56 protein-coding genes are annotated in these 56148 nt (G+C 66.4%); 41 read left to right on the top strand and 15 right to left on the bottom strand.

What is annotated here, in order from left to right:
• Nucleotides 1–196 precede the first annotated feature (196 nt).
• Nucleotides 197–1219 (bottom strand): S1C family serine protease, encoded by a 1023-nt coding sequence (locus G5C50_RS26880; RefSeq protein WP_240907381.1) that lies wholly within the window; start codon nucleotides 1217–1219, stop codon nucleotides 197–199.
• A 328-nt stretch (nucleotides 1220–1547) separates the two neighbouring features.
• On the opposite strand from G5C50_RS26880, the gene G5C50_RS26875 reads away from it, so the two are divergent.
• Nucleotides 1548–2303, top strand: coding sequence for a hypothetical protein (locus G5C50_RS26875; protein ID WP_165074063.1), 756 nt, complete (start codon nucleotides 1548–1550; stop codon nucleotides 2301–2303).
• 31 nt (nucleotides 2304–2334) lie between these two features.
• Here G5C50_RS26875 and queC read toward each other — a convergent pair whose 3' ends face one another.
• Complete coding sequence (gene queC / locus G5C50_RS26870; RefSeq protein WP_240907380.1) at nucleotides 2335–3042, bottom strand: 7-cyano-7-deazaguanine synthase QueC; 708 nt, start codon at nucleotides 3040–3042, stop codon at nucleotides 2335–2337.
• Between the two features lie 206 nt (nucleotides 3043–3248).
• On the opposite strand from queC, the gene rpmA reads away from it, so the two are divergent.
• From rpmA to G5C50_RS26840, 6 genes are all read left to right on the top strand, one after another.
• The gene (rpmA, locus tag G5C50_RS26865) at nucleotides 3249–3536 is read left to right on the top strand and encodes a 50S ribosomal protein L27 (protein WP_165074061.1); all 288 of its coding nucleotides are present in this window, start codon (nucleotides 3249–3251) and stop codon (nucleotides 3534–3536) included.
• A 139-nt stretch (nucleotides 3537–3675) separates the two neighbouring features.
• Nucleotides 3676–4797 carry a GTPase ObgE gene (gene obgE, locus G5C50_RS26860; RefSeq protein WP_165074060.1) on the top strand — a complete coding sequence of 374 codons (1122 nt, stop codon included), beginning with the start codon at nucleotides 3676–3678 and terminating at the stop codon, nucleotides 4795–4797.
• Nucleotide 4798: 1 nt separating this feature from the next.
• Nucleotides 4799–5569 carry a type III pantothenate kinase gene (locus tag G5C50_RS26855; protein ID WP_165074059.1) on the top strand — a complete coding sequence of 257 codons (771 nt, stop codon included), beginning with the start codon at nucleotides 4799–4801 and terminating at the stop codon, nucleotides 5567–5569.
• Nucleotides 5566–6417 (top strand): pyrroline-5-carboxylate reductase, encoded by an 852-nt coding sequence (proC, locus tag G5C50_RS26850; protein ID WP_165074058.1) that lies wholly within the window; start codon nucleotides 5566–5568, stop codon nucleotides 6415–6417. The genes G5C50_RS26855 and proC overlap by 4 nt, the downstream gene beginning before the upstream one ends.
• A gap of 81 nt (nucleotides 6418–6498) precedes the next feature.
• Nucleotides 6499–6798, top strand: a complete 300-nt coding sequence (locus G5C50_RS26845) for a hypothetical protein (RefSeq protein ID WP_206107872.1) — start codon at nucleotides 6499–6501, stop codon at nucleotides 6796–6798.
• Nucleotides 6795–7025: an HNH endonuclease gene (locus G5C50_RS26840; RefSeq protein WP_255487555.1), complete on the top strand. Its 231-nt coding sequence runs from the start codon at nucleotides 6795–6797 to the stop codon at nucleotides 7023–7025. The genes G5C50_RS26845 and G5C50_RS26840 overlap by 4 nt, the downstream gene beginning before the upstream one ends.
• An 8-nt stretch (nucleotides 7026–7033) precedes the next feature.
• Here the strand turns inward: G5C50_RS26840 and G5C50_RS26835 are convergent, their stop codons facing one another.
• The 5 genes from G5C50_RS26835 to G5C50_RS26815 all read right to left on the bottom strand — a co-directional run bounded on the left by G5C50_RS26835 (nucleotide 7034) and on the right by G5C50_RS26815 (nucleotide 11875).
• Nucleotides 7034–7456 (bottom strand): DUF7674 family protein, encoded by a 423-nt coding sequence (locus G5C50_RS26835; RefSeq protein ID WP_456093845.1) that lies wholly within the window; start codon nucleotides 7454–7456, stop codon nucleotides 7034–7036.
• The gene (locus tag G5C50_RS26830; RefSeq protein ID WP_165074054.1) at nucleotides 7449–9593 is read right to left on the bottom strand and encodes a recombinase family protein; all 2145 of its coding nucleotides are present in this window, start codon (nucleotides 9591–9593) and stop codon (nucleotides 7449–7451) included. The genes G5C50_RS26835 and G5C50_RS26830 overlap by 8 nt, the downstream gene beginning before the upstream one ends.
• A gap of 618 nt (nucleotides 9594–10211) precedes the next feature.
• Nucleotides 10212–10793, bottom strand: coding sequence for a hypothetical protein (locus tag G5C50_RS26825; RefSeq protein ID WP_165074053.1), 582 nt, complete (start codon nucleotides 10791–10793; stop codon nucleotides 10212–10214).
• The gene (locus G5C50_RS26820) at nucleotides 10790–11347 is read right to left on the bottom strand and encodes an RNA polymerase sigma factor (RefSeq protein ID WP_165074052.1); all 558 of its coding nucleotides are present in this window, start codon (nucleotides 11345–11347) and stop codon (nucleotides 10790–10792) included. The genes G5C50_RS26825 and G5C50_RS26820 overlap by 4 nt, the downstream gene beginning before the upstream one ends.
• A 72-nt stretch (nucleotides 11348–11419) precedes the next feature.
• Nucleotides 11420–11875: a hypothetical protein gene (locus G5C50_RS26815; RefSeq protein ID WP_165074051.1), complete on the bottom strand. Its 456-nt coding sequence runs from the start codon at nucleotides 11873–11875 to the stop codon at nucleotides 11420–11422.
• 328 nt (nucleotides 11876–12203) lie between these two features.
• Here G5C50_RS26815 and guaA point away from each other — a divergent pair, with 328 nt between their 5' ends.
• Entirely contained in the window at nucleotides 12204–13766 is a 1563-nt protein-coding gene (gene guaA / locus G5C50_RS26810) for a glutamine-hydrolyzing GMP synthase (protein ID WP_165074050.1), read from the top strand.
• 125 nt (nucleotides 13767–13891) lie between these two features.
• On the opposite strand, the gene G5C50_RS26805 is transcribed toward guaA, so the two are convergent.
• Nucleotides 13892–14416 (bottom strand): MaoC family dehydratase, encoded by a 525-nt coding sequence (locus G5C50_RS26805; protein WP_165074049.1) that lies wholly within the window; start codon nucleotides 14414–14416, stop codon nucleotides 13892–13894.
• A 156-nt stretch (nucleotides 14417–14572) separates the two neighbouring features.
• Here G5C50_RS26805 and G5C50_RS26800 point away from each other — a divergent pair, with 156 nt between their 5' ends.
• From G5C50_RS26800 to G5C50_RS26780, 5 genes are all read left to right on the top strand, one after another.
• Entirely contained in the window at nucleotides 14573–15226 is a 654-nt protein-coding gene (locus G5C50_RS26800) for an ANTAR domain-containing response regulator (protein ID WP_165074048.1), read from the top strand.
• A 281-nt stretch (nucleotides 15227–15507) separates the two neighbouring features.
• Nucleotides 15508–15771, top strand: coding sequence for a hypothetical protein (locus G5C50_RS26795; RefSeq protein ID WP_165074047.1), 264 nt, complete (start codon nucleotides 15508–15510; stop codon nucleotides 15769–15771).
• Between the two features lie 96 nt (nucleotides 15772–15867).
• A complete protein-coding gene (locus tag G5C50_RS26790; protein WP_165074046.1) occupies nucleotides 15868–16653 on the top strand; it encodes a sensor histidine kinase in 786 nt (261 codons plus the stop codon).
• A gap of 81 nt (nucleotides 16654–16734) precedes the next feature.
• The gene (locus G5C50_RS26785) at nucleotides 16735–17622 is read left to right on the top strand and encodes a tetratricopeptide repeat protein (RefSeq protein WP_165074045.1); all 888 of its coding nucleotides are present in this window, start codon (nucleotides 16735–16737) and stop codon (nucleotides 17620–17622) included.
• 463 nt (nucleotides 17623–18085) lie between these two features.
• Nucleotides 18086–19135 carry an NF038122 family metalloprotease gene (locus G5C50_RS26780; protein WP_165074044.1) on the top strand — a complete coding sequence of 350 codons (1050 nt, stop codon included), beginning with the start codon at nucleotides 18086–18088 and terminating at the stop codon, nucleotides 19133–19135.
• Between the two features lie 80 nt (nucleotides 19136–19215).
• Here the strand turns inward: G5C50_RS26780 and G5C50_RS26775 are convergent, their stop codons facing one another.
• From G5C50_RS26775 to G5C50_RS26765, 3 genes are all read right to left on the bottom strand, one after another.
• A complete protein-coding gene (locus G5C50_RS26775) occupies nucleotides 19216–20088 on the bottom strand; it encodes a fumarylacetoacetate hydrolase family protein (protein ID WP_165074043.1) in 873 nt (290 codons plus the stop codon).
• A gap of 29 nt (nucleotides 20089–20117) precedes the next feature.
• Nucleotides 20118–20909 (bottom strand): glucosamine-6-phosphate deaminase, encoded by a 792-nt coding sequence (locus tag G5C50_RS26770; protein ID WP_165074042.1) that lies wholly within the window; start codon nucleotides 20907–20909, stop codon nucleotides 20118–20120.
• Between the two features lie 133 nt (nucleotides 20910–21042).
• Nucleotides 21043–21255: a hypothetical protein gene (locus tag G5C50_RS26765; protein WP_165074041.1), complete on the bottom strand. Its 213-nt coding sequence runs from the start codon at nucleotides 21253–21255 to the stop codon at nucleotides 21043–21045.
• Between the two features lie 349 nt (nucleotides 21256–21604).
• On the opposite strand from G5C50_RS26765, the gene G5C50_RS26760 reads away from it, so the two are divergent.
• The 14 genes from G5C50_RS26760 (at nucleotide 21605) to lpxB (ending at nucleotide 37587) form a co-directional block, all read left to right on the top strand.
• Entirely contained in the window at nucleotides 21605–22465 is an 861-nt protein-coding gene (locus G5C50_RS26760) for a cytidylate kinase-like family protein (protein ID WP_165074040.1), read from the top strand.
• Between the two features lie 1025 nt (nucleotides 22466–23490).
• Nucleotides 23491–24645, top strand: a complete 1155-nt coding sequence (locus G5C50_RS26755) for a DUF1559 domain-containing protein (RefSeq protein ID WP_165074039.1) — start codon at nucleotides 23491–23493, stop codon at nucleotides 24643–24645.
• Between the two features lie 51 nt (nucleotides 24646–24696).
• On the top strand, nucleotides 24697–26469 hold the full coding sequence (locus G5C50_RS26750; RefSeq protein WP_240907379.1) for a sulfatase-like hydrolase/transferase: 1773 nt from the start codon (nucleotides 24697–24699) through the stop codon (nucleotides 26467–26469).
• 351 nt (nucleotides 26470–26820) lie between these two features.
• Complete coding sequence (locus tag G5C50_RS26745) at nucleotides 26821–27522, top strand: helix-turn-helix transcriptional regulator (protein ID WP_165074038.1); 702 nt, start codon at nucleotides 26821–26823, stop codon at nucleotides 27520–27522.
• A gap of 6 nt (nucleotides 27523–27528) precedes the next feature.
• A complete protein-coding gene (sufC, locus tag G5C50_RS26740) occupies nucleotides 27529–28362 on the top strand; it encodes a Fe-S cluster assembly ATPase SufC (RefSeq protein ID WP_165074037.1) in 834 nt (277 codons plus the stop codon).
• A gap of 51 nt (nucleotides 28363–28413) precedes the next feature.
• Nucleotides 28414–29829, top strand: a complete 1416-nt coding sequence (gene sufB, locus G5C50_RS26735) for a Fe-S cluster assembly protein SufB (RefSeq protein WP_165074036.1) — start codon at nucleotides 28414–28416, stop codon at nucleotides 29827–29829.
• A gap of 233 nt (nucleotides 29830–30062) precedes the next feature.
• Nucleotides 30063–31400 carry a Fe-S cluster assembly protein SufD gene (sufD, locus tag G5C50_RS26730; protein WP_165074035.1) on the top strand — a complete coding sequence of 446 codons (1338 nt, stop codon included), beginning with the start codon at nucleotides 30063–30065 and terminating at the stop codon, nucleotides 31398–31400.
• A gap of 30 nt (nucleotides 31401–31430) precedes the next feature.
• On the top strand, nucleotides 31431–32291 hold the full coding sequence (locus G5C50_RS26725) for a sulfurtransferase (protein WP_165074034.1): 861 nt from the start codon (nucleotides 31431–31433) through the stop codon (nucleotides 32289–32291).
• A gap of 166 nt (nucleotides 32292–32457) precedes the next feature.
• Entirely contained in the window at nucleotides 32458–32895 is a 438-nt protein-coding gene (locus G5C50_RS26720) for a SufE family protein (protein ID WP_165074033.1), read from the top strand.
• Nucleotides 32896–32918: 23 nt separating this feature from the next.
• Nucleotides 32919–33233, top strand: coding sequence for a non-heme iron oxygenase ferredoxin subunit (locus tag G5C50_RS26715; protein ID WP_165074032.1), 315 nt, complete (start codon nucleotides 32919–32921; stop codon nucleotides 33231–33233).
• A 36-nt stretch (nucleotides 33234–33269) separates the two neighbouring features.
• Entirely contained in the window at nucleotides 33270–33569 is a 300-nt protein-coding gene (locus tag G5C50_RS26710; RefSeq protein WP_165074031.1) for a metal-sulfur cluster assembly factor, read from the top strand.
• A 514-nt stretch (nucleotides 33570–34083) separates the two neighbouring features.
• Nucleotides 34084–34785 carry a S24 family peptidase gene (locus G5C50_RS26705; RefSeq protein WP_240907378.1) on the top strand — a complete coding sequence of 234 codons (702 nt, stop codon included), beginning with the start codon at nucleotides 34084–34086 and terminating at the stop codon, nucleotides 34783–34785.
• 32 nt (nucleotides 34786–34817) lie between these two features.
• Nucleotides 34818–36215 carry an AAA-type ATPase lid domain-containing protein gene (locus G5C50_RS26700; RefSeq protein ID WP_165074029.1) on the top strand — a complete coding sequence of 466 codons (1398 nt, stop codon included), beginning with the start codon at nucleotides 34818–34820 and terminating at the stop codon, nucleotides 36213–36215.
• Nucleotides 36216–36342: 127 nt separating this feature from the next.
• A complete protein-coding gene (gene lpxB, locus G5C50_RS26695) occupies nucleotides 36343–37587 on the top strand; it encodes a lipid-A-disaccharide synthase (protein ID WP_165074028.1) in 1245 nt (414 codons plus the stop codon).
• A gap of 37 nt (nucleotides 37588–37624) precedes the next feature.
• Here lpxB and cyaB read toward each other — a convergent pair whose 3' ends face one another.
• Nucleotides 37625–38194 carry a class IV adenylate cyclase gene (gene cyaB, locus G5C50_RS26690; protein ID WP_165074077.1) on the bottom strand — a complete coding sequence of 190 codons (570 nt, stop codon included), beginning with the start codon at nucleotides 38192–38194 and terminating at the stop codon, nucleotides 37625–37627.
• Nucleotides 38195–38373: 179 nt separating this feature from the next.
• Here cyaB and G5C50_RS26685 point away from each other — a divergent pair, with 179 nt between their 5' ends.
• The 5 genes from G5C50_RS26685 (at nucleotide 38374) to G5C50_RS26665 (ending at nucleotide 41400) form a co-directional block, all read left to right on the top strand.
• Nucleotides 38374–39291, top strand: a complete 918-nt coding sequence (locus G5C50_RS26685; RefSeq protein WP_165074027.1) for a metallophosphoesterase family protein — start codon at nucleotides 38374–38376, stop codon at nucleotides 39289–39291.
• Between the two features lie 217 nt (nucleotides 39292–39508).
• Nucleotides 39509–39703, top strand: coding sequence for a carbon storage regulator (locus G5C50_RS26680; RefSeq protein ID WP_165074026.1), 195 nt, complete (start codon nucleotides 39509–39511; stop codon nucleotides 39701–39703).
• Nucleotides 39704–39964: 261 nt separating this feature from the next.
• A complete protein-coding gene (locus G5C50_RS26675) occupies nucleotides 39965–40186 on the top strand; it encodes a hypothetical protein (protein ID WP_165074025.1) in 222 nt (73 codons plus the stop codon).
• Nucleotides 40187–40242: 56 nt separating this feature from the next.
• A complete protein-coding gene (locus G5C50_RS26670) occupies nucleotides 40243–40470 on the top strand; it encodes a hypothetical protein (RefSeq protein WP_165074024.1) in 228 nt (75 codons plus the stop codon).
• Between the two features lie 255 nt (nucleotides 40471–40725).
• Nucleotides 40726–41400, top strand: coding sequence for a nucleoside deaminase (locus tag G5C50_RS26665; RefSeq protein WP_206107871.1), 675 nt, complete (start codon nucleotides 40726–40728; stop codon nucleotides 41398–41400).
• A 210-nt stretch (nucleotides 41401–41610) separates the two neighbouring features.
• Here the strand turns inward: G5C50_RS26665 and G5C50_RS32990 are convergent, their stop codons facing one another.
• Nucleotides 41611–41745, bottom strand: a complete 135-nt coding sequence (locus G5C50_RS32990) for a hypothetical protein (protein WP_255487551.1) — start codon at nucleotides 41743–41745, stop codon at nucleotides 41611–41613.
• A gap of 776 nt (nucleotides 41746–42521) precedes the next feature.
• Between G5C50_RS32990 and G5C50_RS26660 the strand changes: the two genes are divergently transcribed.
• The 4 genes from G5C50_RS26660 to tsaD all read left to right on the top strand — a co-directional run bounded on the left by G5C50_RS26660 (nucleotide 42522) and on the right by tsaD (nucleotide 48032).
• Complete coding sequence (locus G5C50_RS26660; RefSeq protein ID WP_315852338.1) at nucleotides 42522–43160, top strand: FkbM family methyltransferase; 639 nt, start codon at nucleotides 42522–42524, stop codon at nucleotides 43158–43160.
• 108 nt (nucleotides 43161–43268) lie between these two features.
• A complete protein-coding gene (locus G5C50_RS26655) occupies nucleotides 43269–45389 on the top strand; it encodes a thioredoxin domain-containing protein (protein WP_165074022.1) in 2121 nt (706 codons plus the stop codon).
• 103 nt (nucleotides 45390–45492) lie between these two features.
• Nucleotides 45493–46983, top strand: coding sequence for a S41 family peptidase (locus G5C50_RS26650; protein ID WP_240907377.1), 1491 nt, complete (start codon nucleotides 45493–45495; stop codon nucleotides 46981–46983).
• Entirely contained in the window at nucleotides 46980–48032 is a 1053-nt protein-coding gene (gene tsaD, locus G5C50_RS26645; RefSeq protein WP_165074021.1) for a tRNA (adenosine(37)-N6)-threonylcarbamoyltransferase complex transferase subunit TsaD, read from the top strand. The genes G5C50_RS26650 and tsaD overlap by 4 nt, the downstream gene beginning before the upstream one ends.
• Before the next feature lie 10 nt (nucleotides 48033–48042).
• On the opposite strand, the gene G5C50_RS26640 is transcribed toward tsaD, so the two are convergent.
• Complete coding sequence (locus tag G5C50_RS26640) at nucleotides 48043–48228, bottom strand: hypothetical protein (RefSeq protein ID WP_165074020.1); 186 nt, start codon at nucleotides 48226–48228, stop codon at nucleotides 48043–48045.
• A gap of 188 nt (nucleotides 48229–48416) precedes the next feature.
• Between G5C50_RS26640 and G5C50_RS26635 the strand changes: the two genes are divergently transcribed.
• From G5C50_RS26635 to G5C50_RS26615, 5 genes are all read left to right on the top strand, one after another.
• On the top strand, nucleotides 48417–49133 hold the full coding sequence (locus G5C50_RS26635) for an HAD-IA family hydrolase (protein WP_165074019.1): 717 nt from the start codon (nucleotides 48417–48419) through the stop codon (nucleotides 49131–49133).
• Nucleotides 49134–49394: 261 nt separating this feature from the next.
• A complete protein-coding gene (gene lpxD, locus G5C50_RS26630) occupies nucleotides 49395–50516 on the top strand; it encodes a UDP-3-O-(3-hydroxymyristoyl)glucosamine N-acyltransferase (RefSeq protein WP_165074018.1) in 1122 nt (373 codons plus the stop codon).
• A 15-nt stretch (nucleotides 50517–50531) separates the two neighbouring features.
• Nucleotides 50532–51443, top strand: a complete 912-nt coding sequence (locus tag G5C50_RS26625) for an LpxI family protein (protein ID WP_240907376.1) — start codon at nucleotides 50532–50534, stop codon at nucleotides 51441–51443.
• A gap of 554 nt (nucleotides 51444–51997) precedes the next feature.
• Complete coding sequence (locus G5C50_RS26620) at nucleotides 51998–52864, top strand: M90 metallopeptidase family protein (protein ID WP_165074017.1); 867 nt, start codon at nucleotides 51998–52000, stop codon at nucleotides 52862–52864.
• A 103-nt stretch (nucleotides 52865–52967) separates the two neighbouring features.
• The gene (locus tag G5C50_RS26615; RefSeq protein ID WP_165074016.1) at nucleotides 52968–54695 is read left to right on the top strand and encodes an ABC transporter ATP-binding protein/permease; all 1728 of its coding nucleotides are present in this window, start codon (nucleotides 52968–52970) and stop codon (nucleotides 54693–54695) included.
• 188 nt (nucleotides 54696–54883) lie between these two features.
• On the opposite strand, the gene G5C50_RS26610 is transcribed toward G5C50_RS26615, so the two are convergent.
• Nucleotides 54884–56071, bottom strand: coding sequence for a glutathionylspermidine synthase family protein (locus tag G5C50_RS26610; RefSeq protein ID WP_165074015.1), 1188 nt, complete (start codon nucleotides 56069–56071; stop codon nucleotides 54884–54886).
• Nucleotides 56072–56148: the final 77 nt, after the last annotated feature.

The raw sequence follows: 56148 nt of genomic DNA, 5'->3' as shown, positions 1-56148 counted from the left end.
CCACGGTTCACCGACCGAGGGGACGAGATCGTCACACGGCCTCCGGGCCGATGACCCTATACCGACCGACTGCGCGCCGGGATTCCAACCCGGCGGGCCGCCGGCGGTGACCGGCGACCCTTCTTGTTTCGTTTGCCGATGACTGACCCCGACTGTCCGAAGCTTGCCGCGGGCGGCCGGGGCGTTCCGGCTGTGTTCATCTGGCCTTCGCCGGGTCGCTCTTCGAGCCGCCCAGTCCCGCCGGCTTGTCGCTCCGCGACCGTCGCGGGGGGTCGAGGTAGCGGTAGCCGCTGTTGGGGTTCGTTTTGTCGAAGGCGAACGCCTCGCGGTGGCGGACGAAGTCCTTGACGTAGCCCACCGGGATGGCGAAGCCCAGGTTGTCGGCCATATCGGCGCGGGTCCCTCGGCTGGTGACGCCGATGACCTCGCCCCGCTGGTTGAACAACGGCCCGCCGGAGTTCCCCGGGTTGATCGCCGTGTCGGTCTGGATGTAAAGCTGGCCCTCAAGGTTCCGGCTGCGGTTGCTGACGATCCCCTGGGTGACGGTCCGCTCCAGTCCCAGCGGGTTGCCGACGGCGAAGACGGAGTCGCCCGAGTTCACGTCGTCCCCATTACCCAGGATCGCGTGGCCGGGTTTCAGACCAGCCGGCAGGGGGAGTTTGATCAGGGCCAGGTCGAAGAAGGGATTGACGGCGACGATCTCCACGTCGTCGATGCGGCGACGGGCCAGGCCGCCGCCGGGGGCGTTCTGGTAGAGGATCGCCGAGATCCGGGTCTCCCCTTCGATCACGTGGGCGTTGGTGATCGCGTACCCCTGATCGTTGATCAGGAACCCCGAGCCTTTGCCGGAGGGGGTTTCGATCGACACCACGGCCTCGCCGAACTTCGCCACCAGCTCCTTCACCGGAGCCGGCCGCAGGAGGCCCGTCGAGAAGAAGCCCGAAGGATCGGCGACCGTTCCGCCAGGGGTTGCGACGACCGCGCCGGCGGCTTCCTCGCCCTTCGCCCGTTTGGCGATCGACTCGCGGGGGATCTTCAGCAGGTCGTACCCCAGGTCGACGTACAGGGCCTCAGGCTTCTCGGCCACGACGTCGCCGACGACGCGCTGGCCGTCTTTGAGGATGATCGTCTCAAAGCCGTCGCCCAGGACCTCGGCGCCGCCGGCCACCAGGCCGAGCAACGTCGCGGCGGCGATCGTGCGAATCCCACGCGTAGGCATAGGCGGCGGAGTCCTTCTCGGGTTCGTCGCGACGTTCCGGCCCCATCCCGGGGCCTTTCGCGTCATTGTATGAACCCGCCCAGGCGTTGCAACCCGAACGATGCGGCCGGCTTGCCGGAAAATCTCAGCCGACCAACAACTGCGTTGGCCAGTTTGCGAAAAGACCGGCTAAACTTGAAGACGACTTGACGGACTTTGACGATCCGGGATAGCTTTCCGCGCAACATCGCAAGACGCGCACATCCCCCGCTCGCCGATATCCGTTCAAAACGACTCTCAGAAGATCCCTCGTCCCGCTCGCAGGACGCAGAACCAGGGAGACCGTCCCGTGTCGATGCTTACAAGGCGGTTCGCGCTCGCCATCGCCCTCTCGACGACGGTCGCGCCCGGCCTCGTCTGGGCTCAGGCTGATTTGAAGAAGCCGGAAGACGACGTCCGGCCCACGCCCGACGTTCCCCCGCCGCTCCGAGACCTGCCCACCATCCCCTGGCGGCACGACCGGCTCACGTACAACTGGACCACGATCAGCACGACCCCTCTCCCCAAGGATCGTGAGGGGATCTGGGTCCTGGACTTCGCCTTCAAGCCGCTCCGGATCCAGACGGTCGAGGTCCCCGGCAAGGGGCGTCGGGTCGTCCACTATCTGTACTACAAGGTCGTGAACCACACCTCCTCGTCGCGGCCGTTTTACCCGCAGTTCATCATGGTGAACGAGCGCGGGCAGCGGTTCGAGGACGCCGTGATTCCCGAAGCGATCCCCGTGATTCAGGCCCGTGAGGACCAGACGATCCCCGTCCGAGGGGCCGTCGACATCATGGGGACCGTTCCTGCCAGCACCAAGCAGGGGGTCGACGACGCCGTCGTCGGCGTCGCCGTTTGGGATCAGTGGGACGCCACCGCGGATCGCTTCAGCATCTACGTCCGCGGCCTTTCCGACGGCTACAAGGAGGTCTCGACCCCCGAGGGCCCGAAGGCCAAGTACAAGACGCTGAAACTCGACTTCATCCGTCGCGGCGACGACCGCAACCTCTCCGAGAAGGAGATCGAACTCGCCAACCCGCCTTATGAGTGGGTCTACTGGTGATCCCGTCCCTCCTGCGCCGGCCGACTTCGCGTCAGCCGGCGTAGGCGACCGGGTCCTCGACTCCGAGCCGTTCGAAGGCCGCCAGCCGCAGCCTGCAGGAGTCGCAGCGCCCGCAGGAGAGCCCCTCGGGCGACGGGTCGTAACAGGAGTGGGTCAGGCCGTAGTCGACGCCCAGCTCCAGCCCCCGGCGAATGATCTCGTCCTTGGTCAGCTTGAGGAGAGGGGCGTGGACGACGAACCGTCCAGCCCCTTCCACGCCCGCCTTGGTGGCCAGGTTCGCCAGGTTCTCGAACGCCTCGAGGAACTCGGGGCGGCAGTCGGGATAGCCTGAGTAATCGACGCAGTTGACCCCGACGAAGAGGTCGAACGCGCCGAGGGTCTCGGCCCAGGCCAGGGCCAGCGAGAGAAAGACCGTGTTCCGGGCCGGGACGTAGGTGATCGGGATCCCGGAGGCCATCTCGGCTTCCTCGCGGTCCTTGGGGACCTCGACGTCCGCCGTCAGGGCGCTGCCGCCGAAGGCCCGCAGGTCAATGGTCAACTCGACGTGCCGGATCACCCCCGCCGCCTGGGCGACCCGTCGCGCCGCGGCTGTCTCGACGGCGTGCCGTTGGCCGTAGGCGATCGTCAGGGCGTACGGGGCGAACCCCGCCGCCACGGCCTCGGCCAGTGCCGTGGCCGAATCGAGGCCGCCGCTGAGCAGCACCACGGCCGGCCGCCTGTTGTTCGTTGCGTCGCTCAATCGCGTCCCCTTTCCTCTCCTCTGACTTGCGATCCGGGCTTGTCGGGCTCTTGCCCGTTCGGATATCGTATCATGATCGGCGGGGAACCGGCGTGCGCGGCCTTCATGCTGCGCCTCGATCGGCCCCGCCTCGCCCGTCCCCGGCATGGACCGGACCGGACGAAGGCTCTATTCGCGACGGATCCAGACTCAGAGAAGGTCGAGCGATGGCTCACAAAAAAGGACAGGGTTCCAGCCGCAACGGCCGCGACTCGAATCCCCAGATGCTGGGAATCAAGCTGTACGGCGGCCAGACGGCTCAGCCGGGCAGCATCATCTGCCGCCAGCGCGGCACCCGTTGGACCCCCGGCCGCAACGTCGGCGTCGGTCGCGACTGGACGATTTTTTCGCTGATCGAAGGCAAGGTCAAGTTCGACCGGAACGGCCGTCGGATCAACGTCCTCCCGGCCGCCGAGTTCGCGGCTGCTGAAGCCGCTGCCGCTGCCGCAAAGTGACCGTCTTCTCCGGAAGGGTGCGAACCCTCTGAGGCGTTTGGTCGTTGAATCAACAGGAGGGCGGGCGTCCCACGCGGGACACCGCTCTCCGTTCGCTTGATCGGCATCCTGTTTTTCCATCGAATCGAGTCGCCGCATCATGTTCGCGGATCGCGCAACCATCTTCGTTCGCGGAGGGGACGGGGGCAACGGCTGCCTCAGCTTCCGGCGCGAGAAGTACGTCCCCAAGGGGGGCCCTAACGGCGGCGACGGCGGCGACGGCGGCGACGTGATCATCCGCGCGGCCGAAGGGCTGACGAATCTCGCCCACCTGTCGCACCAGCGACACTGGAAGGCCGAGCGCGGCGAGCACGGCCAGGGCTCCAACTGCTTCGGCAAGCGGGGCGAGCCGATGACCATCACCGTCCCCCCCGGGACGATCATCCGCGATCGCGACCGCGGCCACGTCCTTCGCGACCTGAAGAACGACGGCGACGAGGTCGTCGTCGCCAAGGGCGGACGCGGCGGGCACGGCAACACCTTCTTCAAGTCGGCCACCAACCGCGCCCCCCGGCAGCACGAGCCTGGCTTCCCGGGCGAGGAGCGCTGGATCGTCCTGGAATTGAAGGTGATCGCCGACGTCGGCCTCGTCGGGCTGCCCAACGCCGGCAAGTCGACCTTGCTCTCACGGATCTCGCGGGCCCATCCCGAGATCGCCGACTACCCGTTCACGACCAAGTACCCGAACCTCGGGACTGTGGTGGTGGACTCGGAGAACGCCTTCGTCGTGGCCGACATCCCCGGCCTGATCGAGGGCGCCCACGCCGGCCACGGCCTGGGCCATGAGTTCCTCCGTCACGTCGAGCGTACCGGCCTGCTCGTCCACCTGATCGAGGCGATCCCCATCGACGGTTCGGACCCGGTCCGCAACTACGAGATGATCCGCGGCGAGCTGGAACACTACAGCAAGGCTCTCGCCGAGCGTCCCGAGGTCGTGGTCGTCACCAAGATGGACCTCACCGGCGCTGAGGAAGCCCGCGAACGGATCGCCCGCGAGATCGGCAAGGAGGTCCTCTCGATCTCGGCCGTGACCGGCAAGGGCGTGCCGCAGCTTCTCCGCACGATCCAGCAGAAGCTGGTGGAATCTCGCGAGGCCGAGGCTGAAGCCCTGGCCGCGGCGGAGGCCGAGGCAAAGGCCAGGGTGAAGGTCCCGCCATCGGGGCCCGTCAGGCCTTTGGAGTCGGCGCCGGCTCCCGAACCGTCCCCGGCCGCGAGCGAATGACATGCTCCGGATCGTCGCCGACATCGGCAACTCCCGGCTGAAGTGGGCCCGCCTTGACGAGCACGGCGCCCCGGCCGAGACAGTCGCCCTGCCGCTCGACGATCCGAACGCCTGGGGAAAGGTCTACGACGACTGGCATGCCGGCGCGTCTGGCCCCTCGCTCTGGGTCGTCTCGACGGTCAATCCCCCTCTGGCTCGCTCCCTGGCCGACTTCCTGGCGACCCGAGAGCCGAAGCCCGCCGACGTCCGCTGGTTCCGAACCGCCGCCGAGGTCCCCCTCGCCAAGGATGTCGAAGGCGCCGACACCGGCGGCTCCGACCGCGCTCTGGCTGTGCTGGGGGCCCTGCGATTGCTTGGAGCCGGCCAGCCGATCCTGGTCGTCTCCTGCGGAACGGCAATTACGATCGAGCGAGTCACCGCCGACGGCGTCTGGCAAGGGGGCGTGATCGCCATGGGCCTGGGCCTTTGCGCTCGCGCTCTGCACCACTTCACGGCGCAGCTTCCGCTGGTGGCTCCCGACGCTTCGGCTCCTCCCTGGGGGCGGTCCACGAACCCCTCGCTGGAGGCGGGCGTCTTCTGGGGGACTGTGGGGGCCGTCCGCGAACTGCTGGAACGCCAGGAGCCCGACATGGAAGGCCCGCCGTTGGTCGTCTGGACCGGCGGCGACGCCTCGAAATTGGCCGAGGCCGTCGAAGGGCCCGCCGCCCGCGTCGTTCCCGATCTCGTCTTGCACGGTTTGATCCACGCCGCCTTTCCGAGCGACTCGAAATGAAGCCGACCGCCGACGCTACACCCGACCATGACGCACTGCGATGGGGATTCATCGGCTCGGGCCGGATGGCCTCGGCCCTGGTCAACGGGATGATCCGCGCGGGGGTGGCGACGGCCGACCGAATCCTCGCCAGCGACCCCCAGGCCGCGACCCGCGACGCCCTGGCGAAGGAGTCGGGGGTCGTTGCGCACGCCTCGAACGCCCCGGTCGTCGAGGGGAGCGACGTCGTCGTCCTGGCGGTCAAGCCCCAGAGCATGGCGGCCGTACTGGCCGAGATCGCGCCGGGCCTCGCGCCAAGGCATCTGGTCGTGTCGATCGCGGCGGGCGTGTCCATCGCGACGATGGCGAAGGCCCTGGGAGAATCGACGCGAATCATCCGAGTCATGCCCAACACGCCTGCCCTGCTGGGCGAGGGCGCCTCGGCCTTCGCGCTGGGCCCGAAGGCGACTGAGGCCGACTCCGCCGCGGTCCAGCGGTTCCTGGACTCGGTCGGCCGGGCGGTGCGGGTGCCCGAGTCGCAACTCGACGCCGTGACGGGCCTCTCCGGCAGCGGCCCCGCGTTCGTCTACATGATCATCGAGGCCCTCTCCGACGGCGGCGTCCGCGCCGGCCTGCCGCGCGACGTCGCCACGACGCTCGCCGCCCAGACCGTCCTGGGCGCGGCCAAGATGGTCCTCGAAACCGGCCTCCACCCCGGCGCCCTGAAGGACCAGGTCACCAGCCCCGGCGGTACCACGATCGCCGGCGTCCAGACCCTCGAACGCGCGGCCTTGCGCGGTGCCCTCATTGACGCCGTCGACGCCGCCTCGCGCCGTTCGGCCGAGTTAGCGGCGATTGCGAAATCCTGATCGGGGTCGTCCGCACGGGCGATATCTCCCGTGCTAGACTGGGAATTGTACGGAGAACTCCTACGGCGGAGGCTGAGCACGATGGCGACCGCTTCCCAGCGAACCGTTGAGAGTGAGGTGTCGATCTTCGCTCGTTTCTTCGACGACGAGAGTGGGCGGATGCCCGAAGAGAGGGCCCGCCAGATTCTCGGCATTCAGGTCAGCGAGCGTGACAAGAGCCGAATGCGAGAGCTAGCGGATCGCAACCAGGAGGGAACGCTTTCGGACGCAGAGCGGGAAGAGATGGTGGCCTTTGCGAAGGCCACGACCCTGCTGTCGATCCTAAAGTCGAAAGCCCGCCTTGCACTCGGCGTCAAGATCGAGCGACGGTCGAAATCGTGACCGGAATCACAGCGACTCTGTCGCGACGGGTTCGTGAACGTGCCGACGGTTGTTGCGAGTATTGTCGCATGCCCGAGGATTTCGACTACGGCACCTTTGGGGTCGATCACATCATCGCCCGAAAGCACGGCGGCCCCACGGTCGCCGAGAACCTCTGCCTCAGTTGCTACTACTGGAAGTCGCAGACACGGTGCCTCCATTTTCAAGAGCCGTTGATCCTGGATTAGTTTCGACGCTACCTCTTGCGTTTGCCGCGACGGGCCGGTTTCGAGGGAGGTTGAATTGATGTCCCCTCCCTGCGTCCGAGCAGCTCCGCGTTGTACGCCTCCAGGCCACTCAACCCTGCCCGCAGCTCGGGCGAGAGCATCTCCCTCGCTTTGATCCGCTTGCCGTGCTTCCCGTCGAAGCTCAGACGCTCCAGGTACGAGACGTGGACGGCGTTCTTCATCTCCGGCGTGGCTCGCCGGTAGACTTCGCCGATGAATCGGAAGTGCTTCTTGACGGACGCCGTGTCTTCGTCGCTGATGGCCGATTGGGCGGCACGAGCGAGCATGCCCATCTCCAGATGGAGGAGCCCTCGGGCGCACTCGTCGATATCCGCGGCCACGGCGGGGTATCGTTCCGTCAGCATGGCGATGAACGCTTCACGATCAACCATGTCCCCCACGGTGGCGCTCCTTCGGGGTGGTGAGATCGGCCGGATATTCCACCATCCCACGGCGTGACGAGGCGGCGAGCTTGCGAAGCCGCTTCAACTCCTGCTTGTCGGCCCAGAGAATCCACAGGTGCTGCGCAGGAGTTCTGCGGGAATGGAGCCATCCCCGGCGCGCCCAGTCGGCGAGCTTCCCGGCGGACACCGGGACCGCTTCGGCCAGCTTCGGCAGCCACCACTCGTCCGACCCGAGTTGGTCGGCGTACTTCTTCTCGTTCGACAGGCCGCGACGCACGAGCAGTTCGTGGACGAGTTCGGGATAGAACTCGCCGCAACGCTTCGGCGGAACGAAACCCTCCTGGTTCAGGCACACGGCGATCTCCGCCGCCGTGCGACCCTCGTGGCGCAACGCGACGACTCGGTCCATGAGCTTGTCGAGGTCGCGGAGCTGCTCGTAGGTCCTGACCGGCCGCACGACCTCGTGCCGGCTGACAAGCCCGCCCTGCCAGTGGATCGCGACGTCCACATATTCGCTGTCGTTCTTCACCTGGACCACGACCCTTTCCACCAGGTGGCGGACGATCTCCTTGCGGTCCTGATCGGTCGTGTCGGGCGCATGCCAGAGCGCGGGCAGGTCGGAGGAGAGGGCCGCGATGAGGGCCCGCTCGTCGCGCGAGAGTTGCGGCGGCTGTTCCCGAAGGAACCGATCGTAATCGTCGCCGACCTGGCGCTCGGCCCGCAACGTCTCCTCCCACCGCTGTTCCAAGGACCGGGCCACGAGGCGGTTCTCCGGGTCGACGGCCCGGTAGCGCCGTTCGGCGTCCACGGCCTCGTATCGGGCCCGCTCCAGCCGCTGTTTCCAGTGCTTGTCCAGTCGGGCGCGGTCCTGCTGGACATCCTCCAGCGCCCGGCAGCTCAACTCCAGCGCGGCGGGTTCCAGGGCGTGAAGGACCTGCTGCACCACGAGATCGTCCACCACCGCGGCCTTGAGGCCGAAGCACGTCTGCTCCGTCCCTTCGTGGAGGTGTCGGACACAACTGTAATAGGCCCGAGCGTGAGTCCGATAGGACGGTTGGAGGCAGCGCCCGCAGTTGCCGCAGACGATCAGACCGGCGAGCAGGGCGGAGCCGCCGCGGGGGCTCCCCTTGCAGCCCGGGCCGGATCGGTGCTGATGCAGGGATTCTTGATTCGCCAGGTAGCGTTCCCAGGTGATGTAGGCCGGCAAGCAGTCGCGCTTCAGAACCTTCCATTGCTCCATCGGGACCCACGGGCCGACGCCGGTACGCTCGCCGTCGGCCGTCCGGACGTGCTTGTGAGGCCGACGCCCATAGGCGTAGGCCCCGGCGTAGATCGGATGTCGCAGGATCTGGAAGACGGTCAGCAGCACGGGGCGTCGCCACTCCAGGTTGCCGCGATTGGGCCCGTGGAACGGGCGGAACCCGATCTTGATGTTGTTGCGGATCAGGTAGTGGAAGACGCCCCAGGCGGTGCCGATCTCGTCGTATTTGTCGAAGATCAGGCGGATGACCTCGCGGACCTGCTCGTCGGGGTCGAATTCGACCCGTTCCGTGGAGAGCTTGACGTAGCCGGTCGGCACGCGGTGGAACAGCTCGCCGCGTTGGGCCTTGTTCAACCGGCCTCGTTCCAGTCGATTCCGCATCGTGACCAGCTCGAATTCGCTGATGGTCCCCTTCAGGCCGAGCAGGAGCCTGTCGTTGGTGTCCCGCGGGTCGTAGACGCCGTCTTCGTCCGCGAGGATCGTCCCGAAGATGGCGCACATCTCCAGGAGGTTGTGCCAATCCCTGCTGTTGCGGGCGATGCGGCTCATCTCGATGCCGAGGATCAGGCCGACGTGCTCCATGGTAACTTCGGCCAGGAGGCGTTGGAATCCGCCCCGCCGGTCGGCCGACCGGCCGCTCATCCCCTGGTCGTCGTCGATGACCAGGACACGGTCCCTCGGCCACCCGAGGGCGGCGGCGTGATCGGCGAGGGCGTACTGCCGCTCGCGGGATTCGCGGTGATTGAGCACCTGCTGGGGGTCGGATTGGCGGACGTAGACGACGGCGAGGCGGTCGAGGTGGACGTCGAGGATCTTCGACGATCGCAGCGCGCTGACGCGGACGGCCCCTTCAAGTACGCTCATGATCGCCCCCCTCTCCGACGGGAGGCCGGGGCAGTTGCTTGGCGACGACGCGGCTGAGCGTCAAGAGCGTCCGCTCGCGTTCGGCTTGGGAAAGGGCCGTCCAGAACTGGCTGAGCGGGATCCGCGGGCCGGTCTTCAGCAGGCGCGGGGGGAGACTCGACGGGAGGGGGCGTGTCGCACGATGAGCCTCCGTGTTGAGCTGACTCCAGGCGAAGCCGGCACCAATCGGCCAGTTTGAGGAGCGCCGGAACCCCGATTATGGGGGGCCTTTCGGAGGATCGACAAGGCTCAACTTCAGGTGTAGTCTGTTTGCTTCTTCTGCAACACGTTTAAGGGCACGGATATCGCAACGCTCGATCCCAAGTTCAGAAAGCTCACACCTCTGTTCAATCCACGCCGTCAACTCTGGGCGAGACACTTTCAGTGGGATGGCGCTCTGATGGTTGGACGTACGGCCGCCGGTCGGTCCACCATCTTTCTCCTCAGAATCAATGATCCATTTCGCGTGCAGCTTCGAGAAACGCTGATCGATGAGGGACTCTTCCCTGCGAGATGACGGCGATTGCAGGGTTTCGGGCGTACGTTCTTCGTTTGTCGACAGCTCCGCGCGAAAGCAGGTCACGCCCCCTGGCCGCCAGCGTCGGCCTTCACCACCTCCGTCAATTCAGCCAGTCGATACTCGATCTCCAGCAGCTTCTCGCGCGTCTTCAGCTCAGACTGCTCGACGACGTGGCGGGTGAGGAACATGGCGCCGGCGACGAGGAAGACCAGGCCGCAGAGGATCATTCGCAGGCCGCGGACGTCGTCGGGGGCGGCGACCATGAACAGGGTCGTCAGGAAGATGGGGAGGCACCAGGAGAGCCCGGCGGCGAGGCCCGTGTCGAGCTTCAGGTCGAGCACGCCCCGGCGGAAGACCCGCAGCCCCAGCCAGGCCCAGGCGAGTCCGAACACCGCCCCGCCGGCGAGGCCGAGTCGACCCGCCCAGGGGAGGCCGCCCGGGCCGACGACAGCCAGCGCGCCGAAGACGACGGCGCAAGCCGTACCGAAGATCGCCGAGGCGAGCCAGCCCCACCGTTGCCACTTTGTCAGCTTCTTCTCGATCATCGCTTGGATCTCCAGGTCGTAACGCCGCTTCAGGTCAGGGGTGATTCGTTCCGCCTTCAGGAGCCGATCGCGCATTCCGTTCGGGTCGCGGGTCATCGGTGGTCCTCCTCGCGTTCGAGGATTTCGCGGAGCGCCCGTTTGGCGTAATGGAGCCGCGACTTCGCTGTGCCGGGCGGGATTTCGAGGACCTCGGCGATTTGCTCCAGCGAGAGGTCTTCCAGGAAGAAGAGCGTGAGGATCTCGCGGTGAGCCGGCGAGAGCCGCTCCAGTCCGACATGCACCTGCTCGCATCGGTCGAGCAGGTCAAGGTCGTCTTCCGCCGTCGGGTCAGGCGGGTCGTCGAGCGATTCCTCGTGGGCCTCGTTGCGGAGTCGGCCCCGGCGGTGGCTGATCGCCGCGCATCGGGCGACCTGATAGAGCCAGACCGGCAGCCGTTCAGGCTGCCGCAACGAGCCGACGCTCTTGTAGACCCGCAGCCAGGTCTGTTGGAGAACGTCCCAGGCGTCCTCCTCGGTGGCGACCAGGCGACGGACGTAATAGAACAGCCGCCCTTCCCACTCGCGGACGAGTTCCTCGAACGCCCTCGCGTCGCCGCGACGGCATCGTAGGGCTAGCAGTTCAAGCCGAACGGCCTCTTTGTCCCTCGCCAACGTCGAGCCCTCCAACACCGGAGGAATAGCCGCTCGCGGAGGGCCGGAGGTTCAATCGCGGTCGCCGAATTCTCAGCCGCCCAGGTTCGTGGCGGCGAGCTGGATCACGGCGAAGATGAGGCCGACGAGGAAGATCAGATAGATTAGCCGGTAGCAGCTCAAAAGAGTCGCCAGGGCGGACATCAGGTGAGTGACGTCGCGGCCGCGGGACTCGGCGACGCGGCGGAAGTCGCTCCCGGCGCGGTGGGTCCAGACGCCGAACACGGCGAAGAGCATGCTCAGGAAGATGAGCCCGATCTCAATCTCGTGCAGCCGCGACCAGCGTTGGATCGCCGAAACCGCGAAGCAGAGACCGATCCCGACCATGAACAGGCCGACGAAGCTCATCTTCGCGCCGAGGTCCTGGATGATCAGGTCCTCGGCCGCGTTGAACTCGTACTCGGAGCGATGCGGCGGTATGGCCGGGGCGCCCGCTTCAACGGGGGCTGGAGGAGTCGCGTGTCTTGCGTCGCCAGGTGCCGTCGCCATCGTTCGCCGCCTTTCGCGGAGATCGTCCTGGGGGATTCACCCCCTCCAGGTTCATGGTGTGCCCGCGCCTTTGGCGCTGTCAAGGAGGAGGCGGCGAGGATCCATTGTCGATGATAGCCCGATTACGATAGCCGCGAACGGCCGAAGGCGTAGGTGTGGGTGATGGGATCGAGCTTGATTGAACGGATCCATCGACGGCGAAACCAGAGAGCAACCGTTTCTCGATCACCCTTCGGCGTGATAAACTGACGGTTTGCCGAGCCGGCATTGCGACGCCTCGCGAGCCGGATTCTCAACGCTTCCTGGTCGCCGGAAAGACATGCCTCAAATGGATCCGACCGATCTCTCGTCGCGGCCGGTGTTGGTGCTCGACTTCGGAGCGCAATATGTGCAGCTCATCGCGCGGCGGGTCCGCGAGCGGCACGCCTTCGCCCGGATCGTCCGCCACGACATCACGGCGGAACGCGTCCGCGAGTTGAACCCCCTGGCCCTGATCCTCTCGGGCGGACCGAGCAGCGTCTACGAAGCCGGCGCTCCCCAGTGCGACCCGGAGCTGTTCAAGCTGGGAATTCCCGTGCTGGGCATCTGCTACGGCATGCAACTGGCCGTGCAGGCGCTCGGGGGTAAGGTCGACGCTCCGCCGGCCCGTGAGTACGGTCGGACCGATTGCCACGTCGTCGACCCGGCCGAACCGCTCTTCCACGACGTGCCCCACGATACGACCGTCTGGATGAGCCACGGCGACCAGATTCTCGACGCGGGAAGCGATTTCGTCCCGCTGGCGGCCACATCCACCTGCCCGATCGCCGCGGCCAAGCACAAGAGCTATCCGTTTTACGGGCTCCAGTTCCACCCGGAGGTTTCCCACACGCCTTACGGGGCGCTCATGCTGGGGAACTTCCTCGACCGGATCTGCGGCAACCCCCGCGCCTGGACGATGGAGGCGTTCATCGAGCAGGCTCTTGAGCGGATTCGCTCGCAGGTCGGCCCTGACCAGCGGGTCGTTTGCGGGCTCTCCGGCGGCGTCGACTCGGCCGTCTGCGCGGCGCTCCTGGCGAAGGCCCTCGGCGATCGGGTCGTCTGCGTGTTCGTGGACACGGGGCTGCTCCGCGGCGGCGAGCGCAGCCAGGTTGAAGACGTCTTCCGCGGCCACAGCGACGCCGAGCTGCGCGTCGTCGACGCGGCCGACCAGTTCCTCAAGGCCCTCGCCGGCGTGACCGACCCCCAGGAAAAGCGGCGGCGGATCGGCCACACGTTCATCGAGGTCTTCCGCGAAGAGGCTCGATCGATTCCCGGAGCGCACTTCCTCGCCCAGGGGACGCTCTACCCCGACGTGATCGAGAGCGGCGGCGCGCCCGACGGCCCGGCCGCGACGATCAAGATCCACCACAACGTCGGCGGGCTGCCGGCCGAGCTGGGCTTCGAGCTGATCGAGCCCCTGCGCGACCTGTTCAAGGACGAGGTTCGCCGCCTTGGCCTGGAACTCGGCCTCCCCGACGATCTCGTCTGGCGGCACCCCTTCCCCGGCCCCGGACTGGCCGTCCGCTGCCTGGGAGAGGTCACCGCGCCGAGGCTCGAAGTCCTCCGTCAGGCCGACGCCATCTTCCTCGAAGAGCTGCGGGCCGCCGGCCTGGAACGCCAGACGGCCCAGGCGTTCGCCGTGCTGCTGCCGGTGCAATCGGTCGGCGTGATGGGCGACGCTCGGACCTACGAGAACGTGGTCGCCGTCCGCGCCGTCGAGACCGAGGATTTCATGACGGCCGACTGGTCCCGCCTCCCCCACGAGGTGCTGGCCCGAACGTCGACGCGGATCATCAACACGGTCAAGGGCGTCAACCGAGTCGTCTACGACGTGACGAGCAAGCCGCCGGGGACGATCGAGTGGGAGTAACCGCCATGATCTGCGGGAATCCCCTGGCTCGGTCCTGAATTTGCTTGATTGCGACTCGGTGGAATCGAAAGATTCGGCGGTGTGGACGGCGTCGGCGATCGACGGGCGAGAGTGATTGCAAGTCGTCAGGGTTTCGACGAAACCGTTCCACCGCCGTCGGTCTTCTTTCGGACGAGGGTCTGGGTCCGACCGTCTTGGACGACGCGATCCTCCTGGTTTAGCAGGCGACGCCGCCAGGTCACAACGGCCCGGCGTCCCCGCGACTGGGGCTCGATCGATTCGACCGTGGAGACGACCCGGACAGTGTCGCCGAACGCGATGGGGAGCAGGAATTTCCACTCCAGAACGGCGAGGAAGGCGAGCGTGTCCATCCGCGGCGCCGTGCTGGCCAGGCCCGAAGCCAGGGCCAGACCGAGCAGACCGTGGGCGACGGGTTTGCCGAAAGGGCCTTCCGCCGTCGCCCAGGCATGATCCATGTGGAGGGCGTTGAAGTCTCCAGAGAGGCCGGCGAACGTTGAAACGTCGGCCTGAGTGACTGTTCGGGAGGCGCTCTCCCACTCGTCGCCGACGGCGAGGTCGTCGTATCCCAGAACCGTCGTGCGGCGTCGGGGGCGGGATTCGGGACTTCCCTCGGTGGCTTCAGGTTCCATGGCCGATCTCTTCAATTCGGTTGCGAGCAGGTCCGTCGGCGACGAGTCTATCCGCCCCGTTGCGACGGCGGAAGCCGCCTTCCCCAACGTTGGGAGCCGGCTTCCCGAGCGATGATCGCAAGATCCATCAGTGTGGTGTGGAGGGGAACAACGACGATGTCACGTCCATATCGATTCGTGATCGCCGACGACGAGAAGGCGGTCGCCGCCGGGTTGCAGAACCAGCTTGAGTCGCTTGGTTACGACGTCGTCGCGGTGGTCAACGACGGCCAGCGCGCCGTTGAGATGTGCCGCCGCCTCGCCCCCGACGCGGTTTTCATGGACATCGAGATGCCCGGCATCGACGGTCTGGCCGCCGCCCGGCAGATCGCCGAGGACCCCGGCACGCCGGTCATCATCCTCACCGCCCACGGCCACCCGAACCTCATCGACCAGGCCGTCGAGGACGGTGTGATCTCCTACCTCCTCAAGCCGATGACGACGCCCAGCCTCCAGGCGGCCGTCGAGGTGGCGGTCGCCCGCGCCCGCGAGATCCAGACGCTCCAGGAAGACGTCGACCATCTCAAGATGACGCTCCGCGAGCGCAAGTTGATCGAGCGGGCCAAGGGGATCCTCATGACTCGCAAGCAACTCAGCGAGACTGAGGCCTTCCGGCTCCTCCAGCGCCAGAGCCAGGATCGCCGGGTGCCGATGGCGAAGCTCGCCGAGTCGATCATTCAGACCGACGAATTGCTCGACTCGCCCAGCCAGGCCGTCGCCCCCCCCTCGCGTCCCCTGCGACGCCCCGTCGAGCCCCCTCCGATCGACTAGTTGACCCCCGCCGCGGATCTGGTTAGGCTACGGTTGAGCCGAGGTTGATCGGGGGATTCCCGAGGAGACCTCGGCGGGTCCGCCCGGGGCCTTGAAGGCCTGACGGCGGGGCCCTCGCTTGGCTGGAGAAGGACGACCGGCCTTTCGCGGTCCCTGAATGCGATCCGTCCATCGGCGCATTCCCCTTCAACGCCCGGCGACCGCCCCGATCCTGGTTAGGTACTTGCTCCGGACGCGACCGCTCCAGCTTGCATCACGGCACCAAGGACGAGGGCAACGTCATGCCGATGCTCAATGTGCGAGCCGACCACCTTACCGATTCTGGGCCGGGCAGGACGCATCAGGAGTTGGCCCAGTACATCGAGGGCCACGTCAACCGGGTCTCCAACGGTCGCATCCGCGACCTCCGGGTGGACTACACGGACGACCGGATCCTCCTCCAGGGGCGGTCGAGGACGTATCACGCCAAGCAGGTCGCCCAGCAGGCCGTGCTCGACCTCACCGACGGCCACCCTCTGCTGGCGAACCAGATCGTGGTCTCTTGACCTGACCCGTCGCTCTTCGACGCCGATCGCCGCCCGTCCGACCGCGTCGTCGCGGAATTCGTTCCGGGCGGATCTTCAGAGCCGAGCAAGACAGATATGGACGCGCCTTCCGACGCCTGTCCCGACAGTATCCCCGCGCGTTTCGACCGACGAGAGTTGCACAATCTGCTCAGCAGCCTCAGCGACGAGTTCTGTCGTCCGCTGACCTCGTTGCGATCAGGGTTCGACCTGCTGCTGGGCGAGTCCCCCGCGCGCTTTTCCCCGGCTCAGCAGGGACACGTCGCTACCATGCGGACGCTCTGCGACGGCATGCTTCGGCTGTCGCGGAGCTATCTCGAATACGCCGAGGTCATCCGCTCCGCCCGATCCCCCAACCTGGGGACGTTCTCGATCCGGGCGCTCGTGCAGGAGGTGGACCGAACGTTCGCCGAAGCGGCCCGCGTCAGGGGGATTGCCTGGGAGGCCGAGGCCGTCGAAGGCGATGCCCTGGTTGTAACGGACGCCTCGCGGTGTCAGCAGATCTTCGCGGCGATGGCCTCCAACGCGTTGAAATTCACCCCGCCGGACGGCCGGATCCGCGTCGAGGGAAGGGCTGAGGCGGATTTCTGGAGTCTGTCGATCACCGACGACGGGCCGGGCGTCCCTCCTGAACACCACCACCGCGTCTTTGAACCGTTCTACCGCCTGGCTCGCGACGAGCATTCCTCGATTGAAGGGAATGGCCTGGGATTGGCCATCGGCCGGGAACTGTCCGCCCAGTTGCACGGCCGGCTCTCTCTGGAATCCGACGGCGTTCGAGGTCTCGTCGTCCGCGCGACTTTCCCCCGCACCCCTCCCTCCGATCCGCCGATCGCCATTGACCGCCTCGGCGATCGGGCGTAGCCTTCGTCGGATTCGGCCCGAGGCGCTGAGAGTCGATGCGCCCGGACGGGGACCGATCTGACCGCCCCAGGGAGGGGGATCGTGCGGATACGGCGAGGGGGCCTGATCGCCTTAACTGGCCTTCTTTTCTGGATGCTCCCGGGTCTTCCCGGGTGCAACTGGTCGTCGACGCGCCGATCGGCCCGGGACGCCCTCAGCCCGGAAAAAGCGGCTCAGGCTCGGGTTCTCGGCGAGCAGGCCCAACACGCCGTCGATGCAGGCGACCTCGCCACGGCCGAGACGACGCTCTCCCAACTGGTCGTCGTGGCGCCGGCCTCTCCCGAAGGCCACCAGCGGATGGGATCGGTCCTGCTGCTCCAGGGGAGGCCGGACGAGGCCGAGATCTGCTTCCGCAAGGCGCTGGAGCTGGATCCGGATTACGCCGCCGCACTGATCGGCCTGGCTCGGATCGACGCGATCCGGGGGCGTTACGATTCGGCGCTCAAGCGGCTGGAGACGGCCGTCGAGATCGAGCCTCACGACGCCTCCGCTCATCTTGCTCTCGCCCAGGTGCTGGAGACCGTCGGCAGGGTCGACGACGCGCTGGCCGCCTGCTTCCGCGCCCTGGAGGCTGATCCCTTTCTCGCCGAGGCCAACCGCCGGATCGCCATCGTCCAACTGGCCCGCAACGAGGCCGATCAGGCGCTCGCGCGGCTGGATCAGACGCTCGAATCATCTCCTGGCGACGCCGAGGCGCTCTACCTCCGCGGCCGAGCCCATCTCGCCCTGCATCACGTCGGCCCGGCCGTCGACGACCTCCGCTCCGCCTCCCAGAAGCTTCCGGCCCGCCCTGAGGTCCACCTCGCTCTGGCTCAGGCGTTGGAAGCCGCCCGCCGCCCCGCCGACGCCCTCCAGGCCGTCGAGGCCGTCCTCCGGCTCTCCCCCGACGACGCCGAGGCCCGCACCCTCAGCGAACGCCTCCGGCGCTGAGACTGGCCGGCCGCCCATCGGTGCAGGCTCAATTGGGCGAGAGCATCAGACCCGCTTCGTCATGCTACGAAAGGACTCGATGTCGATCTGTGGTTAACAAAAATTCATTTTGCGGGTGTGAAGTGGGGTCGACGGTGAATCGTTGGGTGCTTCGGTGTTTCATGATTTGGAAGAAGACGTTTGCAAATAAGAAAGTCGTACTGTTAAATCGGGTCGCGCCGCGATCGTTCGTTTCCCCCTCTCAAAACCATTCGACGCGGCCTCGAACTTGAGTCTGTCCTCAATTGATCGCGTCCTTACTTGTACGCGTCGATGAGATGACGTTCCTCCACGCTGCGCATCTTTTTTTGGCGAGAGACACTCCATGGTTGAGCGAGGCCGGCCCTTTTTTCGCGCGGTTGCAGGCGCGACGACGATTGTCTGCTGTTGGATCTTTGCTTCGCCTTTGAAGGCGGACGAGATCGTGCTTCAACTCCCGATCAGCGTCATCCCCGATGGCCAGTTGATCGACGTTGGAACGCGTACCCACGATCTCGGATCGTTCCAGATCAATATCAACGCCGACGCCGGGCTTGCCGCCAATTCCGCAGCGTTGGCGGCCTTTCAGCGGGCCGCACAGCAGTGGGTGTCGAGGATCAGCGACCCGATCACGATCAACATCTCAGCCAGCCTGGCGAATCTAGGTGGCGGCGGGATTATCGGCCAGACCGCGTCGAGCTATGTGGCGGCGAGTTACAACACGATCAGGAACGCCATGGTCGCCGATGCCGTGGCGGGAGGAGATCCGGGGGACGCCATCGTCGCCTCATTGCCGACCGCCGCCCAGTTCGCCGCGATCCTCCCGACGGGGTTCAGCCTCACGGGGGCTATCGCGCTGACGACGGCCAACGCCAAAGCGCTGGGGTTCACGGTCAACGCAGCTTCGGACGCATCCATCACGTTCAACTCGCAGTTCGCCTTCGACTACGACAACCGCGACGGTGTCGACGCCGGGAAGATGGATTTCGAGACCGTGGCCGCCCATGAGATCGGCCACGCCCTTGGCTTCGTCTCCGCCGTGGACGACGTCGACTATTACCGGGCGCTTGGTCAGACCGCCTCGATCTACCTGAACCCCCTGGATCTGTACCGATTCCAGAACAACGTGGCTGGACGCGACCCTTCCACAACCTCTGAATTCACGTCGTTCGCACGCTATCTGAACTCGGGAGGCGACGCGATCACGGACACGATCGCCAACGAGTGGAGGATGTCGACGGGCGCTTACACCGGCGACGGCAATCAGGCCAGCCACTGGAAGGCCGACGACATCACGGGCCTGAACATCGGCATCATGGACCCGACCCTCGCCTTCGGGCAGATCACGAAGGTCGGCGAGAACGACCTGCGGGCGTTGAGCCTCATCGGCTACAACATCTCGTCCGCCGCGGTTCCCGAGCCCTCCTCGATCCTGATGCTCGGCCTGGGCTCGATCGTTCTGGGCGGGGCTGTCCGTCGTCGAACGGTCGGTTGATCGTTGAAATCGAGAAGCCCTGACCCGACGCTTTCCGGCGCTCGGGTCAGGGCTTCGTCTCGATCACGTTCCCCGAACGATCACCCGTGCGACACGTCATCGGCGACGACGGGGTTCTTGAGGGTGCCCAGGCCGTCGATTTCGACCTCGACCTCATCGCCCGGCTTGAGCCAGACGGGGGGCTTGCGCGCCATGCCGACGCCCGGCGGGGTGCCGGTGAAGATGAGGTCGCCGGGGGCGAGGGTCATGATGTTGGACAGGTAGGCGACGATCTCGGCGACGCTGAAGATGAACTGCGAGGTGCTCGAGTCCTGCATCGTCCGGCCGTTGAGCCGCAGGCGGATGCCGAGGCCCTGGGGGTTGGGGATCTCGTCTGCGGTGGTCAGTGCTGGGCCGGTGGGGGCGAAGGTGTCGAAGGTCTTGCCGGCCGTCCACTGCTTCGCCGGCTTGTTCATCTGCCAGTCGCGGGCCGAGACGTCGTGGCCCGGCATGTAGCCGCCGACGTGCTCCATGGCCTTCTCGCGAGAGATGCGCCGGCCTCCGCGACCGATGACGATCACCAACTCGGCCTCGAAGTCGACCTCATTGCTCTCGCGAGGCAGCACGATGCTGTCGCCGTGGGCGATGAGGGTGTTGGGATACTTGCTGAAGAGGACCGGCTCGGGGGGGATCTCCGCGCCGCTCTCGATGGCGTGGTCGCGGTAGTTCAGGCCGATGCAGAGGACCTTCTGAGGGTCGGGGATCGGCGGTAGGAGCTTGACCGACGCCGCGGCGACCGCCGCGCCGGAGGCGGTCGCCGCGGCGGCGCGGGTGACGCCCTCGGGGCCGAGGGCGAGGATCGCCTTGACGCTCGCGGGAAGCGTCGGGTCGGTCGCGTTGAGATCGACGTAGCCGTCCGACCGGACGCCGAAGGCGCGCGGACCGAGGCCGGTCTCGACGGTGACGAACTTCATGGTTCCGGTTCCGATTCGGTCGGGGAGGGTCAGAGGACGAACTTGGCGGAGTCGCGGTCGAGGTACAGCGTCGCGCCCGAGTGGCGGCGGAGGGCGGTCGCCGGGCAGGCCTCGGAGATCGGCCCGCGAAGGGTCGCCTGGACGGCCTCGGCCTTTCTCGGGCCGACGGCGACGACCGAGACGACGGGGGCCCGTAGCAGCGCGGGAACCGTCAGCGTGAAGGCGTGGGTCGGGACGTCGTCGAGCTTCTCGAAGCAGCCGTCGTTGACCTGCTGCACGCGGCAGGCCTGGTCGAGACGGACGACCTTCACCAGCAGGGGGTCGAGGAAGTCGGCCACCGGCGGGTCGTTGAACGCCAGGTGGCCGTTTTCGCCGATCCCCGCGCAGACGACGTCGGTGGGCTCGCCCAGCAGCCGGTCCTCGTATTCGAGGCAGACTTGCGAGGGGCGTTCAGTCCGCTCGCCGGGAATCAACCGGAGGCTGTCGTCGTTCAGGCCCACCCGGTCAAAGAGGTGTTCGTGGAGGTAACGGCGGAACGAGGCCGGGTGCTCAGGCGTCAGCCCGAGGTACTCGTCCATGTGGAAGCCGGACACGCGGGACCAATCGACGCCGTTGGCGGCGATGAGGTCGGCGAGGAAATCGTCCTGACTGGGGGCCGCCGCGAAAATCACGTTGGCACGTCCCGCGACCTTTTGACGCTGAACTATGGCATGGGCGACGGCTGCGGCTGCGGCCCGTCCCGCCTGGTTCCGATCGTCATAGACGAGAACCTTGAGATTGTCGACGTTGAAGTGGATGGCGGGTATTTGTGGCGGGAGCATAGTTCGGCGGGGACCTCGCGCGTCGGCCTGACCGGTTTCGTCTCCGTATCGGGACGGTAAAGACGATAGCCGAATCGGCCCGCGTCCGCCACCGTTCATCTTGGAACGGCGGCGGCGGACGTGTCGCGGAGGCTCAGGAGAGGGCCATTTGACGGGCCTGGCGACCGCCGGCTCCCCGCAATTGCTCGCAGAGCCGCTGGCATTCCACCAGATCGCCGAGCAGCGAATCGGCCAGGTAATCGCGGGTCGGATCGTCGTCGCCGGCCCACTGAAGCTGGTCGTGGCAGCGCGACATGTGCTCCAGCAAATCCTTCATCCACATGAGGGTGTGTCGCCGATCCTTCATCGTGGGCCGATCCTTCATCCAGAGGCGTTATGTCGGGTTCGGAGCCCGTCGTCCGCATTCGCCGGGCCCGTTTCGCCAGGGACGCTCCACCCAAAAGCAAGTCGCGCGCCACGACGGCGAGCGGTCCCCAGGCTTGAGCCGAACTCCCTTTCGCTCCGGAACTTGAGCGAAAATCGACAATTTTCCGCGAGGGTCGCCACCGGCCTGACGCCCTTGTAAATCTTGCACAGGCGACGGCCCAAGGACTGCAACGGCGGACGCCCCGGCGGCGGGCGGCTTTTCAACGGCCGGTCGATTCCCTAGAGTGTCTGTGTAAAGGGTGGGCTATGGCCCTCGGGAGGCACGGACCATGGGCTCGTTCGATCCGTTCTCGATTTCGACCTCGGAAACCCCGACGCCGGATCGGGGATGGTCCGGCTTCGGCGAATGGCCTCTCTCGGTCGTCCGCTGGCTCTTCGGCTGGCGGGAGGACGAACGCGCCTTCCCCCTGACGGCCGCCGGCTCCGCCCGGTTCCAGAACGTCTGCATCAGCCGAGAAGCCGGCGCGGGGGGCGGCGCGATCGCCCGGATGGTCGGCCGCCGCCTGGGATGGAAGGTTTTCGATGAGGAAATCGTCGAAGCAATCGCCCACCGGATGCAGACGACCGTCGACGAGGTCCGAACCTTCGACGAACTGGCCCCCAGCGTCATCCAGGACTGGCTCCTCCCCCTCCGCGAGGAGCACTATGCGCCCCAGGAAGCCTACCTGGACCACCTGGCGAAGCTCCTGGAAGCCATCGGCCGCGCAGGGCAATCCGTCCTGGTAGGCCGAGGCGCCGGCTTCCTGCTGCCGAGGGAGGCAACCCTGTCGGTTCGGATCGTCGCTCCGTTGAAAGTCCGGGCTTACCGACTGGGCGAACGCATGGGCGTCTCGCTCCGAACCGCCCGCCGCGCAGCGAAGGATCTGGACGCCCGCCGACTCTCCTTCGAGCGGACCATGTACCGCGTCAACGGGGCCGATCCCCACAACTACGACATGGTGCTCGACTCCGAAAGCCTGGGCCTGGACATCGTCGCCGAGGTGCTCATCCGAGCCGTCGAAGCCGGCCGCCCCGGCGCATCGACGAACCCGGGAGCGACCTCCACCAAGCCCTGGACTGTCCCGCCCCCCTCGCCCGAGATCCCCAGCCCACCGTCCCCCTCGGCCGACGCCGTCGACCGCCGGGCTTGATCTCGCCCGTCCTTATCTCCCCGCGGCGGCTTTGATTTGGCTTCGATCGCTGCATTCGCGAAGCCGCTTTGGTGCGTCTAAGGTTATTGTTGGTATGGTGTTTACGGCGATTCTCCTCGATGGCTTCGTTCGGCGAGAAACGACAGTATTCCTGACGCTCCTCACTCAACGCCACCGAACGAACATGGATCTGTGTGCCACGGCCATGCAAGCGCGGCCATGAACCGGCATGGGCGACCGTGCACCCGTCGCCCGTCGCATGGCCACGCAGTATCGAGTCATGGAAGTCCCCCCGGAAACTTCAGGGACGGCCAAGAGTGGACCCGGGCAGCTCACAACACCAGGAGGACAGCGGCCACAGATGAACACGGATGGACGCAGATGGAGAGAAAAGCCTCCCTTGGATGTTCGGCCTGCTTATTCACACATCCCTCCCATCGGTGTTCATCAGTGTCCATCCGTGGCCTTTCTTCCTCAGCGACCAGCCATGCATTGGGCGCGCCTCTGTCGCGAGGCAGTGTTGAGCGAGTAGCGTCGCGTTGCTCGCTCGCCGTTGCTGCCGTGATAAGCGAATTGAGAAAGAGCCGGAATCCAGCGCTGTCTATTTAACGATGGTCCCCGATTGTCATTTTTGATCGCCGACAGGTCGTATTTCTGAGCTATTCGGTGGACGTCGCCGGATCATTCCGTGGATTCAGTGTCGATCGATGGCTTCCCGATGATCCCGAAGTCGTTTCCAAAATGGGATTATTTGCGGATGTCTTTCTCTTCGACCGCCGTGATTCTCAGCTCCGCCATGCTGCTGAGTCGCTGGAAATAATATTGAATCTATAGAATAAGTATGAATTAGGCTTGACGGGGGAACCTAACTCAGAAAAGAATGTCGGCCCGATGGAGAGGGATCTCTCGCCTCCTCCTCGCCCCACCTGGGATGAGGCCGACTCGTCGACGAGAGGCATGTTGAGTCGATAGCCGGGGATCGCCGACCGCGCCAGCGGAGGCGTCCGGATTCGATGGAGACAGACATGCCGAATCTGCATCGCGACAACCGGTCGAGGCCGGCTTACGCCCGACGTAACCGCATTCGGGGATTCACGCTCATTGAGTTGCTGGTGGTCATCGCCATTATCTCGGTGTTGATCGCCCTGCTCCTGCCTGCCGTGCAGGCGGCCCGCGAGGCCGCACGCCGGATCCACTGCGTGAACAACCTGAAGCAACTCGGGCTTGCACTGCACAATTACCAGTCCACGATCGGCTCGTTTCCCATCGCCCAGTCCTGGGCGAAGACCACGCCGGGCGCCAACTACGGGGGCAACCCGTGGAGCGCGCACGCGCAGGTGCTCAGCCACCTGGAGCAGTCGACCGTCTACAACGCGGTCAATTTCAGCTTCGCGCCGGCCCAGGCGCTGAACCTGGCTTACTACACCAATTCCACGGTCCTCTACGCGCCTCTGAACGTGTTCATCTGCCCCTCGGACGGGATCTCGCCCACGACCCTGACGGACATCCGAATCGACTTCAACTGCAACTACGCGGGCAGCACGGGGTCGACCGTCCAGGCGGTGAAGGTCGCAGGGCAGAGCGTGACGATCCAGCAGCCGTCGGGCATCTTCGGCTTCGACGATCCGATCCTGCACAGCGTGCCCGCCTACAGCGTGGCGAGCGTGACCGACGGCACATCCAATACCATCGCATACTCCGAGCGTCTGGTTGGAGGTGTCGGACCGATGGTTGCCGACATGCGTCGCGCGAGCTTCGGGACCGTGCCCGAGGTCGCCGGCGCGGTCGCCCTCGACGCGAGCACTCTGCAACCGCAAGTCGTGCAGGCGCTCTCGGCCTGCGCCACGTTCGCCCGGGCGAACGTGGGCACGACCGATAAGACGAAGGGTGTCAGTTTCAGCGGGGCCACGTGGATGGCCGGCTACCTGGGTACGTCGCTCTTCAACACGGTCACGCCGCCGAACAGCCCGCAATACGCCTTCAACTCGTGCCAGGCGGAATCGGTGAATATGTGGGGGCTCGCGGGGTTCGTCAACTCGACGAGCAACCATTCGGGGGGCTCCAACTTCGCCTTCGCCGACGGCAGCGTCCGCTTCATCAAGAGCACCATCGACCTTCGGACCTACTGGGCGCTCGGCACGCGGGCCGGTGGCGAAGTCGTCTCGTCCGACGCATACTAATTTCGCGTTGAGGTGCCTCCCCCCCCATCCCCAATCGAGTTGGACCCACCCATGTTCCGACCTCGCCTCTTCTCGACGGCGTTTCTCGCGCTGGTGATGGCCTCGTTCACGTCCGGGGTCGTTTCGGCGGCCAGGCCGAACGTGGTGGTCATCCTGAGCGACGACCAGGGCTGGGGGGACCTGAGCGTCAATGGCAACACCAACCTCAGCACGCCGAACATCGACTCGCTCGCGCGTGACGGGGCGCTTTTCGAGCGGTTCTTCGTCTGTCCGGTCTGCTCGCCGACTCGGGCCGAGTTTCTCACAGGGCGGTATCACCCGCGAGGAGGCGTGTGGAACGTCACGAGCGGCGGCGAACGGCTCAACCTCGATGAGAAGACGATCGGCGACGCCTTCAAGGCCGCGGGCTACGCCGTGGCGGCGTTCGGCAAGTGGCACAACGGGACTCAGTATCCCTATCACCCCAACGCTCGCGGCTTCGACGAGTTCTACGGGTTCTGCTCGGGGCACTGGGGAGAGTACTTCGATCCCGCGCTCGAGCATAACGGTCGGCTCGTGAAGGGCCGCGGATTCATCAGCGACGACCTGACCGACCACGCCCTGTCGTTCATCGAGGCGAATCGCGGCCGCAATTTCTTCTGCTACCTGCCCTTCAATACGCCTCATTCGCCCATGCAGGTCCCCGATCGCTTCTACGAGAAGTTCAAGGACGCGGACCTGAAGATGCGTTACACGGGCACCGAGCGCGAGGACCTCGAACACACCCGGGCCGCGTTGGCGATGTGCGAGAACATCGACTGGAACGTGGGCCGCGTGCTCAAACGGCTCGACGAGCTGAAACTGGCCGACGACACGATCGTCCTCTATTTCTGCGACAACGGCCCGAATGGTTGGCGTTGGAACGGAGGGATGCGGGGACGGAAGGGCTCGACCGACGAAGGGGGCGTCCGCTCGCCGCTTTTGCTGCGATGGCCCGGCCACGTCAAACCCGGCACGAAGGTCGGCGCGATCGCCGGCGCCATCGACCTCCTCCCCACGCTGGCCGACCTGGCCGGGATCCCGATCGTCTCGACCAAGCCCCTGGACGGGAAGAGCATCGCGTCTCTCCTGCGGGGGGATGCGGACGCGAGTTGGCCCGACCGTCGGATCTTCAGCCACTGGAACGGCAAGGTGAGCGTGCGGAGCCAGCAATACCGCCTCGACGCTTCCGGGAGGCTCTACGACATGACGGCGGACCCCGGCCAGGCGACCGACGTCACCAGGGACCGGCCGGAGGTGGCCTCGCAGTTCAAGGAGGCCGTGGCTCGCTGGTCGCAGGAGTTGCTGACCGGATTGAGGAACGACGTCCGCCCCTTCACGGTGGGTTATCCCGCCTTCCCCATCACGTGGCTGCCTGCGCGCGACGGCGCGCCTCACGGTCACATCAAGCGGAGCGCAGGGGCCCCGAATTGCTCCTACTTCACGAACTGGACGAGCAAGGACGATTCGATCACCTGGGACGTCGAGATCGCAACCGAAGGCCGCTACGAGGCCGAGGTCTACTACACGGCCTCGGCCGAGGACGTCGGCGCCACGCTCGACCTGAGCCTGGGCGACCGTCACGTCCAGGCCCAGGTCGTTGAGCCGTTTGACCCACCGCTTCGCGGCGCGGAACACGATCGGGTCAAGCGGAGCGGCGAATCGTACGTCAAGGACTTCAAGCCTCTAAAGCTGGGCGTCCTCAACCTCAGCAAGGGGCAGGGAACGCTGACCATCCGGGCGACGGACGTCCCTGGGCGTCACGTGATCGACTTGCGGACGATCGTGCTGACGTTGGTCGATTAGAGCCGACCGATCGGGGGCGCCAATTCGTAGGGGCGTCCCTTGTGGGCGCCCTGATCGCCATCGGATGTCGGACCGCCATCAGATGTCCACGGCGCTCGGGCGCCCACGAGGGGCGCCCCTACGAATTGAGGCAATCCGAACGGCTGCCGTCCTCGAGGGTCGGGGGACTCTGTACGAGCGTTCTCGATGCATGTCGAGGCCGCTCGATTTTTCGCAATTCTTTTTGTGTAAAAGTCGAAAACGAGGCTCCCGGCGAGTGGACGGAGCGGAAGGGGGCGTCTACAATAGGGTTCCGCGACCCGGAGGGGTCTGTTAGAGGATCATCGATGGGGCGGGCGGAGGGCGGATTCGATGTCGGAATCGTCGGATCGAGTGTTGCTGGACCTGATCCGCCGCCGGGGTCCTCTGACGGTCTGCGAGATGGCCGCGGAGATGAAGGTGACCGGGACGGCCGTGCGAAATCGGCTGTCGCGGTTGCTGGGCGCCGGGCTGGTGGAGCGGGAATCGCGGCAGGACGGCCGCGGTCGTCCCAAGCACGCTTACCGGGCCAGCGCCGCGGCTCATAAACGGCTGGGGCAGAACTACGCCGACCTGGCCGTGGTCCTCTGGGAAGAGATGATGACGTCGGTCGAAGACCGCAAGCTTCGCCGACAACTGTTCACGAGAATCACCGAACGCCTGGCCGAGATGTATCGGGCCCAGGTCAAAGGGGAAGCCTGGGAAGGCCGACTGGTCCAGCTCAGCGGGCTCTTGCAGGTTCGAGGAATCGAGGTCGAGGTCGCCCGCGAGGGGGATGATCGGCCGGCGTTCCTCCGCCAGCATTCCTGCCCTTACTACGAGCTGGCCGAACTGGACCGGGCGATCTGCGCCCTGGAGCGGAAGATGCTGGAGAAGGTGCTGGGCAAGGGGCTGACCCTCTCCCAGTGCCGCCTCGACGGCGACCGGTCGTGCGACTTTGAAGCGAAGCCGCCGATCCCGGGAATCGTCCCCGAATCCCCCCTCCCCCGCAAGCTCGCCCGGGTCCCATTTGAAGACGACGTCAACAGGGTTTAAATGTCGATGAGCAAGGTCCTGAAGATCGAGAATCTGCGCGTCGCCGTCGAGGGTAAGGAGATCCTCCGCGGGGTCGATTTGACCATCAAGCAGGGCGAAGTCCACGCCCTGATGGGCCCCAACGGCTCGGGCAAGAGCACCCTGAGCTACGCCCTGATGGGCCACCCCAACTACGAGGTGACGGGCGGGTCGGTCACGATCGACGGCGAGGACGTCCTGGCCATGGAGCCCGACGAGCGGGCCAAGGCGGGGATCTTCCTGGCCTTTCAGTACCCCACCGCCATCCCCGGAGTGACCGTCGCCAACTTCCTCCGCCACGCGGTCACCAACGTCCGCAACCCGGAACGGCTGGAAGGCCAGGACCTGATCCCGATGCGCGACTTCCGCAAGGAGCTGCGCCAGGAGATGGACGACCTGGGCATGGACCACGAGTTCGCCCGCCGCTACCTCAACGAGGGGTTCTCCGGCGGCGAGAAGAAGCGGGCTGAGATCCTCCAGCTCGCCATGCTCCGCCCCGCCTTCTCCATCCTCGACGAGACCGACAGCGGCCTGGACATCGACGCCGTCCGGATCGTCTCCGAGGGGGTCAACCGGGTCGCCGGCAAGTACTCGACGGGGATCCTCGTCATCACCCACTACGAGCGGATCCTCACCTACATCAAGCCCCAGTTCGTCCACATCCTCTTCGGCGGCCAGATCGTCGAGCAGGGCGGCCCCGAGCTGGTCAAGCAGCTTGAGCGCGAAGGCTACGACTGGGTCCGCGCCAAGTACCCCGACGCCGCCCGTCGCGAGGACGAGCTGGAAGCCGCCAACCCCAACGCCCAGGGCGTGGGCGCCTGACCCACCCACCCGACCGCGGCGACGAACACTCATACGACGAGGGGACGCGAGATGTCGACCGATCTGAACCAGCAGGTGGCGGGGATCAAGGAGGAGTACAAGTACGGCTTCCGCGACTCCGACGCCAATTACGCCTTCAAGAGCGGCAAGGGGCTCACGAAGCACATCGTCGAGCAGATCTCCGAGATGAAGAACGAGCCCGCCTGGATGCGGGACTTCCGCCTCAAGGGCCTGGAGACCTTCTTCCAGAAGCCCACCCCGCTCTGGGGCGGCGACCTCTCGGAGCTGAACTACGACGACATCCGCTACTTCATGAAGGCCGCCGACCGCCAAGGGCGGAGCTGGGACGACGTCCCGGCCGAGATCAAGAACACCTTCGAGAAGCTGGGCATCCCCGAAGCCGAGCGCAAGTTCCTCGCCGGCGTCGGCGCTCAGTATGAGTCGGAGGTCGTCTACCACAGCCTTCGCGAAGACCTTCAGAAGAAGGGCGTGATCTTCGTCGACACCGACACGGCCGTCCGCGAATACCCCGACATCGTCCGCGAGTACATCGGCACGATCATCCCGATCGCCGACAACAAGTTCGCGGCGCTGAACTCGGCGGTCTGGAGCGGCGGCTCGTTCGTCTACATCCCGGCCGGCGTGAAGGTCGACGTCCCGCTCCAGGCGTACTTCCGCATCAACGCCGAGAACATGGGCCAGTTCGAGCGGACCCTCATCATCGTCGAGGAAGGCGCTCAGGTCCATTACGTCGAGGGCTGCACGGCCCCGATGTACTCGTCGGAGAGCCTGCACTCGGCCGTGGTCGAGATCGTCGTCAAGAAGGGCGGGCGCTGCCGCTACACGACGATCCAGAACTGGGCCAACAACATCTACAACCTCGTCACCAAGCGGGCCGTGGCCCACGAAGACGCGCTCATGGAGTGGGTCGACGGCAACCTCGGCAGCAAGCTGACGATGAAGTATCCGGCCGTCTACATGGTCGGCAAGGGCGCCCGCGGCGAGATCCTCTCGATCGCCTTCGCCGGCGCCGGCCAGCACCAGGACGCCGGCGGCAAGGTCGTCCACGCCGCCCCTTACACCAGCTCGCGGATCATCTCCAAGAGCATCAGCAAGAACGGCGGCCGGGCCAGCTACCGCGGCCTCCTGAAGGTGACCGACGGCGCCAAGGGGTCGAAGTCGAACGTCGTCTGCGACGCCCTGATCCTCGACCCGTCCAGCCGGTCCGACACGTATCCGTACATCGAGATCGACGAGGATGACGTCAAGATCGGCCACGAGGCGAGCGTCTCCAAGATCGGCGAGGAGCAGCTCTTCTACCTGATGAGCCGCGGCCTTTCCGAAGCTGAGGCGAGCACCCTCATCGTCAGCGGCTTCATCGAGCCCCTCGTCAAGGAGCTGCCGATGGAGTACGCCGTCGAGATGAACAAGCTCATCCAGCTCCAGATGGAGGGCTCCGTCGGCTGACGGGGCTTTGGTTAGTCGACCGTCACGAACAGCGGCGGTCGACCTTCTGCGGCCTCTGGGCCGGAGTGCGCTCAGAGCCCCCAGCGCGAGCGACGCCGCAGCGGATGGTATGGTACGGTCTGCCCGCGACGTCGTCGCTCCTTACTGATTCCTGGGCCGCCGCCCGTGGCACCTAACGAGGCGCGGGGGCGTGGTCGATTTCATCGCGTTGATGTTCAAGTTCTGGAAGCAACATGAGTAGCAGCCCTTCCGCGACGACGACGGCCCATGCCGGGTTCACTGAAGACGCTTTCGAGGCGTTTCTGAAGGGGCGGGACGAGCCCGGTTGGCTCGTCGACCGCCGCCGGCAGGCGTTTGCGCGGTTTCAGGCGTTCGCCTGGCCGACCTCGCGCGACGAGGAGTGGCGGCGGACCGACATCCGCGCCTTCAAGCCGGCCGAGTTCGGGCCCCCCGCCCTCGTCGAGCCCTCGTCGTCCGCCAAGGCCGCCTTCGACGGGCTCTGGGAAGGGCTGTCGTCCCACTACGCGACGGGCGTCGAGCACGTCGACGGCGCGGTCGTGCGTCGGCCTGACCCGGCGAAGCTCGGCGGCGCGGTCTTCGTCGACCTGGAGACGGCCGTCAAGGACCATCCGGAGATCCTCCGCGACCACCTGCTGACCGACGTCGTCAAGCCGTCGGACGACGTCCTCGCGGCGCTTCATGCGGCCTTCTGGAGCGGCGGTTCGCTGCTGTACGTCCCGAAGGGCGTGAAGGTCGAACTCCCGCTGTTCAGCATCGCCGGCATGTCGGCCGACGGCCGCGTCGACTTCGGCCACACGCTGGTCGTGCTGGAAGAAGGTGCCGAGGCCACTCTCGTCCGCGAAACGGCGAGCGCCGGCCGCGGCGACAAGCCGGGGCTGCACATTGGGGCTCTTGAGGTCCTCCAGAAGGCGTCGTCGCACCTCCGTCTGGTCAACATCCAGAACTGGGACGACGCCACCTGGCACTTCACCCGCGAGCGGGCCGTCGTCGGGGCCGACGCGACCCTCCAGTGGACCGTTGGGGCCCTGGGCTCGCGGCTGTCGAAGGTCAACCAGGAGGTCGCGTTGGCCGGCAAGGGGGCCTCGGCCCAGGTCAACGGCGTGATGTTCACGACCGGCCGCCAGCACCTCGCCTACTTCACGCGACAGGACCACCAGGCGCCTCACACCACGAGCGACCTCCTCTACAAGGGGGGCCTCAAGGACCGCTCTCGGGTCGTCTGGAAGGGGATGATCCGCGTCGAGAAGGACGCCCAGCGCACCGACGCTTACCAGAAGAACGACGACCTGATCCTCTCGGATTCGGCCCGGGCGGATTCGATCCCCGGCCTGGAGATCGAGGCCAACGACGTCCGTTGCACTCACGGCGCCACCGCCGGCCGCGTGGACGAGGAAATGATCTTCCTCTGCCAGGCCCGCGGCATCCCCCGCGAGACGGCCGTCCGGCTGATCGTCGAGGGCTTCTTCGCCAACGTCTACGACCGAATCACCCTCGACCCCGTTCGCGAAACCCTTCGCGGGGCCGTCGCGGCGAAACTCGGGGATTCTTGATCGGCCGGGAAGGCCGGGGAGTTTGGTTCGATGGGAGAAGCGTACGCTCATCCCGAGGCTCTCGTCTCGACTCAGTGGGTTCAGGACCATCTCGACGATCCCAAGGTGCGGATCGTCGAGAGCGACGAAGACCTCTTGCTCTACGACCTGGGCCACGTCCCGGGGGCCGTCCGGATCGACTGGCAGGGAGACCTCCAGGATCAGGTCGTCCGCGACTACATCAACGCCGATCGGTTCGCCGAACTCTGCTCGAAGAGCGGCATCAGCTCGGACACGACGGTTGTCTTCTATGGCGACAAGTCGAACTGGTGGGCCTGCTACGCCTTCTGGGCGTTCACGCTCTTCGGCCACAAGAACCTGAAGATCATGAACGGCGGTCGAAAGCTCTGGATCGATGAGAGCCGGCCCCTCACGCGTGAAACCCCCGCGTACCCTCGGACCGATTACAAGGTCGCGGGCGGCGACGAGGCGGCCATTCGCGCCTTCCGTGACGACGTGCTCGCCCACATGAAGGCCGGCGGCAAGCTGATCGACGTCCGCAGCCCCAAGGAATTCACCGGCGAGATGCAGCACATGGAGGACTACCCCCAGGAGGGAGCCCTCCGCGCCGGCCACATCCCTGGGGCCAAGAGCGTCCCCTGGAGCCGCGCCGTCGACGACGAAGGCAAGTTCAAGTCGGTCCCCGAGCTAAAGACGATTTTCGAGAAGGAAGCCGGGCTGAAGCCGGCCGACGACGTCGTCGCTTATTGCCGGATCGGCGAGCGTTCCAGCCTGACGTGGTTCGTGCTGACGTACCTGCTCGGATACCCGCGTGTCCGCAATTACGACGGCTCCTGGACTGAGTGGGGCAACCTGGTCCGCGCGCCGATCGAGCGTGGGCCCGGCGCCTGAGATCACGACTTGCCCGACGACGGGCCATCGTGAAGAATGGAACGAACCCGGATGGTCGCAGACCCGTCCGACGGTCGGCTTCGCGCGTGCGAAGCCGACTGCTTGTACGGAACCGCCCGAGCCGGGGCCGGCCCTCTCCCAACGCCGGAAGGAGCAGACGATTCCTATGCCAGCCGCCCTCGACGCTATTATCGACGAACTACGCGAGTCCGACCGCCAGGAGCGGATCGACCTCTTGATCGATTTCGCCAAGAACCTGCCGCCGCTCCCCCCAGAGCTGGAGGCGCGGAAGGACGCCGAGCATCGCGTGGAGGAATGCCAGTCGCCGGTCTATCTGTTCGTCGAGATGATCGGTGATCGGGTCGCCCTCTACGGCGACGCCCCGGCCGAAGCGCCCACCGTTCGCGGCTTCGTCTCGCTGCTGCTGGAAGGGCTCAACGGCGCGGCCCCAGAGGACGTGTTGAAGGTCCCCGGCGACCTCGTGGACCGCTGCGGGTTGACCGAAGTCCTGGGGATGCTGCGCGTCCGCGGCCTCGCAGGGGTGCTCCGCCGTATCAAGCGCGACGTGGCTCGGGTCGCCATGCTTCAGCACGCAGGGCATTGATCCAGGCTGTCGGGGATCCTGCCATGTTGAAAACCGTCAAAATCGCCGAGGCGTCCGAACTCGCCCCCGGCGACCGCAAGGTCGTCGAGGTGGATGGCCGCGACGTGGCCCTCTTCCGGATCGGCGACGAATACTACGCCATCGACGACGTCTGCACGCATGACGGCGGACCGCTCGCTGATGGGGAACTGGACGGAACCTGCATCGAATGCCCCCGCCACGGGGCGCGATTCGACGTCCGCACTGGCGCCGTCCTCTGCTTCCCGGCCGTCGAGCCGGTCCCGGCTCATCCCGTCGAGGTCCGCGACGACGGCGTCTACATCCGGCTCGACGACTGATCGATCATCCCCCGCGCCACTTCCGAAGGAACCCCCATGATCGACCACGACGCGCTCGTCCAGGCCCTCAAAACCGTCGTCGACCCGGAACTGAACGTCAACGTCGTCGACCTGGGTCTGGTCTATTCGGTTCAAACCGAGGAGGACCAGGTGGCCGTCGAGATGACGTTGACCTCCCCCGCCTGCCCGATGGGCCCGGAGATCCTCCGCAACGCCGTGGCCGCTCTGGAGAAGGTGGAAGGGGTGTCCAAGGTTGACGTCAAGCTCGTGATGTCGCCGCCATGGACCCCTGATCGCATGTCTGACGAGGCCCGCGACGAACTCGGAATGTTCTAATTCGTTCCCTATCCCGCCCCGCCCCGCCGCCATCGCCTCTTTCCCTAATCAGGCTCCGTGCGCCCGGCTTTCCGAAGCCTGGAAGATCGCCTATGCGCTGAATTTTCGCCATTTTGCCGGCTCGAAAAGGCAACGAGTGTGGAATCAGAAACGCATGCGCGGTTGGAGGTTGCTAAATGGCGACATCCGGCTACCCTTCTTGATACATAAAGCTGTCTTCTAATGACGGGACCGGCGGTGTGTGATACCTTGAGCCGCCAGGACGGAAGGGTGAATGCCGAAGGTTGCTCGTGGGGAGGGTTTGCACCCTGCCGGCTGTGGCGCCGAGGCGATTCTTCGTGTGCCTATGTGGCTTGACCTGGAACATCCTGGGGCCGAGCGGCTCCCTTAAATTGGAACGAGCGCCGTGGCTCGGAAAAAAACACCAAAGGTTCGGCTTACGATTAGATCGGCTCTGTCGCGTCGACTTCGGGAGATCCGTCAGGAACTCTTCGGCGACCACGGGGGCCCTGAGTTGGCTCGTCGGCTGAATTTGCCGGCGCGCACCTGGTACAACTATGAAACCGGCGTGACGGTTCCCGCCGAGATCCTGTTGGCTTTCATCGAGCTGACGGGGGCGTCGCCTAATTATCTCGTATCGGGGGAGGGGGCTCGGTACGCCTCCGCGAGCGAAGATCGGCCGGTAGCCGACCTCTCGCCGATCGAGCTGATTCGTCGAGGCCTGGAGAAACTGGAGCGTGAGCGGGCGGTTCATCCGCCCGTCGAACTCGACGGGAAGTTGCACACGTGCCCGGAGAACGGCGAGTTCCTGGCCGTGCCTGTCTTCTTGCCTGAAGACCTGATGGGGCCGGTGGTCGACCCGGCGCTGGCCGTGGGTCGGGTGATGGCTTTCCGTCAGTGGCTCCCCAACCCCTCGGCGACGATCGCCGTGAAGGTAGCCGACGACGCCATGAATCCCATGTTGCCGCGGGGCTCGATCGTCGCGATCGACCGCAGCGACACCGATCCGTCCGATCTTCAGGGGAAGATCGTCGCGGTGCGGCACGACGGCGAACTGATGATCCGCTGGCTCGACGGCAGCGGCCGACACCTGATCCTTCGCCCCAACCAACCTGGCCGCGCCCATCCGCTGATCCCCATCGATATCAGTGAGGCAGTCCCCGGCTTCCTTGTCGGCCGGGTGGTCTGGTCGTGGAGTCGATTCGACGAAGCCTGATCGCCGGTCGTTCGTCAGGGAGGGATTCCGTCATGCCGTCGCCTCGCCCCTCCTCGCTTCGGCCGGAGCAGGTCTGGCGGTCGGCACGCGATCCCCTCTTCTGGCTCGACCCGGACCTCCGCATCGCGTGGGTGAATCCGGCGTTCGAGGAACTGACCGGTATGGCCGCCGACGTCCTGGTCGGTGTCGAGTGTCTGGGCCACGGTTCGACGGGCGCGGGGGACGCCGTCGACTTCGCGGCCGGGCTCTCGCCGCCTCCCGAGGCGCTCGCCGGCCGCGCCGCGACGACCACGACGATGTTCGTCCGCCCCGACGGCGTCCGTCTCCGCCGTCGTTTGGCGTTTCTCCCGTTCCTCGACGCTCAGGGCTTCCTGCTGGGGATGTTGGGGAGAGTCCTCGACGCCGAGGATCCCGAGCCGCCGGACGCCCCGATTTCGGAGGGCCATCGGCTCCGCGTCCGATTGATGGACGTCCGGGCCTCGCTGGCCGACCGTTTCGGTTTTGATGCGATGGTGGGAACAGGTCCGGCGCATCGTCGTTTGATGGAGCAAATCCGAGTCGCCGCGGCCGTCCGTCGACCGGTCCTCTTCGTCGGCGAACCAGGAACCGGTAAACGACACGCCGCGCGAGCCGTGCATCAACTGGCCGTCGGTGGACTCACCGGCCCGTCGCTTCGGGCTTTCGACTGCGCCGCCCTCCCTCCCGAGGTTCTCGACCGGGAGTTGTTCGCGACGGCGGTCGAGGGGGAGGCCGAACCTGTCGCACCTCCTCGACTCGCCGCGGCCGACGGCTCCTCGCTGCTGATCGGCGACCTGGCCGCCATGCCCCGCGATCTTCAGGCGAAGCTCGCTCGGGCTCTGGAGGCGGGCGACCACCGCGTCCGAATCCTCGCGGTCACGACGGCCGAACCCGAAGCCGCGGTTCTCGCCGAGACCCTGCACCGAGACCTCTTCCTGGCTCTCTCGGTCATGACGATTCGCCTCTCTCCCCTGCGCGACCGCCGCGACGAGATCCCCCTGCTCGCTCAGCATTTTTTGGAACGCCTTAATCTGCGGGGCGGAGTCCAGCGATCCGGGTTCACGTCGGCGGCGGAATCGACCCTGACGGCCTATCACTGGCCGGGGAACTTGCGAGAACTGGCGAGGGTCGTCGAACACGCCCACGGCCAGGGCGTCGGGACGCTCGTCGACGAGAAGGACCTCCCGGCCGACGTCCGTGGAAACCTCGCCGACCCCTATCCCCCGCCCCGGCCGGCTCCGCCGAGGCCGCTCGACGAGATCCTCACCGACGTGGAGCGGAGGTTGATCGAGAACGCCCTGGTTCGGGCCCGTCGCAACAAGTCTCGCGCCGCCGAGATCCTGGGCGTTTCGCGGCCTCGTCTGTATCGCCGTCTCAAGGAACTGGGGTTTCCGGACGTCGACGAGGAATGACGAGTTGAGCCGGGCGACGGTTCGACTTCTCAACGCTCTGTGTTTCTGGTAGTGAACGCGAGCGATATCAGGCGGGCTAGGAAGTCGGCCTGTCCTCCCCCGCTCTGTGCATGGAAGCGAGACACCGATGAAGATTTTCATCTCGGCCGGGGAGCCCAGTGGCGACCTGCACGCCGCCAACCTGATCCACGCCCTCCGCGAACGGGTCCCCGACGCCGAGTTCACCGGCTACGGCGGCCCGAAGATGACCGAGGCGGGCGCGAAGCTGAAATACCCGCTGGTGAACCTGGCCGTCATGTGGTTCCTCAGCGTCTTCCAGAACATCGTCACGTTCGTCCGGCTGATCGTCCTGGCCGACCGCTGCTTCCGCGACGAGAGGCCCGACGCCGTCGTCCTCGTCGACTACCCGGGCCTCAACTGGTGGATCGCCCGCCGCGCCAAGGCTCGCGGGATCCCGGTCTTCTATTTCGTCCCTCCCCAGCTTTGGGCCTGGGCGGGATGGCGGGTGAAGAAGGTCCGTGAGTTCGTGGACCTTGTTCTCTGCAGCCTGCCGTTCGAGCCCGCCTGGTACGCCGAGCGCGGGGTCAAGCACGCCGTTCACGTCGGGCATCCTTATTTCGACGAGCTTCAGGACCGCGACCTCGACGAGACGTTCACGACCGCCCAGGAGGCCCATGGCCGTCCCTTGCTGGCGATCCTTCCCGGCTCGAGGACGCTCGAGCTGAAGCGCAACCTGCCGATCCTGGTTCGCGCCGCCGCCAAGCTCGCGGCGAAGCGACCCGACGTCCGGTTCGCCGTCGCCTGCCTGCACGAGAAGCACCGCGTTCTGGCCGAGGAGATCGTGGCCGAGACTCTCCAGGGATGCTCTGGGCTCCCCTCGCCGGATCTGGAAATCTACGCCGCGCGGACGCCCGAATTGATCCGCGTCGCCGACGTCGCCTGGTCGGTTTCCGGCTCGGTCAGCCTGGAGTTGATGATGGAGGCGCTGCCGACCGTCATCCTGTACAAGGTGCGGCCGATCGACCTGGTCATCGCGCGGCCGTTTATCAAGGCGAAATACATCACGCTGGTCAACCTGCTGGCCGACGCCGAACTGATGCCCGAATACCTGACGAGTCAGGACGTCTCCGACGAACTCGTCCGACATGCGGAACGTTGGCTGAGCGATCCCGAGGCGATGGCCCGCGCCACCTCGGCGCTGGCCGCCCTGAGATACACGGCCGCTCGGCCCGGCGCGACCTCACGCGCCGCCGATCGGATCCTCGCCTGGCTCCGCGACCCGGCTGAGGCCGTGGCGCCTTATCGCGGGCCGCACGCCTCCTCCCGGCCGATCAGCCTGGAGTCGGCCGACGTGGACGACGCCAAGGCCTGAGCCGTTCCGATCGTCGCGCGCCGAGGCGCCGGCGCGCTCACTCCCTTGCCCGAGACTTCCCTTCCAGCAGCATCCGCAGGTACGAACGGGGCTCGACCTCGGAGAGGCCGAGCTTCGCCGCCAGTTCCAGGACGGCGGACTGCGCCCGAGGGAGATCCTCGCGATCCTCGGCGAGCGTCTCAACCTCGGCGAAGTCGCCCAGGTCCTCGGCGCGGTCGAGCGTGACGGTGGCCTCGCGGTTGTGGAAGGTCAGCCGATACGACGTCCGGCGCTTGCGGACGACGGCCACGCGGCGAAAGCTCAAGCGGTCGAACATCCGGGCGAGCAGTTCACGGCCTTCCTCGCCAGGCTCGAAGGAGATCTCGATCTCCTCGCGAGTCTTCGTCGGCCCGGCCTCCTTGGGGCCCTTGTAGGTGATCCGATTGTCGTCGCCGATGCAGCGGATGCGGAACGCTTCGTTGGTCGCGGCGAAGTCGCGCGCGGGATGGTTGTAGTACAGATCCTCCTCGTCGACGGAACCGAGCGGCTCCGCCTTCAGTGCCTCAAGTGCACGGGCCAGGGCGTCGTGGTCGACCCCGCGATACTTGACCTCGACCTCATATCCCATGGGCGCGACCTTCCGAAACGACTGGCGATCGGTCAGGATGAATGCGAAGAGGGGGCCGTCGATCGCGGCGGCCCTGACCATTCCAACGCCGAACGAGTGGCCCGTCAAACCCCAGGACGCGGTCCCGGATCACGAACGGCCTGGAGCCGGAACCGATCGGGCCGCCCGCGAGCGATCCCATGCCGATCCACCTGCCCCCGACTTCCCGCCGCGCCTTCCTCCAAAGCCTCGCCTTCGGCGGTGCCGCCCTGACCGTCCCCGGCGCCCGCGCGGCGCTGGCCCTTCGCGACGAGCCCGGCGGCTACGTCGCGCTGTTGGCCGACTGCCACATCGACGCCTCGCCCGACAAGGTCGTGCGTCAACACTTCAATCTCAGCGCCAATCTCCGGGCCGTCGTCGACGACATCCTGGCGCAGCCGAAGCCTCCTGCGGCCGTCGCGGTCCTCGGCGATCTCGCCTTGAAGGATGGCCAGTCGGGCGATTACTCCCAGTTCCTCTCTCTTCTCAAGCCGATCCGCGAACGGGGGATCCCTGTCCACCTGACGCTCGGCAACCACGACGACCGCGATCATTTCCGCCAGGCGATTGACCGGCATGACGATGTGGCCGCGGGCCATTGCGCGAGCGTCGTCGACGCCGCCGGACTGCGGTTGGCGATGCTCGACACACTTGACCACGTGAACGACGTGCCAGGCGTCGTTGGAGAGGGGCAGTTGGCCTGGCTGTCGAAGACGCTCGACGCCGCCCCGAACGTCCCCACCCTCGTCCTCATGCACCATCACCCGTCCCCCACGCCCGAGCCCCCCAAGGGAGCCCTGCAGGACACCGCTGCGCTGATGGACGTGATCAGGCCGCGCAAGCAGGTGAAGGCGCTGCTGTTCGGTCACACTCACGTCTGGCAGCGAAGCGAGGTCGACGGCGTCCACTGCGTGAATCTTCCGGCCGTCGCCTACCACTTTGAGACGCCTCAGCCGCTGGGCTGGTGTCGACTGGAGCCCCGGCGCGACGGCTCCGCGGCGACGATCGAGTTGAACTGCACAGGCGGCGAGCGCACCCGCGACGGCGAGCGCGTCGAACTGACCTGGCGCGGCGCTTGATGAATCGGAAAGCGCCGTCGAGAGCCGACGCGCGGGGCGGAAACGAGGGCGTTCAGGGATGCGCAAGTTGGGGCGTCCCCAGGGCGCTTCGTCGCGAGGCCCGGCGAGCGATTGACGGGGGGGGGCGCCTCGATACAATCGGGGGGTCGTCGCCGCCCGCCGCCCCTCCCCAGGCGGCCCGCGGTTCGATCCGGGGGACCTTGCTGCGAGGTGGACTGTGATCATCATCCCCAGGGAAGTGGGCGAAGGCGTCGTGATCGGCGACGACGTGGTCGTCACGGTCGTGGAGATTCGCGGCGACCATGTGCGGTTGGCCATCGAGTATCCGGACGATTCGACCGTCGAGTGCGGGGAAGAGCGGTCTCGGGTTCTGACCTATCGCGACGTCCTGCTGTCGTCGCTCTCGTCGTGAGGCCGCTGGAGGCCGCCTCAAGCCGGCGCCTCTGCGGATGATCGAGTTCGGCGGCCGTCCAGGATGCGGAGGTCGCCGACAGGTATCGAAACATTTTCATGCACGGGTCGAAGCGTGCTCGGTCTTGACCTTCCACGCTCGGCGAGGCGCGGCTAGAATAATCCCTCGGAGACCGTCGACGCCGGGTTGCGGCACCGCAACGGCAGCGGGCGCGGGGGATCGGTCGGGCTCCTTCCATTCTCATCAAGGACGAGAATGACCGTGCGCGAGCTGGAGCTCTACGCGACCGAGGATCTCCTTGAAGAGATCCTCCGCCGTTCCTCGTTTCATGGCGTCGTCGTCCACTCCCGCGACGCCGCCGGCAACCATCAGGCTGAATCGGAAGAGCAGACCTTCAGCGTCCGATTCAACCACAACTTCGAGACCGAGGACGTGAGGCGGTTGCTCGACGTCGTCAGCCGCCGCCTCGCCGACGCTGTCTGACCGATCCCGATCGCCGGCGGAACCCCTCTCCCTCCGCCGCCTCTGGGGGCTTGAACATGTCGACCGAAGAGGAACGCAAGCGCGCGTACAAGGCTTTCAAGAAGCGCCTGAAACTCGCCCGGCTTGACGATCAGTCGGGGCTCAGTCCCGGCAGCAAGACCTCGCGCATCGGCGGCATCACCCCACCCGCCGGCCACCCTCCGGGCATCTGGGAGGAACTCGCCTCCGAGGGCAAGCTTCGTCGCGAGGGTCACAACATCTACTCGCTGGCCAGCGAGGTCTGATTCGAATTCGATCGCCGCGCCTCTCTCACTCCATCGCCTCTCGCGCGATCGCCGCAGCGCTGCGCCCACCTCAATCAGCGGCCGCTCCCGCCTCTCATCAATCCGGCGGGTCGCTCAATCGATTCTCATTCTCACATGAGGCGGGGACGTTGTAGGTTCCCACCAGCGTGGGGAGCGATCAGGTTGGATCGCCCGTCGTGTCGAGCGGTTTCGCGAGACGTTCGGCGGTGGAGTTCGAACCCGAAGAGGTACACCATGAGCGAATCCCGTCCGAGCCCGAGCGTTCGTATCCGTCGGATGACCCTGGGACTGGCTCTGGGCCTGGGCTTTCCGCTCGGCCTTTTCTGGATGGCGCCCGGCGCGACGTCCGGGACGACCATGGGCTTCATCCAGGTCCCCAGCGATGCTCCGCGGATCACCGCCGAACAGGTTTACGCCCGCTTTCCCAAGGCGAAGCATGAGGAGTTCATGCGCCGGGCGATCGCCAACTCCCGGAAGGCCGGGGTCGAATACAAAACCGGCGGCGCGTTCGGCGCGGTGATCGTAGACGCATCGGGAACGGTGATCGCCGACGGGATGAACCACGTCGTCGCCCAGAATGATCCCACCTGGCACGGCGAGATGCACGCGATCCGCCAGGCCTGCGCTCTGCTGAAGAAGCCCAAGCTGGAAGGCTGCATTCTCTATACGTCGTCGGAGCCTTGCCCGATGTGCCTGGCCACCGCCTACTGGGCCGGCGTCGACGGCATCCTCTACGGGGCCAAGGTCGAGGATTCGAAGAAGTACGGCAACTTCGACGACGAATTCATCTACGCCCAGTTCGCCTCGCCGGCCAAGGATCGCGCGATCTCCCAGCAGTCCTTGCTGCGCGACGAGGCTGTGGAGGTCTGGAAGGAGTACCATAATCGCAAGGACAAGGTCGACTACTGACGACGCTTGTCAGGGCGCATCGGGGGGCGTCGGTGCGATGATGCGTCGACCACCCCTCGATCTGCGCAGAGCCTCAGTACAGGACGATCCACCTCATCGAAAGGGTGAACGCCGCAGGGATCGCCGAGTTCTGTTCCGGGTCGGGGATCTCCGTGAGGGCTGTCTGGAAGACGACGCCGCATCGTGTGGACATCTTGTAATATTTCTGGTTCACGAACTGGATAGGGCCAGTTGAATGGGGCTCTCGACGTTGAAGTCGAAGTCGCGCCCCGCCGTGTAGTCGCGGTTCAACCAGGTCCAGGTCAGGCCCGTGCCGAAGGCGTCCGCCGGTCGGCCGGGGAACAACCCGGAAGCCGTCAGGCCGCTTCGTCGGAGCGGCGGTCGCCGAGTTGTCGTCGCCCGTGATGACGCCAGCATCCTCGGGTTGACGAAGATCGGCGTATACGTGAGCCACGATACGTACGAGATCGTCGGCGTCAGAACAGGTGAAGCACCTCCCACGTCAACGGCGGTTGGCCTGGCAGCGAGTTGTCCGCCGCCCATCGGCGCCGACGAGTTGCGAGCCTGCCGTATCCGCGGCGGTCCCTGCTGGCGCCGGCCGCCGGTTTGGAATCGTGGCTGAACGTTGGAATCCGCCTATTTGAGCCACTTGGGTCTCGGTTGCGCTGGTTGCAAGTCGTGAACAGGTCGGGCCGAGCCTGTCGTGTTTACCCCGAAATACAACCGAGGGGGGCGTACGAATGGAGGCTTGCACGTTGAAAGGGGAGCGAGTACCTTGACGAATCGGAGGCGATGCATTGGTTCAAGACAAGAAAATGTAGTTGCACGAGTTCTTTTGAGTGCCTGAGCCGACTCCGCACCGACTTCAGGGCGAGAGATTTCGGCCCGTTCAGTGCATTCCTCCCGGAGAGTAGGCAGGCGGTCTCAAGAGTCGTCCGGTCTTGCTTCATTCGGGCTTGCGGCAGATAGGAAGAAGATCCTCCAGCACGTGTCACGATCGGGCGAAATGAGTTTTGCCTGGACTTTCCTGGTCACATCGACGAAGGAGATCGCCTTTGGCCGGTTTCGAGGATCTCAAGCAGCGGTTGTTCTACATTCGGCGTTGTTTCCTCGGTCGCGACGTGTGGGTGCGGCCGGTTCGCCGGTACCCCGTCGTCAAGGCCGGCGAAGGCGATGGGACCTGGGTTCTGCGCGGTGATCTCCTGGGTCCTCAGTCGATCGTTTATTCGTTTGGTCTTGGATGGGACATTAGCTTCGACCTCGACCTGATCAAGCGATACGGGTGCCAGGTTTTCGGGTTCGAGCCGCTCCCGGGGGCGCTTCGCGATCTCGAACGGAGAGATCTGCCGGCCAATTTTCGGTTGCTCCCGTATGGAATCGGTACGACGGACGGTACCGTGCATTTCGACTCGGTGGACGGCGGTTACGCCTCACTGACCGCCGAGGGCTCCGAATCGTCGGGGGGCTTCCTTGCGGAGACTCGCACCCTGGGGACGATCCTCAACTCGCTGGGGCACGATCACATCGACGTCCTCAAGATGGACATCGAGGGGGCGGAGTTCGGCCTCATGGACGAGATCTGCGGTCGAGCGGACGCGATCGACCAACTGCTGATCGAGTGGCACCACCGCGGCGTTCCCCAGGGGCCTGCGATGCTTCGGGAAGCCCTGGCGAAGCTCGACCGCCACTTCGTCCCTTACTACATCTCCCCGAGGGGCTTCGAGCACTCGTACATTTCTCGACGGCTGATCGACGCCTGATCGTCTCGGTCCGGTTGCTCATCTCAAAGGCGGCCAGGCCTGAGCGAAGCCGAGGCGGGCGGTCGGACTCGTATAGAAAGTCGCCGACTGGCGGCATAGAATCCCGGCATGTCATCACATGCACGCCACGATCGCAGCGACGCCTCGGATCGGCCCGCCAACCGCTTGAAGGGGGAGACCAGCCCCTACTTGCTTCAGCACGCGCACAACCCGGTGGACTGGCACCCCTGGGGACCGGAGGCGCTTGCGCTGGCGAAGTCGGAGAACCGGCCGATCTTCCTGTCGGTCGGCTACTCGGCGTGCCACTGGTGCCACGTCATGGAACGGGAGAGCTTCGAGAATCTGGACATCGCCCGGATCATGAACGCCCACTTCGTGAACATCAAGGTCGACCGCGAGGAACGCCCGGACCTCGACCAGATCTACATGAACGCCGTCCAGGCCCTGACCGGCCAGGGGGGCTGGCCGATGTCGGTCTTCCTGACTCCTGACCTGGAGCCGTTCTTCGGCGGCACCTACTTCCCCCCCACCGACTCGCGCGGGATGGCGGGATTCCCTCGCGTCCTGCTGAGCGTCCATCGGGCGTGGGAGGAACGTCGCGACGAGATCCGCCGCAGCGCCGCGGAGATGACCGAGCACCTCCGCAATGCGGCCGACGTCGGCCGATCGACGGACGGCTCGGGCGAGCTGTCCGAAGTGCTCCTCGACCGCGCGGCGAAGGCCTTGCTCCGCAACCTGGACGTCCACAACGGCGGCTTCGGACACGCGCCGAAGTTCCCCCACCCGATGGACATCCGGGTCCTGCTGCGACAGTACGCCCGGACCGGCGACGCCCAGGCCTTGCACGCCGCGACGCTCTCGCTGGGGAAGATGGCTCGCGGCGGGATCTATGACCACCTCGCCGGCGGTTTCGCCCGCTACTCGACCGACGAGCGTTGGCTGGTCCCTCATTTCGAGAAGATGCTCTACGACAACGCCCTGCTCGCCTCCGCCTATGTGGAAGCGTACCAGGCCACGGGCGAACCCTCGTTCGCTCGGACCGCGCGAGAGACCCTCGGCTACATCCTGGACCGGATGACCGAACCCGAGGGCCCCTTCGACTCGACCGAGGACGCCGACAGCGAGGGCGAGGAAGGCAAGTACTACGTCTGGTCTCTGGGCGAGGTCTTGCAGGTGCTGGGCCCCGACAAGGGGCGGAACTTCGCCCTGACCTACGATGTCTCGGCCCCGGGGAACTGGGAGCGGAAGAACATCCTCAACCTGCCGAAGCCCATCGCCGAAGCTGCGAAGGCGCTCGGCCGCGATCCCGAGGAGTTGGAAGCCGAACTGGCCGAATCCCGCGCTGCGCTGCTGGCAGTCCGGGATCGTCGCGTGCCGCCGGCCAAGGATACGAAGGTGCTCGTCTCCTGGAACGGCCTGGCGATCGCCGCGCTGGCGCAGGCGGGCCGGGCGCTGGCCGAGCCTCGGTTCCTGGAGGCCGCCGAGAGGGCCGCGAGTTTCCTGCTCGACCGGCTCCGCGCGGACGACGGCCGACTGTTGCACACTTATAAGGATGGAGTCGCCAAGCTTAACGGCTATCTCGATGACTACGCATGCCTGATCGACGGCCTGACCCGGCTCTACGAGGCGACCGGAACCCCGCAATGGATCGCCGGGGCGATTGAGTTGGCTGACGTCCTGATCGCCGAGTTCTGGGACGCCGACCGCGGCGGCTTCTTCTTCACCGGTGCGAGCCATGAAGTCCTCTTGACCCGTCAAAAGGACCTCTTCGACGACGCCACCCCATCCGGCAACGGCATGGCGGCCACCGCCCTGCTCCGCCTGGCCGCTCTCACCGGCCGCGAGGACTTCGAGCGAACCGGTCGCGAGGCCGTCGAGGCCGCCGCGACGGTCCTCGAATCGGCCCCCGCCGCCGGCGGCCAGACCCTGATCGCCCTCGACTTCCTGCTGGCCCCGACCCGGGAACTGGCCGTCGTCGCCGGCGACTCCCGTGCCGACTTCGACGCCGTCCTGGACACGGCCTACCTCCGGCTCCTCCCCCACGCCGTCGTCGCCCCGGCCCCCGTCGAGGATCGCGAGGCCCTCGCCCATCTGATCCCTCTTCTGAAGGACCGCCCGCCGATCGGCGACCGCGTCACGCTCTACGACTGCCGGAACCATACCTGCCTTGCGCCGGTGTCGGGGGTGGCGGACGTGGTCGCAGCGTTGGCCGGGCCGAATCTTGGGTGAGCTTGCCCCTTTCCCTGAACGTCGACTAGACTTGCTTTGGAGAACCGCCCGATCCGGGTGCGGGTCGGGGGCGGTGCGGAGCGACAACATGGGAGGCTCGCCAATGTTGGGACGGAGACGGATCTACATGGCCCTGGCCGCCGCGGCTCTTCTCAGCTCCCTGGGCTGGTGGGCCGGCGCGTCGTCACACGCCGACAAGCCCAAGGACGAGATGCTCGAACTCTACGGCCTCTTCGTCGACGCCGTGGAGAAGGTCGAGGCCAACTACGTCCGCCCCGTCAACCGCAAGGAGCTGCTGGAAAGCGCCCTCGAAGGGATGCTCCAGCACCTGGACCAGCACTCGTCCTACATCAACATGGGCGAGTGGCAGCAGTTCCGGAAGCAGATCGAGGGCAAGTTCGGCGGCATCGGCATTCAGGTCGGGATCGACGACGAGACCGGCCGGCTGCGGGTCATTTCGCCGATGGTCGGCACCCCGGCCTACGAGGCTGGCATCATGGCCGGCGACCTGATCCTGGAGATCGACGGCCACTCGACCGAGGGGATGACTTCGGACAAGGCCGTGGAGACCCTCACCGGCCGCCCCGGCACCGACGTCCAGTTGAACGTCCTGCATGAGGGGGCCGAACAACCGACCCCGATCAAGCTCACCCGCGCCGTGATCGAGGTCCCCAGCGTCCTCGGCGAGCATCGCCAGAAGGACGGCTCGTGGGACTTCATGCTCGATAAGGACAAGAAGATCGGCTACATCCGGATCACCAACTTCATCCAGTCGACCGGCGAGGACGTCCGCAAGGCCCTCGACACGCTGAAGGAAGAGGGAGTGAAGGCCCTGGTCCTCGACCTGCGCGACAACCCGGGCGGCTTGCTGACGGCCGCGGTCGAGGTCTCCGACCTGTTCCTGGACCACGGCGCCATCGTCAGCACCAAGGGACGGAACACGATCCCCAAGTCCTATGAAGCCCAGCACGACAGCCCCTACGAGGAGCTGCCCATGGTCGTGCTGGTCAACCAGAACTCGGCGTCGGCCTCGGAGATCGTCTCGGCCGCGTTGCAGGACCACAAGCGGGCGACGGTCGTCGGCCACCGTTCCTACGGCAAGGGCTCGGTCCAGAACATCCTGGAGCTGGAAGACGGCAACAGCGTCCTCAAGCTGACGGTCGCGAGTTACCATCGCCCCTCCGGTGAGAACATCCACCGGTTCCGCGACGCCAAGACCACCGACAAGTGGGGCGTCTCGCCCGACCCGGACATGGAGGTGAAGCTCACCCCCCGCGAGTACCGCGACTGGTTCATCGCCCGTCGCGCCCGCGACCTGCCGGCCCTGGCCAAGCTCAACGCCCCCAAGAAGCCCGTCGAGGCCCAGTCCGACGCGGCCAAGGCGCAGGAGAACAAGGAAAAGGTTGAGACCAAGGACGTCCCCAAGGACGACAAGCCCGCGGCTGACCCGACCAAGCCCGAGCCCCCCAAGGTCGTCGCCCCTCCCGACGCCGCCCCGCCGTTCGTGGACAAGGTCATGAACAAGGCGCTGGAAGTCCTCAAGAAGAAGCTCGAAGCTCCGGCCGCTCCCGCCGAGGAGAAGAAGGCCGCGTGATTCTGCTGGCGATTGAGACGACCTGCGACGAGACCGGCGCGGCGGTGCTGGAAGGGACCGAACCCCTCAGGGGATCGGTCCCGCGCATCCTGTCGAGCGTGGTCTCCTCGCAGGTCGGCCTGCATCGACGGTTCGGCGGCGTGGTTCCCGAGATCGCCTCTCGGGCCCACGTTCGCGAGGTCGTCCCCATGATCGACGAGGCCCTGAAGCGGGCGGGTCTCGGGCTGAGGGATGTGGACGCGATCGCCGTGGCGACGCGCCCTGGCCTCGTCGGCGCCTTGGTGGTCGGCTTGACGGCGGCCAAGTCGCTGGCCCTGGCGCTGGACGTCCCGCTCATTGCGGTCGACCACCTGGAAGGGCATCTCTACGCCTGCCAGCTCGCCCACCCGGATCGAGAGGTCTACCCCTGCGTCGGGCTGGTCGTCTCCGGCGGTCATTCGAGCCTCTACGCCTGTCGAGGCCCGCTCGACTGCGAACTGCTCGGCGGCACGATCGACGACGCGGCCGGCGAGGCCTTTGACAAGGTCGCCAGCCTCCTCGGCCTGGGCTACCCCGGCGGGCCTGAGATCGAACGGGCCGCGAAGTCGGGGAACCCCAAGGCCTTCCGCTTCCCTCGGTCCTTCCTCCGCGAGCCCCGGCTGGCGTTCAGCTTCTCGGGCCTGAAGACGGCCGTTCTGTACGCGCTTCGGGGACAGAACGAGGAGAAGGGGGCTGTCGAGCCGTCCCCGCAACTGACGGCCGACCTCGCCGCCAGCTTCCAGGAAGCGGTGGTCGACGTTCTGGTCGCCAAGGCGCAACAGGCCCTGGAGCAGACCGGCCTGAAGCGGCTGGGCGTGGGCGGGGGCGTGGCGGCCAACGGGCGGTTTCGCGACAAGCTCACCGCGGCGATGGACGCGATGGGGGTGGAGTTGTTCATCCCCCCCCTCTCCCTCTGCACCGACAACGCCGCCATGGCCGGCGTCGCCCTGCTCAAGCTGGCCGCCGGGCAGGTCGCCGACCTGGACGTTGACGTCGCGGCGGGGCTCGTCCGCCCGAAGCGTCAGGCCTGATCGATCCTGATCACGAGGGAGGCCGACGGCCCGGATCGGTGTTCCGGCCGGGCGTGTGCATCCCCCTGTAAGCGTTCTGCTGCTGGTCGAGCGTCCGGCGGCGGTCGAGCGCCTGAATCTGGCCGGGCGGGAGGGCCTGCGCCTGGAGATGAGGGCCCTGCCGAACCGGGCTCGGGGCGTGGTGAGGTGAACGCATGGCGGCCTCCGATGTTGATCGTGACGAGGAGCGGCCGAAATAAGACCGAAAACCGCCTTCCCCCGAAGCCTTGCGGGTCCGACAATGTTGACGCGGCTTGCCCAGTTTGTCGGGCCGGCCGGGTGGGGGCGACGGGCGAGACCTGATCGACCTCCGGGCCAATCCACGATGCCAGCCGATGGACGTCGATGAGCACGCAACCGAATTGGAGACGTATCCAGGGTATCGTCCTCGACGCGGTGGGGACTTTAATCAGGCCGACGCCTTCCGTCGCCGCGGCTTATACAGACGCCGCCGCACGCCAGGGGATCGAGCTGAACCCTGACGAGGTCCGAGGCCGGTTCAACGCGGCGTTCGGAGACGATTTGGTCCAGGGGGCGGACGGCGTCCTCTCGACCGACGAGTCTGTCGAACGCCGGCGCTGGCGGGCGATCGTTGGGCGGGTGCTTCCCGAGGTCCCGGAGCCGGATCGGGCGTTCGACGAACTTTGGGACCATTTCGGCCGTCCTGAATCGTGGAGCGTCTTCCCGGATTCGGTCCCGGCCGTCGAAGCCGTCCAAGAGGCCGGGATGCGGGTCTGCATCGGCTCGAACTTCGACTCCCGGTTGCACGCGGTCGTCGCCGGCCTGCCGGAGCTGGCGGAGGTCGTCGAGCTGATCGTCGTCTCGTCGGAAGTCGGCTATCGCAAACCCCATGGGGCGTTCTTCCGTGCGGCCTGCGAGCGTCTCGGTTTGCCGCCGGAACGGGTGCTCTCGGTGGGGGACGACCTGGAGAACGACGTCCTGGGGGCTCGTCGGGCGGGGCTCTCGGCGCTCCACCTGACTCGCCGCGGCGAACATCCCGCTGACCCGGCCAACATCCCCGACCTCTCCGCCCTGGCGATCTTGCGGGGGGCGGAAGCCTGAAGTTCGGGGCGGTTCCTGGACGATGGACGAGAGAGAGAATCGCGGCGGTCCCGACGCGGTTCGACCGGGAATCGACTCGGCTTGCCTGTCGGGGCGAGTTGGTTTAGATTCCCGCACGGCCGGGAAGGCCGAATACGGATCGGGACGGCACGCAGGTCCCACGGAAACGGATTTCCAGAGACCGGACAGCCCCTCGCTCGACTCCCCAGATTCGTCCCCCGGTGCCTGGTCTGCTCCTTTCAGGGAAGAAAGGAATCGCCAGTGGTCGCAACGGTCGAACAGCTCGCGGCCTTGGTCAGCGGACGCCTTGTCGGCGACGGCAAGGTCGCCATCCGCTCGGCCCGGCCCGTGGACGAGGCGGGGCCCGGCGACATCACGTTCATTGAGAACGAGCGCTACGCCAAGCTGCTGCGAACCTCGCCGGCTTCGGCGGCGATCGTCGGCCCCCACTTCCGCAATCGGCGACCGCCGATGAAGGAAGACCTGGCGGTCATCGAGGTGGACGACCCGATCGCCGCGTTCATCGCCGTCCGCGCCCATCTGTCGGGCGGGACCAAGGTCCGTTGGACCGGCGTGCATCCGCAGGCCTGGGTGGCTCCCACCGCCAAGATCGGCCGCGACGCCGCCATCTATCCGTTCGCCTACATCGGCGACGAGGCCGAGATCGGCGAGGGCGCGACCATCCACCCCGGGGCCGTGATCGGCGACCGCGCCAAGGTCGGCCGCAACTGCGTCGTCCACCCCAACGCCGTGCTCTACGCGGAGGTCGTCCTGGAGGACCGGGTCGAGGTCCACGCCGGCGCCGTCCTGGGCGCCGACGGCTTCGGCTACCGCCAGGCCGACGGCAAGCACGTCAAGGTCCCGCACACCGGGCGGCTGGAGGTCGGCTCCGACGTCGAGATCGGCGCGAACACCACGATCGACCGGGGGACCTTCGAGGCGACCCGAATCGGCGAGGGGACCAAGATCGACAACCTGGTCATGATCGCCCACAACAACCAGATCGGCCGCCACAACCTGCTCTGCTCGCAGGTGGGGATCGCCGGCAGTTGCAAGACGGGCGACTACGTGGTCATGGCCGGTCAGGCCGGGATCAAGGACAAGACGGTCATCGGCGACGGCGTGGTGGTCGGCGCCCAGGCGGGCGTCCACCGCAACATCCCCAGCGGCCAGCAGGTGCTCGGCTCGCCGGCGATCCCCGTCCGAGAACAGCGCCGGCTGTTCCAGATGATCGCCCGGCTCCCCGACATGCACAAGCAGCTCCGCGAGCTGACCGCCCAGATCGAGGCCGTCTCGGCGCTCCTGCCGATGACCCCCAGCCACGACGGGACCGTCGGCTTCAGCGAGGGCGACGACGAGAACGCCGATCCGACTGGTTTCTGACGAGGGAGACAGGACGTGCCTTCCCTGCAAGACGCGACCCGAAGCCGCATGGGCCGCTTTCGCCGGGCCGCCGCGCCCCCCGCGGAGCGGACCATCGGCCTGCTCGCCGGCAGCGGCCGGTTCCCGATCCTCTTCGCCGAGGCCGCCCGCCGTCAGGGCTTCGCGGTCGCCTGTGTGGGGATCCAGTACGAGGCTTCCGAGGAACTCCGCGACATCTGCTCCACCTTCGACGTCGTGGGCGTCGCCAAGATGGGGCGGATGATTCGGACCTTCCGCCGCCGGGGCGCCGCCGAGATCGTCATGGCGGGCAAGGTCACCAAGAACGTGATCTACACCCCCATGCGATGGCTCCACCTCTGTCCCGACCTGCGGACGGTCCAGTGGTGGTACCGCCGCGACCGGGCCGACAACCGCGACGACTCGCTGCTGCTCTCCGTCATCGCCGAATTCAAGAGGGACGGAATGACCTTCACCTCCGCGCTCGACTACGCTCCGGAACTCCTCGTTCAGGAAGGCGTCCTGACCCGTCGCCAGCCGACCGCCAACGAGCGCCGGGACATCGCCTTCGGCTGGACGATGGCTAAGGAGATGGGCCGGCTGGACGTCGGCCAGTCTGTGGCCGTCAAAGAGGCAGCCACGCTGGCCATCGAGGCCATCGAGGGAACCGACCGCTGCATCGACCGCGCCGGCAGCCTTTGCAAGGCCGGCGGCTGGACGCTGGTGAAGGTCGCCAAGCCCCAGCAGGACATGCGGTTCGACGTCCCCACCATCGGCATGACCACGGTCGAGAACCTCCACAAGGCCGGCGCCCGCGTCCTGGCGATCGAGGCCGAGAAGACCATCGTCGTCGACCAGCCCGACGTCGTCGCCCTCGCCGACCGCTACGGCATGACCATCATCGCCGTCCGCGACGGCTTCACCGCCTGACGGCGGCTTCGTTCTCCGGACCGCGCGGTCGAACCCGTCGGACGCAACGGCTTCCGCGGCAAAGCGTTGAGTACACGAAACCCGACCCCACGGTCGGGTTCGTTCGCGCGCTTTTCACATCTGGTTTAGGCCCTCCCTCGGCGCTGGGTGGCATGGCCACGCTTGCGTGTCCATGGACCGGCGCGGGCCGACCTGGCGGCCGTCGCCGATCCGCGCGCTCATGCCGAGTCAGGCTTCGCTTTGGCTTCGATCGTCGCGATGTCGGCACGTTTCTGTCGGATTTAACTTGTTGGTGCCATGAACTTTGTGGCGATCGTGGTCATTGGCTTCGTTCGGCATGAGACGAGCGCGGCCTCGCTCGCCTCTCTCCTGCGAACCGAATTGAGAATGAGCCGCTGAGGACGAATCCTCTGTCTTGAATGTGGTCTCCGACGGCTTTTCCGGTTCGCCGTGCTGGTGGAATCTCGGCGTGCTCGATTGATACGATCGTTGCAGCCTGCCAGGCCGTCCGATGCGACGACGGCGAGGACACCCGCCCCGAGAGCGAGGACTGGATGATCGTATCGAGCCTGATCCCCCTGCTGGCATTCCTCGCGGTGACCGGCGACGACCCGCCGATTGCCGATCACGTCGCCGCCAACGTCATCGCCGTGCCCGAGGGGCTGGGGCTCGACCCGTTCTACAAGAAGTACGTCGATGCGAACGGGATCACCGTCGTCGGTTCGGAGAAGGTGCCCGACGCCGCGATCCTGGCGGCGCGCGACATCGTCAATCACATGCTCCTGAAGCGCGGCGACCTCCGCGAGGCGATGGTGCAGCGCAAGATGCGGGTGATCGTGATGGCGCAGTCCGAATCGACCACGGATCTCCCCGAGCAGAGAAACTGGAAGAAGCCGACCCGCGACGACCCCCGGCTAACCGACGACGAGCGCCAGCACTACGAGGAACGCATCGGCAAGCTCACCGACAAGGAATACTGGGACCGTCGCGCTCGCGGGATGGGCGGCAACCCGACCTCGTGCGCCGAGGAGAATCTGCTGGGCTACCCGGGCACCCGCTACTTCGGCGAGAACATCCTGGTCCACGAGTTCTCGCACGGGATTATGGACGTCGGCATCCGCCGCGCTGATCCCGACCTCTACCGGCGGATTCGTTCCACCTACGACGAGGCGATGAAGGCCGGCCTCTGGAAGAAGAGCTACGCGGCGAACACGGTCGCCGAGTACTGGGCCGAGGGAACTCAAACGTGGTTCTGGTCGAACTACGAATACGTCGACAAGGGCCGCAGGGTGATGACGCCCGACGAGTTGAAGGACTACGACCCGAAGCTCTACAACCTGCTCGCCGAGGTCTACGCCGACCACAAGATCCCGACGGACGTCTACCACGCCAAGGAGCTTCGCCCCGGCCGGCGACGCTGAGGCGAGCCGAATCGGGGGGGCCTGCCAGTGTTCTCGGCATTGATTGTGCTAACGATTAGCGGCCCTCAATCAAAGCCCTCGACCTCCCGCCCGACAGGACACGATGAGCACCAGCACTGCCGCAAACCAGCGCAAGCAAGCTCTGAAGGAGTCGTTTCGGTTGATCCGCCTGTTCCTCGGCTCCGAGTCGAGGCCCCGGGCGCTCTTCTGGATCGTCGCCCTGTTCATCCTGCTGGTCGCGTTCAATGGGCTGAACGTCGTCAACAGCTACATCGGCCGCGACTTCATGACGGCGATCGCCGACCGCAACCGCGGGCGTTACGTGTTCTTCGCCTTCGCTTACCTGGGAGTGTTTCTGACGTCGGCCGTGATCGCGGCCTTCAACCGGTTCTCTGAGGAACGGTTGCGGCTCCTCTGGCGCGAGTGGACGACGCGGCGGCTGATGGACCGCTACCTTTCCAACGACGCCTACTATCGGATCAACGAGGACGCCGAGGTCGACAACCCCGACCAGCGGATGACCGACGACGTCAAGATGTTCACCCAGACGGCCCTGGCGTTCATCGTCCTGTCGCTGGGAGCGGCGATCACCTCGGTCAGCTTCCTCGGCGTCCTCTGGTCGATCACCCCCTGGCTGGTCCTGGCGGCGCTGGTTTACGCCGGGTTCGGCACCGGAACGGCGATCCTGCTGGGGCGTCCGCTCGTCCGGCTGAACAATGCGCAGCTTCAGCGCGAGGCCGACCTCCGGTACGCCCTGGTCCGGGCCCGCGAGAACGCCGAGGCGATCGCCGTCGCCGACGCCTCGCCCCGGCTCGCCTCCACCCTGCACGCCCGGCTCGGGGCTCTCGCTCGCAACCAGGGGCTGATCATTCGCGTCACCCGGAACCTGGTCATGTTCACGGGCGCGTACAACTACATGATCCAGATCATCCCCCTGTTGATCGTCGCGCCGCTTTACTTCGCTCAGAAGGTCGAATTCGGCGTGGTGACGCAGGCGGCCATGGCGTTCGCCCAGGTTCTGGGGGCTCTGTCGCTGATCATCACCCAGTTCGAGACCCTCTCGTCGTTCGCCGCGGTCAGCTCACGGATCGACGCCCTGGTCGAGTCGGTCGATCGGGCCCAGCATCGGCCTCGGGGGGCGGTTCGGGTCGACGGCCGGGGCGATCGGATCGTCCTGGAGGGGGTGACGCTCCGCGACCCTCGCGACGAGTCCCGCGAGTTCGTCCGCCACCTTTCGCTCGACCTTTCGGCCGGCGAGAAGCTGCTGGTGACCGGACCGAACCCCCAGGGGAAGAGGGCTCTCTTCCTGGCCCTCGCCGGGCTCTGGACCGAGGGGGAAGGTCGGATCGTCCGGCCCGAGAAAGTCTGCTTTCTGGCGAGGCGCCCGCTGCTCGTTCCCGGCCGGCTCCGCGACCAGCTCGAACTCGGCGGACCCAGTGGGGTCCAACTGCCGGAGGACTCTGAGGTGATCGCCGTGCTGGAAGCCGTCGGGCTAGGCCCGGCGCTGGAGCGGCTCGACGGGCTCGAAGTCGAGCACGACTGGTCCCATGCCCTCTCCTCGGGGGAGCAGCAACGGCTTTCGTTCGCCCGGCTGTTGCTCGCGAAGCCCGATTACGCGATCTTCGACCACGTGACCGACGCCCTCCCCGCCGACCAGGTGCGGCCGCTCCTGGAGAAGCTCTCCGAGTCGTCGATCGCCTACGTCAGCTTCGCCGAGGACCACGACCTCATCGACCTCCACGACTCGGCCCTGGAACTGGCCGAGGACGGCGGCCACCGCGTCGTCCCCGCCGGGGCGGCGACCGCTGCGGGTCCCCAGGACTCTCATTGAAGATCCGAGAAGCGAAGGGGAAAGGGGACTGGCTCCGCAGCGCAGCGGAGGTGCCTGTCCCCTTTCCTCCGAAGCGGCCTTGGGGATGCCCGGAGAAAGGGGACAGGCACCCGGCCGCCAGGTCGATCCCAAGAGCCAAAGCCCTCGCGCCGGGAGCCAGTCCCCTTTCTCCTCCGCCCGTGTGCAATTCAAGCGGTCTGCGCTCTGATCACCGGCGGTTTCGCGTAGCGGTTGCCACGGAAGAGGTGGGGGTGGAATCGGCTCGTGTTGCGCGTGACGGGGCCCTCGTCCTCGCGGACGCCCAGGCCGCAGGCGTAGCCGTTGACGATCCAGCTCCCGATGACGGCGTGACGGCCGTCCTCGGTCCAGAGGGGGTGGTACTCCTGGTAGATCTGGGGGCCGTCGGCGTAGTCGCCGTCCGTCTGGGCGACGGTCTGGCCGTCGCGGACGACGGCGACGTTCGCCCCCTCGCGGGAGTAGAACGGCTTCACGACGTGGTCGCCGCCGATCGGATCGAAGCTCGCGCGCAGGAGGTACGGGCTTTTCGGGAACATCTCCCAAAGAATGGGCAGGATGGCCTTGTTGCTCAGGACCATCTTCCAGGGGGGCTCCAGCCATCGGGTCTTCGCCCCGGGGAGGAATTGGGCGAACTCCTCGCGGAGCATCCACTCCCAGGGGTAGAGCTTGAACAGAAGGTCGATCGGCCGCTCGGCGAGGTCCGTGAAGGTCCCCCGGCGCGCGTCCCAGCCGATCTGGGAGACTGCCAGAGTTTCGGTTGAGAGCCCCGCCTGCATGGCCGTGTCGCGCAGGTAGGCGACGGTCATCACGTCCTCGATCGAATCGTCCAGCACGGCGAAGACGACCCGCCTGGAGCGTTCGCGACGGATTCGCGTCCACGCGCCGAGGAGCCGCTCGTGCAGGCTGTTGAACTGGTCAAAGACGTCGCGATCGTTCCGACCCTGGAGGAGATCCTGCATCCAGTACCACTGGATGACCGCCGCTTCCAGGAGCGAGGTCGGGGTGTCGGCGTTGTACTCCAGGAGCTTCGGCGGGCCGTTGCCGTCGAACGCCAGGTCGAACCGACCGTAGATCGTGTGCTCGTCGCGCTCCCAGCTCTCGGCGACGAACCGGTGGAACCGCTGAGGGATGTCCAGCTCGCCGAGTCGACCGTCGACGATCACCCGCTCGACGGCCGCCAGGCACATCTCGTTGAGCTGGTAAGTCGCCTTCTCGACCGCGTCGATCTCGTTGGCCTCGAAGAGGAAGTACGCACTCTCATCCCAGTACGGCTGGTCGTCGAGCGAGTGGAACAGCAGCCCCTTCGACTCGACGGCGGTCCGCCAGTCGGGCCGAGGGGATGTCGTGATGCGAAGCATCGAGGGGCCTTTCGTGAGTCGATCGTACGGATCGACGTGTGGATATTCGTGCGAAGCGATCCGAGACGACGACGGCC

This window comes from Paludisphaera rhizosphaerae (assembly GCF_011065895.1).
GTDB lineage: Bacteria > Planctomycetota > Planctomycetia > Isosphaerales > Isosphaeraceae > Paludisphaera > Paludisphaera rhizosphaerae.
The sequence above is the reverse complement of the archived record's forward strand: the minus strand, read 5'-3'. Positions and strand labels throughout refer to the sequence as shown.

Excerpts from the sequence above, each read along its gene's own strand:
- G5C50_RS26880 (WP_240907381.1), bottom strand. The coding sequence starts at position 1,219 with ATGCCTACGCGTGGGATTCGCACGATCGCCGCCGCGACGTTGCTCGGC.
- rpmA (WP_165074061.1), top strand. The coding sequence starts at position 3,249 with ATGGCTCACAAAAAAGGACAGGGTTCCAGCCGCAACGGCCGCGACTCG.
- obgE (WP_165074060.1), top strand. The coding sequence starts at position 3,676 with ATGTTCGCGGATCGCGCAACCATCTTCGTTCGCGGAGGGGACGGGGGC.
- G5C50_RS26855 (WP_165074059.1), top strand. The coding sequence starts at position 4,799 with ATGCTCCGGATCGTCGCCGACATCGGCAACTCCCGGCTGAAGTGGGCC.
- proC (WP_165074058.1), top strand. The coding sequence starts at position 5,566 with ATGAAGCCGACCGCCGACGCTACACCCGACCATGACGCACTGCGATGG.
- G5C50_RS26845 (WP_206107872.1), top strand. The coding sequence starts at position 6,499 with ATGGCGACCGCTTCCCAGCGAACCGTTGAGAGTGAGGTGTCGATCTTC.
- G5C50_RS26835 (WP_456093845.1), bottom strand. The coding sequence starts at position 7,456 with ATGGTTGATCGTGAAGCGTTCATCGCCATGCTGACGGAACGATACCCC.
- G5C50_RS26830 (WP_165074054.1), bottom strand. The coding sequence starts at position 9,593 with ATGAGCGTACTTGAAGGGGCCGTCCGCGTCAGCGCGCTGCGATCGTCG.
- G5C50_RS26825 (WP_165074053.1), bottom strand. The coding sequence starts at position 10,793 with ATGACCCGCGACCCGAACGGAATGCGCGATCGGCTCCTGAAGGCGGAA.
- G5C50_RS26815 (WP_165074051.1), bottom strand. The coding sequence starts at position 11,875 with ATGGCGACGGCACCTGGCGACGCAAGACACGCGACTCCTCCAGCCCCC.
- guaA (WP_165074050.1), top strand. The coding sequence starts at position 12,204 with ATGGATCCGACCGATCTCTCGTCGCGGCCGGTGTTGGTGCTCGACTTC.
- G5C50_RS26805 (WP_165074049.1), bottom strand. The coding sequence starts at position 14,416 with ATGGAACCTGAAGCCACCGAGGGAAGTCCCGAATCCCGCCCCCGACGC.
- G5C50_RS26800 (WP_165074048.1), top strand. The coding sequence starts at position 14,573 with ATGTCACGTCCATATCGATTCGTGATCGCCGACGACGAGAAGGCGGTC.
- G5C50_RS26795 (WP_165074047.1), top strand. The coding sequence starts at position 15,508 with ATGCCGATGCTCAATGTGCGAGCCGACCACCTTACCGATTCTGGGCCG.
- G5C50_RS26790 (WP_165074046.1), top strand. The coding sequence starts at position 15,868 with ATGGACGCGCCTTCCGACGCCTGTCCCGACAGTATCCCCGCGCGTTTC.
- G5C50_RS26775 (WP_165074043.1), bottom strand. The coding sequence starts at position 20,088 with ATGAAGTTCGTCACCGTCGAGACCGGCCTCGGTCCGCGCGCCTTCGGC.
- G5C50_RS26770 (WP_165074042.1), bottom strand. The coding sequence starts at position 20,909 with ATGCTCCCGCCACAAATACCCGCCATCCACTTCAACGTCGACAATCTC.
- G5C50_RS26765 (WP_165074041.1), bottom strand. The coding sequence starts at position 21,255 with ATGAAGGATCGGCGACACACCCTCATGTGGATGAAGGATTTGCTGGAG.
- G5C50_RS26760 (WP_165074040.1), top strand. The coding sequence starts at position 21,605 with ATGGGCTCGTTCGATCCGTTCTCGATTTCGACCTCGGAAACCCCGACG.
- G5C50_RS26755 (WP_165074039.1), top strand. The coding sequence starts at position 23,491 with ATGCCGAATCTGCATCGCGACAACCGGTCGAGGCCGGCTTACGCCCGA.
- G5C50_RS26750 (WP_240907379.1), top strand. The coding sequence starts at position 24,697 with ATGTTCCGACCTCGCCTCTTCTCGACGGCGTTTCTCGCGCTGGTGATG.
- G5C50_RS26745 (WP_165074038.1), top strand. The coding sequence starts at position 26,821 with ATGTCGGAATCGTCGGATCGAGTGTTGCTGGACCTGATCCGCCGCCGG.
- sufC (WP_165074037.1), top strand. The coding sequence starts at position 27,529 with ATGAGCAAGGTCCTGAAGATCGAGAATCTGCGCGTCGCCGTCGAGGGT.
- sufB (WP_165074036.1), top strand. The coding sequence starts at position 28,414 with ATGTCGACCGATCTGAACCAGCAGGTGGCGGGGATCAAGGAGGAGTAC.
- sufD (WP_165074035.1), top strand. The coding sequence starts at position 30,063 with ATGAGTAGCAGCCCTTCCGCGACGACGACGGCCCATGCCGGGTTCACT.
- G5C50_RS26725 (WP_165074034.1), top strand. The coding sequence starts at position 31,431 with ATGGGAGAAGCGTACGCTCATCCCGAGGCTCTCGTCTCGACTCAGTGG.
- G5C50_RS26720 (WP_165074033.1), top strand. The coding sequence starts at position 32,458 with ATGCCAGCCGCCCTCGACGCTATTATCGACGAACTACGCGAGTCCGAC.
- G5C50_RS26715 (WP_165074032.1), top strand. The coding sequence starts at position 32,919 with ATGTTGAAAACCGTCAAAATCGCCGAGGCGTCCGAACTCGCCCCCGGC.
- G5C50_RS26710 (WP_165074031.1), top strand. The coding sequence starts at position 33,270 with ATGATCGACCACGACGCGCTCGTCCAGGCCCTCAAAACCGTCGTCGAC.
- G5C50_RS26700 (WP_165074029.1), top strand. The coding sequence starts at position 34,818 with ATGCCGTCGCCTCGCCCCTCCTCGCTTCGGCCGGAGCAGGTCTGGCGG.
- lpxB (WP_165074028.1), top strand. The coding sequence starts at position 36,343 with ATGAAGATTTTCATCTCGGCCGGGGAGCCCAGTGGCGACCTGCACGCC.
- cyaB (WP_165074077.1), bottom strand. The coding sequence starts at position 38,194 with ATGGGATATGAGGTCGAGGTCAAGTATCGCGGGGTCGACCACGACGCC.
- G5C50_RS26685 (WP_165074027.1), top strand. The coding sequence starts at position 38,374 with ATGCCGATCCACCTGCCCCCGACTTCCCGCCGCGCCTTCCTCCAAAGC.
- G5C50_RS26670 (WP_165074024.1), top strand. The coding sequence starts at position 40,243 with ATGTCGACCGAAGAGGAACGCAAGCGCGCGTACAAGGCTTTCAAGAAG.
- G5C50_RS26665 (WP_206107871.1), top strand. The coding sequence starts at position 40,726 with ATGAGCGAATCCCGTCCGAGCCCGAGCGTTCGTATCCGTCGGATGACC.
- G5C50_RS26655 (WP_165074022.1), top strand. The coding sequence starts at position 43,269 with ATGTCATCACATGCACGCCACGATCGCAGCGACGCCTCGGATCGGCCC.
- G5C50_RS26650 (WP_240907377.1), top strand. The coding sequence starts at position 45,493 with ATGTTGGGACGGAGACGGATCTACATGGCCCTGGCCGCCGCGGCTCTT.
- G5C50_RS26640 (WP_165074020.1), bottom strand. The coding sequence starts at position 48,228 with ATGCGTTCACCTCACCACGCCCCGAGCCCGGTTCGGCAGGGCCCTCAT.
- G5C50_RS26635 (WP_165074019.1), top strand. The coding sequence starts at position 48,417 with ATGAGCACGCAACCGAATTGGAGACGTATCCAGGGTATCGTCCTCGAC.
- G5C50_RS26620 (WP_165074017.1), top strand. The coding sequence starts at position 51,998 with ATGATCGTATCGAGCCTGATCCCCCTGCTGGCATTCCTCGCGGTGACC.
- G5C50_RS26615 (WP_165074016.1), top strand. The coding sequence starts at position 52,968 with ATGAGCACCAGCACTGCCGCAAACCAGCGCAAGCAAGCTCTGAAGGAG.
- G5C50_RS26610 (WP_165074015.1), bottom strand. The coding sequence starts at position 56,071 with ATGCTTCGCATCACGACATCCCCTCGGCCCGACTGGCGGACCGCCGTC.